This window comes from Streptomyces sp. NPDC044033, assembly GCF_056434425.1.
On record NZ_JBWKFF010000004.1, the window covers coordinates 1 to 56,560 of the forward strand.

The 56,560-nt window shown below is 70.8% G+C and carries 52 protein-coding genes, 1 rRNA gene and 4 pseudogenes (1 of these 57 cut by a window edge); 30 read left to right on the plus strand and 27 right to left on the minus strand.

All coding sequences use genetic code 11. The features are described from left to right. The first annotated feature begins 147 nt into the window (after positions 1-147). The 3 genes from rrf to glxA all read left to right on the plus strand — a co-directional run bounded on the left by rrf (position 148) and on the right by glxA (position 4,516). Positions 148-264, plus strand: a 5S ribosomal RNA gene (gene rrf / locus AC07AB_RS09360). 335 nt (positions 265-599) lie between these two features. Next, positions 600-2,576, plus strand: coding sequence for a glycosyltransferase family 2 protein (locus AC07AB_RS09365; RefSeq protein WP_478562673.1), 1,977 nt, complete (start codon positions 600-602; stop codon positions 2,574-2,576). Next, positions 2,573-4,516: a radical copper oxidase GlxA gene (gene glxA / locus AC07AB_RS09370; RefSeq protein WP_478562676.1), complete on the plus strand. Its 1,944-nt coding sequence runs from the start codon at positions 2,573-2,575 to the stop codon at positions 4,514-4,516. The genes AC07AB_RS09365 and glxA overlap by 4 nt, the downstream gene beginning before the upstream one ends. Before the next feature lie 183 nt (positions 4,517-4,699). On the opposite strand, the gene AC07AB_RS09375 is transcribed toward glxA, so the two are convergent. Both AC07AB_RS09375 and AC07AB_RS09380 read right to left on the minus strand, forming a co-directional pair. Further along, positions 4,700-5,857, minus strand: coding sequence for a glycoside hydrolase family 6 protein (locus AC07AB_RS09375; RefSeq protein ID WP_478562679.1), 1,158 nt, complete (start codon positions 5,855-5,857; stop codon positions 4,700-4,702). Between the two features lie 167 nt (positions 5,858-6,024). Then, entirely contained in the window at positions 6,025-6,996 is a 972-nt protein-coding gene (locus AC07AB_RS09380; RefSeq protein WP_478563552.1) for a hydroxyacid dehydrogenase, read from the minus strand. 201 nt (positions 6,997-7,197) lie between these two features. On the opposite strand from AC07AB_RS09380, the gene AC07AB_RS09385 reads away from it, so the two are divergent. Together AC07AB_RS09385 and AC07AB_RS09390 are read left to right on the plus strand one after the other, a co-directional pair. Beyond that, a complete protein-coding gene (locus tag AC07AB_RS09385) occupies positions 7,198-7,764 on the plus strand; it encodes a GNAT family N-acetyltransferase (protein ID WP_478562682.1) in 567 nt (188 codons plus the stop codon). Between the two features lie 67 nt (positions 7,765-7,831). Then, positions 7,832-8,119, plus strand: coding sequence for a hypothetical protein (locus AC07AB_RS09390; RefSeq protein ID WP_478562685.1), 288 nt, complete (start codon positions 7,832-7,834; stop codon positions 8,117-8,119). On the opposite strand, the gene AC07AB_RS09395 is transcribed toward AC07AB_RS09390, so the two are convergent. The 7 genes from AC07AB_RS09395 to AC07AB_RS09425 form a co-directional block, all read right to left on the minus strand. Beyond that, the gene (locus AC07AB_RS09395) at positions 8,061-9,557 is read right to left on the minus strand and encodes an amidohydrolase family protein (protein ID WP_478562688.1); all 1,497 of its coding nucleotides are present in this window, start codon (positions 9,555-9,557) and stop codon (positions 8,061-8,063) included. The genes AC07AB_RS09390 and AC07AB_RS09395 overlap by 59 nt on opposite strands. Positions 9,558-9,657: 100 nt before the next feature. Then, entirely contained in the window at positions 9,658-11,349 is a 1,692-nt protein-coding gene (locus tag AC07AB_RS09400) for a type VI secretion protein (RefSeq protein ID WP_478562691.1), read from the minus strand. 1 nt (position 11,350) lies between these two features. Beyond that, complete coding sequence (locus AC07AB_RS09405; RefSeq protein ID WP_478562694.1) at positions 11,351-12,763, minus strand: ATP-binding protein; 1,413 nt, start codon at positions 12,761-12,763, stop codon at positions 11,351-11,353. Positions 12,764-12,772: 9 nt separating this feature from the next. Beyond that, positions 12,773-14,332, minus strand: coding sequence for an SCO6880 family protein (locus AC07AB_RS09410; protein ID WP_478562696.1), 1,560 nt, complete (start codon positions 14,330-14,332; stop codon positions 12,773-12,775). Next, complete coding sequence (locus AC07AB_RS09415) at positions 14,329-15,651, minus strand: hypothetical protein (protein WP_478562699.1); 1,323 nt, start codon at positions 15,649-15,651, stop codon at positions 14,329-14,331. Before AC07AB_RS09415 ends, AC07AB_RS09410 begins: the two co-directional genes overlap by 4 nt. Further along, positions 15,641-16,549, minus strand: a complete 909-nt coding sequence (locus AC07AB_RS09420; protein ID WP_478562702.1) for a DUF8175 domain-containg protein — start codon at positions 16,547-16,549, stop codon at positions 15,641-15,643. The genes AC07AB_RS09415 and AC07AB_RS09420 overlap by 11 nt, the downstream gene beginning before the upstream one ends. 262 nt (positions 16,550-16,811) lie before the next feature. Beyond that, entirely contained in the window at positions 16,812-17,120 is a 309-nt protein-coding gene (locus tag AC07AB_RS09425; RefSeq protein WP_363135036.1) for a hypothetical protein, read from the minus strand. 394 nt (positions 17,121-17,514) lie between these two features. On the opposite strand from AC07AB_RS09425, the gene AC07AB_RS09430 reads away from it, so the two are divergent. Further along, positions 17,515-18,810: a serine/threonine-protein kinase gene (locus AC07AB_RS09430; RefSeq protein ID WP_478562705.1), complete on the plus strand. Its 1,296-nt coding sequence runs from the start codon at positions 17,515-17,517 to the stop codon at positions 18,808-18,810. 89 nt (positions 18,811-18,899) lie between these two features. Here the strand turns inward: AC07AB_RS09430 and AC07AB_RS09435 are convergent, their stop codons facing one another. Further along, entirely contained in the window at positions 18,900-19,097 is a 198-nt protein-coding gene (locus AC07AB_RS09435) for a DUF397 domain-containing protein (protein ID WP_478562708.1), read from the minus strand. A gap of 143 nt (positions 19,098-19,240) precedes the next feature. Between AC07AB_RS09435 and AC07AB_RS09440 the strand changes: the two genes are divergently transcribed. Next, a complete protein-coding gene (locus AC07AB_RS09440) occupies positions 19,241-20,248 on the plus strand; it encodes a C40 family peptidase (protein ID WP_478562711.1) in 1,008 nt (335 codons plus the stop codon). 194 nt (positions 20,249-20,442) lie between these two features. Continuing rightward, complete coding sequence (locus AC07AB_RS09445) at positions 20,443-21,129, plus strand: phosphatase PAP2 family protein (RefSeq protein WP_478562715.1); 687 nt, start codon at positions 20,443-20,445, stop codon at positions 21,127-21,129. Between the two features lie 93 nt (positions 21,130-21,222). Here the strand turns inward: AC07AB_RS09445 and AC07AB_RS09450 are convergent, their stop codons facing one another. Both AC07AB_RS09450 and AC07AB_RS09455 read right to left on the minus strand, forming a co-directional pair. Further along, positions 21,223-22,800, minus strand: a complete 1,578-nt coding sequence (locus tag AC07AB_RS09450) for an FAD-binding oxidoreductase (protein ID WP_478562718.1) — start codon at positions 22,798-22,800, stop codon at positions 21,223-21,225. Positions 22,801-22,878: 78 nt separating this feature from the next. After that, complete coding sequence (locus AC07AB_RS09455; protein WP_478562721.1) at positions 22,879-23,067, minus strand: hypothetical protein; 189 nt, start codon at positions 23,065-23,067, stop codon at positions 22,879-22,881. A gap of 91 nt (positions 23,068-23,158) precedes the next feature. Between AC07AB_RS09455 and AC07AB_RS09460 the strand changes: the two genes are divergently transcribed. Together AC07AB_RS09460 and AC07AB_RS09465 are read left to right on the plus strand one after the other, a co-directional pair. Next, positions 23,159-24,058: an SCO4651 family lipoprotein gene (locus AC07AB_RS09460; protein WP_478562724.1), complete on the plus strand. Its 900-nt coding sequence runs from the start codon at positions 23,159-23,161 to the stop codon at positions 24,056-24,058. Positions 24,059-24,165: 107 nt separating this feature from the next. Further along, positions 24,166-24,363, plus strand: a complete 198-nt coding sequence (locus tag AC07AB_RS09465; RefSeq protein ID WP_478562727.1) for a hypothetical protein — start codon at positions 24,166-24,168, stop codon at positions 24,361-24,363. A gap of 97 nt (positions 24,364-24,460) precedes the next feature. Here AC07AB_RS09465 and AC07AB_RS09470 read toward each other — a convergent pair whose 3' ends face one another. Continuing rightward, complete coding sequence (locus tag AC07AB_RS09470; protein ID WP_478562730.1) at positions 24,461-24,850, minus strand: metal-sensitive transcriptional regulator; 390 nt, start codon at positions 24,848-24,850, stop codon at positions 24,461-24,463. A 226-nt stretch (positions 24,851-25,076) separates the two neighbouring features. Between AC07AB_RS09470 and AC07AB_RS09475 the strand changes: the two genes are divergently transcribed. Together AC07AB_RS09475 and AC07AB_RS09480 are read left to right on the plus strand one after the other, a co-directional pair. After that, entirely contained in the window at positions 25,077-25,697 is a 621-nt protein-coding gene (locus AC07AB_RS09475) for a DUF47 domain-containing protein (protein ID WP_478562733.1), read from the plus strand. Between the two features lie 6 nt (positions 25,698-25,703). Then, positions 25,704-26,702: an inorganic phosphate transporter gene (locus AC07AB_RS09480; RefSeq protein WP_478562736.1), complete on the plus strand. Its 999-nt coding sequence runs from the start codon at positions 25,704-25,706 to the stop codon at positions 26,700-26,702. A gap of 461 nt (positions 26,703-27,163) precedes the next feature. Here AC07AB_RS09480 and pstB read toward each other — a convergent pair whose 3' ends face one another. The 4 genes from pstB to pstS all read right to left on the minus strand — a co-directional run bounded on the left by pstB (position 27,164) and on the right by pstS (position 31,271). After that, positions 27,164-27,940, minus strand: coding sequence for a phosphate ABC transporter ATP-binding protein PstB (gene pstB, locus AC07AB_RS09485; RefSeq protein ID WP_363135046.1), 777 nt, complete (start codon positions 27,938-27,940; stop codon positions 27,164-27,166). Positions 27,941-27,999: 59 nt separating this feature from the next. Continuing rightward, entirely contained in the window at positions 28,000-29,082 is a 1,083-nt protein-coding gene (gene pstA, locus AC07AB_RS09490) for a phosphate ABC transporter permease PstA (RefSeq protein WP_478562739.1), read from the minus strand. Continuing rightward, a complete protein-coding gene (gene pstC / locus AC07AB_RS09495; RefSeq protein WP_478562742.1) occupies positions 29,079-30,047 on the minus strand; it encodes a phosphate ABC transporter permease subunit PstC in 969 nt (322 codons plus the stop codon). The genes pstA and pstC overlap by 4 nt, the downstream gene beginning before the upstream one ends. A 96-nt stretch (positions 30,048-30,143) precedes the next feature. Further along, entirely contained in the window at positions 30,144-31,271 is a 1,128-nt protein-coding gene (gene pstS / locus AC07AB_RS09500; RefSeq protein WP_478562745.1) for a phosphate ABC transporter substrate-binding protein PstS, read from the minus strand. 973 nt (positions 31,272-32,244) lie between these two features. Here pstS and AC07AB_RS09505 point away from each other — a divergent pair. After that, on the plus strand, positions 32,245-33,228 hold the full coding sequence (locus tag AC07AB_RS09505; RefSeq protein ID WP_478562748.1) for a C40 family peptidase: 984 nt from the start codon (positions 32,245-32,247) through the stop codon (positions 33,226-33,228). Positions 33,229-33,593: 365 nt separating this feature from the next. Here the strand turns inward: AC07AB_RS09505 and AC07AB_RS09510 are convergent. Next, a pseudogene (locus tag AC07AB_RS09510) lies at positions 33,594-34,055 on the minus strand (O-acetyl-ADP-ribose deacetylase); the annotation flags it as partial. Between the two features lie 221 nt (positions 34,056-34,276). Here AC07AB_RS09510 and AC07AB_RS09515 point away from each other — a divergent pair. Then, positions 34,277-35,530, plus strand: coding sequence for a PP2C family protein-serine/threonine phosphatase (locus tag AC07AB_RS09515; RefSeq protein ID WP_478562751.1), 1,254 nt, complete (start codon positions 34,277-34,279; stop codon positions 35,528-35,530). Between the two features lie 107 nt (positions 35,531-35,637). Here the strand turns inward: AC07AB_RS09515 and AC07AB_RS09520 are convergent, their stop codons facing one another. The 3 genes from AC07AB_RS09520 to AC07AB_RS09530 form a co-directional block, all read right to left on the minus strand. Beyond that, positions 35,638-35,979, minus strand: a complete 342-nt coding sequence (locus AC07AB_RS09520; RefSeq protein ID WP_478562754.1) for a DUF2516 family protein — start codon at positions 35,977-35,979, stop codon at positions 35,638-35,640. 185 nt (positions 35,980-36,164) lie between these two features. After that, positions 36,165-36,740 (minus strand): hypothetical protein, encoded by a 576-nt coding sequence (locus tag AC07AB_RS09525; RefSeq protein ID WP_478562757.1) that lies wholly within the window; start codon positions 36,738-36,740, stop codon positions 36,165-36,167. 17 nt (positions 36,741-36,757) lie between these two features. Beyond that, complete coding sequence (locus tag AC07AB_RS09530) at positions 36,758-37,153, minus strand: helix-turn-helix domain-containing protein (RefSeq protein ID WP_478562760.1); 396 nt, start codon at positions 37,151-37,153, stop codon at positions 36,758-36,760. A gap of 190 nt (positions 37,154-37,343) precedes the next feature. Between AC07AB_RS09530 and AC07AB_RS09535 the strand changes: the two genes are divergently transcribed. After that, positions 37,344-38,105, plus strand: coding sequence for an SMI1/KNR4 family protein (locus AC07AB_RS09535; RefSeq protein ID WP_478562763.1), 762 nt, complete (start codon positions 37,344-37,346; stop codon positions 38,103-38,105). 29 nt (positions 38,106-38,134) lie between these two features. On the opposite strand, the pseudogene AC07AB_RS09540 reads toward AC07AB_RS09535, so the two are convergent. Next, a pseudogene (locus tag AC07AB_RS09540) lies at positions 38,135-39,128 on the minus strand (IS701 family transposase); the annotation flags it as partial. Between AC07AB_RS09540 and AC07AB_RS09545 the strand changes: the two are divergent. The 3 genes and pseudogenes from AC07AB_RS09545 to AC07AB_RS09555 all read left to right on the plus strand — a co-directional run. Beyond that, positions 39,106-39,540 (plus strand): VOC family protein, encoded by a 435-nt coding sequence (locus AC07AB_RS09545; RefSeq protein ID WP_478562766.1) that lies wholly within the window; start codon positions 39,106-39,108, stop codon positions 39,538-39,540. The pseudogene AC07AB_RS09540 and the gene AC07AB_RS09545 sit on opposite strands and share 23 nt — an antisense overlap. A gap of 287 nt (positions 39,541-39,827) precedes the next feature. After that, positions 39,828-40,121 (plus strand): annotated as a pseudogene (locus AC07AB_RS09550) (transposase); the annotation flags it as partial. A 338-nt stretch (positions 40,122-40,459) separates the two neighbouring features. Further along, positions 40,460-40,645, plus strand: a pseudogene (locus tag AC07AB_RS09555) (IS630 family transposase); the annotation flags it as partial. Here the strand turns inward: AC07AB_RS09555 and AC07AB_RS09560 are convergent. Then, entirely contained in the window at positions 40,610-41,143 is a 534-nt protein-coding gene (locus tag AC07AB_RS09560) for a GNAT family N-acetyltransferase (protein WP_478562769.1), read from the minus strand. The pseudogene AC07AB_RS09555 and the gene AC07AB_RS09560 overlap by 36 nt on opposite strands. Before the next feature lie 368 nt (positions 41,144-41,511). Further along, the gene (locus AC07AB_RS09565) at positions 41,512-42,297 is read right to left on the minus strand and encodes a helix-turn-helix domain-containing protein (RefSeq protein ID WP_478562772.1); all 786 of its coding nucleotides are present in this window, start codon (positions 42,295-42,297) and stop codon (positions 41,512-41,514) included. A gap of 63 nt (positions 42,298-42,360) precedes the next feature. Between AC07AB_RS09565 and AC07AB_RS09570 the strand changes: the two genes are divergently transcribed. Beyond that, a complete protein-coding gene (locus AC07AB_RS09570; protein WP_478562775.1) occupies positions 42,361-43,167 on the plus strand; it encodes an SDR family NAD(P)-dependent oxidoreductase in 807 nt (268 codons plus the stop codon). A gap of 226 nt (positions 43,168-43,393) precedes the next feature. Here the strand turns inward: AC07AB_RS09570 and AC07AB_RS09575 are convergent, their stop codons facing one another. Beyond that, positions 43,394-44,350: an alpha/beta fold hydrolase gene (locus AC07AB_RS09575; protein WP_478562778.1), complete on the minus strand. Its 957-nt coding sequence runs from the start codon at positions 44,348-44,350 to the stop codon at positions 43,394-43,396. A gap of 101 nt (positions 44,351-44,451) precedes the next feature. Between AC07AB_RS09575 and AC07AB_RS09580 the strand changes: the two genes are divergently transcribed. The 3 genes from AC07AB_RS09580 (at position 44,452) to AC07AB_RS09590 (ending at position 47,109) form a co-directional block, all read left to right on the plus strand. Next, entirely contained in the window at positions 44,452-44,859 is a 408-nt protein-coding gene (locus AC07AB_RS09580; protein ID WP_478562781.1) for a winged helix-turn-helix transcriptional regulator, read from the plus strand. A gap of 281 nt (positions 44,860-45,140) precedes the next feature. After that, on the plus strand, positions 45,141-46,484 hold the full coding sequence (locus AC07AB_RS09585) for an FG-GAP and VCBS repeat-containing protein (RefSeq protein WP_478562784.1): 1,344 nt from the start codon (positions 45,141-45,143) through the stop codon (positions 46,482-46,484). Positions 46,485-46,623: 139 nt separating this feature from the next. Continuing rightward, on the plus strand, positions 46,624-47,109 hold the full coding sequence (locus tag AC07AB_RS09590; RefSeq protein WP_478562787.1) for a hypothetical protein: 486 nt from the start codon (positions 46,624-46,626) through the stop codon (positions 47,107-47,109). Between the two features lie 150 nt (positions 47,110-47,259). On the opposite strand, the gene AC07AB_RS09595 is transcribed toward AC07AB_RS09590, so the two are convergent. After that, a complete protein-coding gene (locus AC07AB_RS09595) occupies positions 47,260-48,201 on the minus strand; it encodes a helix-turn-helix domain-containing protein (RefSeq protein WP_478562790.1) in 942 nt (313 codons plus the stop codon). Positions 48,202-48,275: 74 nt separating this feature from the next. On the opposite strand from AC07AB_RS09595, the gene AC07AB_RS09600 reads away from it, so the two are divergent. From AC07AB_RS09600 to AC07AB_RS09630, 7 genes are all read left to right on the plus strand, one after another. Further along, positions 48,276-48,764: a nuclear transport factor 2 family protein gene (locus AC07AB_RS09600; RefSeq protein WP_478562792.1), complete on the plus strand. Its 489-nt coding sequence runs from the start codon at positions 48,276-48,278 to the stop codon at positions 48,762-48,764. 395 nt (positions 48,765-49,159) lie between these two features. Beyond that, positions 49,160-50,404, plus strand: coding sequence for an MFS transporter (locus AC07AB_RS09605; RefSeq protein WP_478563555.1), 1,245 nt, complete (start codon positions 49,160-49,162; stop codon positions 50,402-50,404). Positions 50,405-50,522: 118 nt separating this feature from the next. Further along, on the plus strand, positions 50,523-52,049 hold the full coding sequence (locus tag AC07AB_RS09610) for an MFS transporter (protein WP_478562794.1): 1,527 nt from the start codon (positions 50,523-50,525) through the stop codon (positions 52,047-52,049). A gap of 80 nt (positions 52,050-52,129) precedes the next feature. Beyond that, positions 52,130-53,437, plus strand: a complete 1,308-nt coding sequence (locus AC07AB_RS09615) for an FAD-dependent monooxygenase (RefSeq protein WP_478562797.1) — start codon at positions 52,130-52,132, stop codon at positions 53,435-53,437. Positions 53,438-53,495: 58 nt separating this feature from the next. Then, positions 53,496-53,966 (plus strand): MarR family winged helix-turn-helix transcriptional regulator, encoded by a 471-nt coding sequence (locus AC07AB_RS09620; RefSeq protein ID WP_478562800.1) that lies wholly within the window; start codon positions 53,496-53,498, stop codon positions 53,964-53,966. A gap of 479 nt (positions 53,967-54,445) precedes the next feature. Continuing rightward, entirely contained in the window at positions 54,446-54,931 is a 486-nt protein-coding gene (locus tag AC07AB_RS09625; RefSeq protein ID WP_478562803.1) for a hypothetical protein, read from the plus strand. Beyond that, a complete protein-coding gene (locus AC07AB_RS09630) occupies positions 54,928-55,284 on the plus strand; it encodes a transcriptional regulator (protein WP_478562806.1) in 357 nt (118 codons plus the stop codon). The genes AC07AB_RS09625 and AC07AB_RS09630 overlap by 4 nt, the downstream gene beginning before the upstream one ends. 197 nt (positions 55,285-55,481) lie before the next feature. On the opposite strand, the gene AC07AB_RS09635 is transcribed toward AC07AB_RS09630, so the two are convergent. Further along, complete coding sequence (locus tag AC07AB_RS09635; protein WP_478562809.1) at positions 55,482-55,904, minus strand: MarR family winged helix-turn-helix transcriptional regulator; 423 nt, start codon at positions 55,902-55,904, stop codon at positions 55,482-55,484. Positions 55,905-56,087: 183 nt separating this feature from the next. Here AC07AB_RS09635 and eno point away from each other — a divergent pair, with 183 nt between their 5' ends. After that, positions 56,088-56,560 carry the 5' portion of a phosphopyruvate hydratase gene (gene eno / locus AC07AB_RS09640; protein ID WP_478562812.1) on the plus strand. It continues 808 nt past the right edge of the window, so 473 of the gene's 1,281 nt are visible here — the first part of the coding sequence; the start codon lies at positions 56,088-56,090; its stop codon lies beyond the right edge, outside the window.

Below are 56,560 nucleotides of genomic sequence, written 5' to 3' on the forward strand. Positions count from 1 at the left end.
GGTTGATAGGCCAGATATGGAAGCGCCGTAAGGTGTGGAGTTGACTGGTACTAATAGGCCGAGGGCTTGTCCTCAGTTGCTCGCGTCCACTGTGTTGGTTCTGAAGTAATGACCTGTGTTGTTGCCGGGTGGTTATCTTCATAGTGTTTCGGTGGTCATTGCGTTAGGGAAACGCCCGGTTACATTTCGAACCCGGAAGCTAAGCCTTTCAGCGCCGATGGTACTGCAGGGGGGACCCTGTGGGAGAGTAGGACGCCGCCGAACAATTTTTAGCCGGTGTCCCGGACCTTATGGTCCGGGACACCGGCATTTTTGCGTTCACTGTGCGGTGGTGCCGATGCGCCTCCACCCTTCGGCCGCCCCTCGGCGCGACGCCGGCTCGGGTGACGCCCTCAAGGAACGTCCTTGCGTGACGTGCTCGGCCGGCGTGTGCCGACGAGGCGCGCGTATGCGGGCTCAGATGTTCGACGTGCGCCTGTGTGACCCGCGCCACGCCGAGGGTCGTCCTATGTCCTGATGGTCGGTCAGATTAGTTATCTTTCCTTCGCCATTATTCTATTTTCTGCCCATTTGGGGCAGGAGAAGGACGTGGGGATGCCGTGCCCACCACACAGAGAACTGCCCACCGAGACAAGGACCGTCAGCGCCGGCGCATTCCGGCTCCTGCCGCTGCCCGTGGGGGCAGCCAGGAGGCGGCACGGGACCAGGACCGCGGTCAGAGCTACGACTACGAGCGTTTCAGCCGGTTGGCCGGGCCGCTCACCGAACCCGACCGTACGGGTGACGCGCCGTACCGCGTCCGTTACCACAGCCTTCTCGGCCGTGGGGCGCACCGGGTGCGTACCGCGCTGCTGCTGACCGCGGCGCCCATCGTCTCCCTCGCCCTCCTGGTGTGGCTGATCTGGCCGGATCACTGGGTGCACCGGCAGTACGTCTCGGGCTGGGAGACCGCCGCCGACTGTGTGATGCTGGTCTCCATCGGGCTCCTGGAGACGTTCCGCGTCGTCAACGTGGTCTCCAACGCCCATGCCACGCTGGTCGCCCGCGACCCCATTCCGGTGACCGCCGAGCCCGGCACCCGGGTGGCGTTCCTGACCAGTTTCGTCCCCGGCAAGGAGCCGATGGACATGCTGCGCGCCACGCTGGAGGGCGCGACGCGGCTGCGGCACGACGGGACGCTGCACATCTGGCTGCTGGACGAGGGCGATGACCCCGAGGTGCGGCGCATGTGCGAGGAGCTGGGGGTCCGGCACTTCTCGCGCAAAGGGGTGGAGAAGTGGAATCAGCCCACCGGGTCCTTTCGGGCGAAGACCAAGCACGGCAACTACAACTCCTGGCTGGAGGCGCACGGCTCCGGCTATGAGTTCATGGCCTGCGTCGACACCGACCATGTGCCGCTGCCGGAGTTCCTGGAGCGGATGCTCGGCTTCTTCCGCGACCCGGATGTGGCGTTCGTCGTCGGCCCCCAGGTGTACGGGAACTACGACAGCACCGTGGCCAAGGCGTCCGAGAGCCAGCAGTTCCTCTTTCACGCGCTCATTCAGCGGGCCGGCAACGCGTATGGCTCCCCGATGTTCGTGGGGACCAACAACTGCGTGCGGGTCAGCGCGCTCCAGCAGGTCGGGGGGTTGTTCGACTCCATCACCGAGGATATGGCGACGGGGCTGGAGATCCATCGGCAGCGCAATCCGCGCTCGGGGAACCGGTGGCGTTCCGTCTACACGCCCGATGTGCTGGCCGTCGGTGAAGGGCCCTCGACCTGGACCGACTTCTTCAACCAGCAGCTGCGCTGGAGCCGCGGCACATACGAGACCCTTTTCCGGCAGTTCTGGCGGGCGGCCTTCAGGCTGTCACCGGGGCGGACGCTGAATTACGCGCTCCTCGTCGCGTACTACCCCATGACCGCGGTGAACTGGATTCTCGGCGGAGTCTCCTGCGTGCTGTTCCTGGGGTTCGGCGCCTCGGGAATCCATATCGAGTCGCAGATCTGGATGATGCTGTACAGCGACGCCGCGGCGCTACAGATCGGCCTCTATCTGTGGAATCGCCGGCACAACGTCAGCCCGCACGAGCCGGAGGGTTCTTCCGGTGCGGCCGGAATGGCGATGTCGGCGCTGTCGGCCCCGCTGTACGCGCGTTCGCTGGTCGGTGCGGTCCTGCGGCGCAAGGCGGGTTTCGTCGTCACTTCGAAGGGCGATTCGGCCAGCCCCGACCGGGTCAGGACGTTCTCCACCCATCTGCTGTGGGCGGCCCTGTTCGGTGGCTCGGTCATCGGTTCCGGGTTCCTCGGCCACACCCATATCGCGATGCGCACCTGGGCCGGCCTCGCCACGGTGATCGCGTCGGCCCCGGTGGCGCTGTGGCTGCTCACGCTCGTACGCGAACGGCGCCGGGCCCGGCGCGGAGAGCCGGCGGGTGAGTCCGTACCGAGCCGTCCGGGCGAATCGGGCGGGTCCGATCGGTCGGAGGAATCGAAGCCGGGCGGTAAATCGAAGCCGGGCGGCAACCTGGTTCCGGTTATGGCCGGGCGGGCGGGCCGAGAGGAACGAGCGGCAGACAAGGGAGGAACGCAGTGAAGTACCGTCCCAGTTCGCGCACGCGGAAGCTGGCGTTCGGCGCCGCGGCCGTCGTCGTACTCGGGGGCATGAACGCCCCGGCCGTCTACGGATTCGCCGAGAGCGCCTACCACGACTACACGATCAACAAGCCGGAGTACATGGCGCGTTACGGTCACTGGGACGTAGTGGACGTGCCGCAGAAGTACCGGATCAACGCGATCCACGCGGCGTTGCTGCACACCGGGAAAGTGCTGATGATCGCCGGTTCCGGCAACGACGAGAAGAACTTCAAGGCGGGCACGTTCCAGAGCGTGCTCTGGGACCCGGTCAAGAACACGTTCAAGGAGATCGACACTCCGAAGGACATGTTCTGCGGCGGCCACGCGCAGCTTCCCGGCGGCAATCTCCTCGTGGCGGGCGGCACCGCGCGGTACGAGAAGCTGAAGGGCGACGTCACGCGGGCCGGCGGGGCGATGGTCATCAAGAACGAGGACCCCGACGCCCCGAAGACCTATCCGAAGGGCACGGTATTCCGGGGACCGGACGGCAAGGAGTACATCTCCCAGGTCAATGTCCTCGTGCCCCGTGCCGAGAAGAAGCTCACCAAGCACGGCACGGGCAGACAGGCCACGGTGAAGGTCACCGTCACCGCCGGGCAGGCCCGCGTCTTCGTGGAGGCCGCGCGGAAGGGCGAGAAGGGCATCTCCAACGCGGCGGCGCAGTACGAGATCGTGGGGGAGAAGGGCGCTGATGCCCGTAACCACTACGGTCTGGCCACCAAGCTCGGGCTGGACAAGAAGGACTTCCAGGGGCTGAAGGAGGCATACGAGTTCGACCCGATCGCCGAGCGGTACATTCCCGTCGACTCGATGACCGAGGCCCGCTGGTACCCCACCCTGGTCACGCTCAAGAACGGGAAAGTCCTGGCCGTGTCCGGTCTCGACGACATGGGCGAGATCATCCCCGGGGACAACGAGGTCTACGACCCGAAGTCCAAGAAGTGGTCCGAGGGCCCGCACCGCTATTTCCCCACCTATCCGGCGCTCTTTCTGACCAAGGGCGGCAATCTCTTCTACTCCGGCTCGAACGCCGGGTACGGCCCTGCCGAAAAGGGCCGGCGGCCGGGCCTGTGGGACACCGACGCGAACACGTTCAAGCCGGTGCCCGGGCTGCGCGACGGCGATCAGACCGAGACGTCGACGTCCGTGCTGCTGCCGCCCGCCCAGCGCCAGAAGGTGATGATCTTCGGGGGCGGCGGGGTCGGCGAGTCCCACCGCTCCACCGGCCGTACGGCCATCGCGGACCTCACCAAGGACGAACCCGCCTTCCGCCCCGGCCCCGGCCTCGGGCGGGGCACCCGGTATCTGAACGCCGTGCTCGCGCCGGACGACTCCGTCTTCACCACGGGCGGCTCGAAGGACTACCGGGGCAAGGGCGCCAGCGACATCCACAAGGCGCAGTTCTACGACCCGGCGCGCCGGGCGTTCCGGCCCGCCGCCGACCCGGCCGTGGGGCGGGACTACCACTCCGAGGCGATGCTGCTGCCGGACGGCCGGATCGCGGTGTTCGGCTCCAACCCGCTCTTCGCGGACCGGGCGAACACCGCCGTCGCCGCCTTCGAGAAGCGCATCGAGGTCTACACCCCGCCGTACCTGTACGGGCGTACGCGGCCCAAGTTGGGCGGCGGGCCGACCGAGGTGCGGCGTGGCGGGTCGGCGGAGTTCGCCGTTCCGGCGACGGCTTCCGTGCGGAAGGCGCGGCTCATGCGCCCCAGTGCGGTCACGCACGCCACCGACGTCGAGCAGCGCTCCATCGAGCTGGCCGTCGAGCGGCACGGCGGGAAGCTGAAGGTGAAGGTGCCGCACGACCAGGCGCTGGTGCCGCGCGGCTGGTACATGCTCTTCATCACGGACGGCCGGGGGACGCCGTCGCAGGCGAGGTGGGTGCACGTGCGGTGACGCGCTCCTGAGCGGTCGGGCGGCCCACCGGTGGGTGATGTGTGCACCGGTGGGCCGCCCTTGTGCGCTGTCGTTCACCGGCGGCCGTCTGCTCGCGCTCGCTGGTCTGTGTCCGTCCGGTTGGCGGCCGGCTGTTCCTGTTCCTTGCCGGGCTGTGTCCGTGACGGTCTACTCCCTGGCGGGCTACTCCTTTTCGGGCTGATCAGCGGTCGACCGGTCGGGCCGGCCCGCTTCCGGCTCGCTCATCGCCTCGCGCGCCAGCCCGAGCGCGTAATCCGTCCACCATTGCCCCGCGGGCGGGCCGCCGCGGCACGCGCCGTCCGACTCGCCCGGGCGCTTGATCCACAGGTACGCGTCCACGGTCGGGCTGCCCGTCTTCGTGGTCGGCGGCGTGCCCAGGGCCCGGCCCGGCGGGTTGCACCACGGCTCGGCCCCGCCGCTGGAGCCGGCGCCCTCCGGCACCGGCCCCTTGCCGTTCCTGCTGGTGTCGATCACGTAGTGGGCGCCGCCGAGCGCGGCGGAGAGCCTGTCCCCGTACGCCCGGCTGACCCGAGTCGTATGGAAACTGGAGACGTTGAGGGCGAAGCCGTCGGCCGACTTCACGCCCGCGCTCTTCAGCACGTCGGCGAGGTGGCCCACGTCGCGGATCCACCCGGCGTTGCCCGCGTCCACGTACACCGCCGCGCCGGGCCGTGCCTTGAGCGTACGTACGGCGTCGGCGAGCAGCGCCTGCCGGTCGGACCGGGTTCCGGGCGCGGTGCGCAGATGGGTCGCGGACGAGGCTCCCGATTCGGTTTCGGCGTCGACGCGGGACCGTCCGTCGCAGCCGGTCGCGGCCTGGGCCACGGCGTCCGGTTCGAGGATGACGACCGCGCGCCGGCCGCCGATGCCCTTGGCGATCCGGTCGACCCACTCGCGGTACTCCTTGTCGCTCGACGCGCCGCCCGAGGAGTACTGGCCGCAGTCGCGGCCCGGGATGTCGTACGCCACGAACACCGGTACCCGCCCGACGTCCGCCGCCTCCCGCGTGGCCCGGCGCACCCGTTCCTCCGGGTCCCGCTCGGTGAGCCAGACGGCCGTGGGCCGGTCCGCGATCCGGCGCAGCAGTGCGGCGTCGCCGGACCGGCCGCTCTTCTCCACCAGGCGGGCCTGGTGGGCCGCCTGGCTGTGCGGGTCGACCCAGAACGGCGAGTACTGACCGGGGGCGGCAGCGGAGGCGGGGGCGGCGCGGGCGTCGTGGCCGGCCGCCCAGCCGATGGCGGTCAGCAGCCCCAAGGACATCAGGAGCCCCGTGGCCGTTCTTGCGGAGCGGGTGCGTCCGCTCGCGCGCTGCTCGGTCATGGAATGCCTTTCGCTCGCGCCCCGGTGACACCTCGGCCACCGGCCGACCCGACAAGGCTCACAGGTGACAGCCCGTCATGCCGCGTTTCGCTGGGCCGAATGGGCCGAATGGGCGGGGAGCCGTACCGAATGGGCCGAACGGAACGGCGCGCGGAACCGACGCCCCGTCACGCCAGGCGCGGCAGATCCGCGGCGGTGAGGCGGCCGAGGAGGGGCTCGCCGCGCAGATGGCGGGCGACCTCGTCGACGGCGTACGCGCCGAGGCGGCGGGCCTCGCTGCCCTGGGCTCCGGCGATGTGCGGGGTGACCAGCACATTGGGGAGGGCGTGCAGCGGATGGCCGGCGGGGAGCGGTTCGGGGTCGGTGACGTCGAGGAACGCGTCGAGTCGGCCGGTGGCGCATTCGCGGGTGAGCGCGTCCGTATCGATGAGGGAGCCGCGCGCGGTGTTGACGACCGTACCGCCGTCGGGGATGAGCGCGAGCCGCCGCGCGTTCAACACGCCGATTGTCTCGGGTAGTTCGGGGGCGTGCACGGTGATGATGCCGGCGCTTCGGCAGAGGTCGTCGAGGCCGGTCGGTTCCGCGCCGAGCCGCGCGGCGTCGTCCTCGCGTACGTACGGGTCGTGCAGCAGGAGCCGGTGGCCGCGGTCGGAGTCGCGGAGCCGGGCGATGACGAGGCGGCCGATGCGGGAGGCGCCGATGACGCCGATGGTGCGGGAGTCGGCGCCCCGGCGGTCGCGGAACGCGGGCCAGCCGGCGGGGTAGGCGGCCGCGGCCGGCAGGGCCTTCTTCGCGGCCAGGACGATGGCGGCGAGGGTGAAGTCGGCGACCGGCCCGGCGTTGGCGTCGGCCGCCGAGGAGACGGTGATGTCCCGGTCCCAGAGTGCGTCGCTGACCAGGGGTTTGACGGAACCGGCGGCGTGCAGGACGGCTCGTAGCCGGGGGGCGTGCGCGAGGACGTCCGCGGTGAGCGGGGGGCAGCCCCAGCCGGTGACGAGAAGTTCGGTGCGGGCCAGGACCGTACGGGCCGCCGGGGCGTCCAGCGGTCCGGTGAGCGGGTCGGGGTGCAGATCGGTGAGGCGGGCGAGGCGGGCGCGCAGCTCCGGGGGGAGTACGGCCTCGGCTTCCTCGGCGCCCATGGCCATGGCGGCGGTCGGTCGGTCCGGCACGCGCTCTGCCCCCTCGGGTGGTGGCGGGCGTTTTCCGCCGGGCGGCCGGAGGCTATGGGGCCGGTGCGGCTGTAGGCAAGGGGGCCCCGGCGCGTACGGGGGGCGTGCGGGGGGTGCGGCCCGGGGGGATTCGGCTTTACCAGGGAGGTGGGGACGGGTGACCATCTGCTGATGGAGTACACGATCAGACCCGTACGCGCCGATGAGTGGGCGCGGAGCAAGGACCTGCGGCTGGCCGCCCTCGCCGATCCCGACGCCTCCGTCGCCTTCGTCACCACCCTCGCCGAGGCGAACGCCCGGCCCGACGGCTACTGGCGGGAGCGGACACGCGACACCGCCGCGGGCGAGACGGTGATCTCCTTCATCGCCGAGAGCCCGGCGGGGGAGTGGGTTGGGACCGTGACCACCGAGGTCGAGAGGCCGGGCGCGCCGGATGCGCAGCGCGCCTTCGGCGAGGAGGCGAGCGTCCCGCAGACGCAGCTCATCGCCGTCTACGTACGCCCCGAACACCGGGGCACCGGGCTCGCGATGGAGCTGATGCGCGCGGGGATCGACTGGTCCTGGTCGCTCGCGGAACCGCGTGTCGAGCGCGTACGCCTGCACGTCCACGAGCGGAACCCCCGGGCGCGCGCCCTCTACCTCAAGCTCGGCTTCGAGCCGACCGGGAAGGTCCTCGCGGTACCGGGCCGGCCCGGCGACCGCGAACACGAACTGGCGCTGCCGCGGCCGGAGGCGTGACGGGCGGGGGCGTCGAGTCGGCGATGGCGGGTGGGTCCGGTGCGCGGGGCGGTGCGCTGAGGCGGGGGTGGCACCGGGCCGGGCCGCCGTCCACTCCAGCGGGCTGACCCGGGCGGAGCTGGCGGACGGCACGGTGGTGTGGGGCAAGTCCGGTGCCCGGTACGGGTACAACGCGGGTATCGCGGCCACCCGCGATCTGAGCCGGACCCTCGTCTACTCGGTCAACTCCACCGATGGGAAGGGCGACGGGGTGAACCCGGTCGTCGGGGAGATCACCGCGGCGGCGTTCGGGCGGGTCAGGGACGGGGCCGGGGACGGGGCCGCGGGTGGAGTGAGCAGCCGCAGCCACCGCTGACCGCCATCCCGCCGACTGGTGGCATGCCGGCGGCGGCGGCCCGTTCGACGGTGGCCAGGAGGCTGCGGCGTTCCTCGGCGTCGATGAGCCGGCCGCCCAGGACCACGGAGTCGATCTTCCGGGTGTTGCGGATGTCGTGGAGCGGGTTGGCGTCGAGTACGAGCAGGTCGGCGGTCCTGCCCTCCTCGACGGTGCCGGTGCGGTCGCCGATGCCGAGGAACCGGGCCGGGGTGCGGGTCGCGGACTGGAGGGCCTGCATGGGGGTCAGTCCGGCCTCGACCAGGAGGTCCAGCTCGCCGTGGAGGGCGAAGCCCGGCACCGCGTAGCCCGTGCCGGTGTCCGTGCCGGCGAGGATCGGTACGCCGCAGCGGTGCAGTTCGCCGACGAGGCGCAGCCGGTGGGCGTAGGCCGCCCGGACCAACTCGGCCTGCTCGGCCGTGCGTCCGCCGATCAGGGACTCCAGTGTGTCGGGCCAGCTCGCGGTCATCCAGCGCGGCAGGTACGTCCACTCGGGCGCGTGGGAGGGCAGTTCGCCCGGCCGCTCCAGCATGTGATGGACCGTCAGCGTCGGGGTGATGTGGGTGTCGTCGGCGGCCAGGCGGTGGAAGAGGGACCTGGCGCGCTCACGGTCGTAGGCCCGTACCGCCTGCCCCTCCAGGTCGTGGATCTGCTGGAACCAGCGGTGGTAGCGGTCCAGACTGCTCGGCACCGGTTCCAGGCGGACCTTGGCGAGGCCGCGGCGGATCTCCGTCTCCTGCTCCCGCGAGGCCGTCGACAGCAGGAGCGCGTGCAGATGCTCGATGCTGCGCTGGCCCGCGCCGCCGGCCTCGGCGACCGGCACGGCGTCGGGGCAGTGACCCGCGAACGGGATGCCCTGGCGGCGCGCCTCGTCCGCGACCGCCAGGTACGCCTCGCGCGAGAGCCGGGAGTAGACCTTCACGAAGTCCGCGCCGTCCGCCTTGACCTGGCGCACCGCCCGGCGGGCGGCGTGTTCGTCGCGGACCAGGATGACGGGGCCCGCGTCGTCGGCCCACAGCGACGGCACCCCGTCGACCATCGAGCTGCCGATGACCCAGTTGGGGCCGAGGAGCTCCCCCCGGCCGATCTTCCGTCGCCACTCGTGGTGCAGCGGCTCGCCCCACATCTCGCGGACCGTCGTGACGCCGGCGAGCGGGTAGAGCGGCGGGGCGATGTCCTCCAGCGCCGGGCTGTGGACGTGCGCGTCGACCAGTCCGGGTATCAGGTACTTGCCGGTGAGGTCCGCGGTCCGTACGCCCTCGCGCACCGGGACCTCGGCGGACCTGCCGATCGTGGTGATCCGGCCGCTCTCGACGAGCACCGTCATGTCGTGGGCGGGCCCGGTGCCGGTGCTGTCGATCACGGTGGCGTGCGTCAGCGCGAGAACATCCCGCGCGCCGTTGGACACTTCAGTGGACATGGGTTCCGCCTTCGCCGTTCGCCGGGTGATGCTCCGACTCTCGCGGAGTGCGGCGCGCGAGGCAGTGGGGGCAGCAGGCGGATCGGGGGTGCTGCCAGGGCTACCCCGTGAGGGCGCGGTGGGGCCACCGGGCGCGGGCCTGTTCCTCGGAGCGCATCAGGGCGAGCGTCGGGAGCCCCTTCGCCGCGCCGTCGGCGAGCAGCTCCGGCAGGGCGGGCAGCGGGGCGACGGCGGCGACATCGTCCAGCACGCACGTCAGTGGTGGGTCGAGCCGACCGGCGGGTGACCGTTCGGCCACGCTCCGGCCGTGCTCGACCACGCTGGCGGTGAGTGCGGTGAGCAGCGGCATCGCACCCGGGTGGGTGCGAGGGTCCTCAATCGCCTCACCCACAACGTAGAGCGTGCCCGTTTCCGCGATGAATGACTCCAGCGCGAGCGAATCGGCGCGATGGGCGTTGCACGCGTCGCGGATATGGATCGAGGAGAGCGCCGCCAGGGCGCGGGCCACCAGCTCCTGCGCCCGGTCGCGGCGTTCCGGGTGCCCGGTGAGGGTGGCCTCCAGCTCGCCGGCCGCGCCGGTCGCGGCCTTGGCGTCGGTGCGCAGGATGCGTACGGGCTCGTGTGCGCCGTTCCCCTGCGCCCAGCGGTGTACGAGGCGGAAGGGCCGGCCGCCCACGGCGGCGGCGTGCAGCCAGCAGCGCAGCAGGATTTCGGCGGCCTCCGCCGTCGCGGAGTCGAGCGAGCCGGACGGCCGTACGGGCGCCAGCAGCGCGGCGGCGCGGGCGGCGGCCGTCTCGCGGGACTCGCAGCCTGCGGCGGGGTTCCAGCGCAGCCGGTCCGGGGTGTCGAGGAGATGGCTCGGGTCGAAGGCGTGCGTCGGTCCGAGCTTGGCGCGCGAGTCCTTGGTGTCGGCCCACAGGGCGGGGTCGCTGGTGACGACGAGGACGGGGCCGGCGGCTTCCAACACGGCGAGCAGGGCGGCGTCGCCGTGCGAGGTCGCGTAGCGGAGGCCGCGCGGCGGCGTCGCGTCGCGCGGGCCGGGCGCGACCGCCGCCCAGGGCGGGCCGCCGCCGGCCGCGACGGTCGCGCCGGCCTGCGCCGGGAACCCGCCGGCCTGCGCAGGGAATCCGACGGACGGCGTCGGGGTGTGGGCGGCGGGGTGCTCTGCCGGGGTGGTGGGCCCGGCGTTCGGGGCGCCTTGGGGGGCGGCCGTACCCGCCGCGCTCGGGGCGCTTCCCGTGGCCGGGACCGCTTCCGCCGACTCGGGTACGGGCGGCGTACCGGGCGGCGCGGCGGCCGCGCTGTACGGACCGGCGGCGCCGGGCGCCCCGGCCGGCTCGTACGCGGCCGCGGCACCGGGCGTACCACTGGCGACCGCCGCCCCGGCCCCCGCCCGGCGCTCCCTCCGTACCGCCTTCCACCGCGCGTACGTGCCCATCGCGAAGATGGTCACCACGGCCAGCAGCATCAGTTCGCTGATGAGGACGCCCCAGAACAGCCCGTACCCGGAGAGGGAGTCGTGCGGGGCGTCCGGCCAGGCGGTGGCGAGGTCATGAGGGGCCGACAGCAGGCGGCGTATGGCCTGCGGGGTGCGGGTGAAGGTGACGCCGTCGGGCCAGGAGCCGTGGGCGAAGAGGGCCGCGAGGCCGGTGCCCGTCCAGACCAGCACCGTCAGCCCCAGCAGGAACGCCAGCAGACCGACCAGCAGACCGTCCGGAATGCCCCGCTGGCCGTCGCGTCTCGGTCGCGGTTCTGAGGGTCCTGAGGGTCCCGAGGGTCCCGAGAGCGTCATCTCACGCCACCGTCGACTCTGACGAGCCGAACGCCTCGTCCGCCAGCCGCTCTTCCATCGCCGCCGCGGCCCGCTCCTCCGCCACGGTCTCCGCTGCCAGCTCCAGGGCCAGGCCGTCCTCCGTCATGGCCCGGTCGGTGTAGACGAGCGGCCGTTCCGCCTCTGTGATCAGGTGTTTGACGACCTGTACGTTGCCGTTGACGTCCCACACCGCGATGCCGGGCGTGAGCGTCGGGATGATCTCGACCGCCCATCGGGGCAGCCCCAGCACCAGGCCCGTGGCCCGTGCCTCGTCGGCCTTCTGGGCGTAGACGGTGCGGGTGGAGGCCATCTTCAGGATCGCGGCGGCCTCGCGTGCCGCCGAGCCGTCCACCACGTCGGAGAGGTGATGGACGACGGCGACGAAGGAGAGGCCGAGCCGGCGGCCGAACTTCAGCAGCCGCTGGAAGAGCTGGGCGACGAACGGCGAGTTGATGATGTGCCACGCCTCCTCGACCAGGAAGATCCGCTTCTTCCGGTCGGGGCGGATCCAGGTGTGCTCCAGCCAGACGCCCACGATGGCCATCAGGATCGGCATGGCGATGGAGTTGCGGTCGATGTGCGAGAGGTCGAAGACGATCAGCGGGGCGTCCAGGTCGATGCCGGCCGACGTCGGCCCGTCGAACATGCCGCGGAGGTCGCCGTCGACCAGCCGGTCCAGTACCAGCGCGACGTCCAGGCCCCAGCCCCGTACGTCGTCTATGTCGACGTTCATCGCCTCCGCGGACTCCGCCTCGGGGTGGCGCAGCCGCTCCACGATGTCGACCAGCACCGGCTGCCGGTCCGTGACCGTCTGGTGCACATGGGAGTGCGCGACCTTGAGGGCGAAGCCGGCGCGCTCGTCGAGCCCGTGGCCCATCGCGACCTCGATGATCGTACGGAGCAGGGCCAGCTGGCCCGTCGTGGTGATCGAGGGGTCGAGGGGGTTGAGGCGGATGCCGCCGTTCAGGGCCGCCATCGGGTCGAGCCGGACGGGGGTGATCCCCAGCTCCTGGGCGATGAGGTTCCACTCGCCCACGCCGTCCTCGCCCTGCGCGTCGAGCACGACCACCTGGCGGTCGCGGAACCGCAGCTGGCGCAGGACGTAGGTCTTCTCCAGCGCCGACTTGCCGTTGCCGGACTCGCCGAGCACCAGCCAGTGCGGCGCGGGCAGCTGCTGCCCGTACAGCTGGAAGGGGTCGTAGATGTACCCCTTGCCGCTGTACACCTCGCGCCCGATGATCACGCCCGAGTCGCCCAGGCCGGGTGCGGCGGTGGGCAGGTAGACGGCCTGGGCCTGGCCGGTGGAGGTCCGGACGGGCAGCCGGGTCGTCTCCACCTTTCCGAAGAGGAAGCTGGCGAACGCCTCGGTCACTGCGGCGAGCGGATCGAGCACGGCTTGCCCCTATCGTCGGATGCCGGTCGCGAACGGCAGCGTGTTGACGAAGGCCCGGTGGTGCTCGCGGTCGCACCACTCCAGCTTGAGATAGCTCTTGCCCGCCGACGCCCTGATCGTCCGCTTGTCGCGGGCGAGCGCCTCGGGGGACCGAGAGGAGACGGTGAGATAGCCGACCAGGTTGACCCCGGCCGCGCCGCTCGCCAGGTCCTCGCCGCGCTGGTCGACGCGGATGTGGTGGGCGCTGTCGCGCGGGTCCACGACGCGGTTCATCTTCGCCTGCCGGGACGCCTCGGCGTCGTCGTTCGTCTTCTCGGTGAGCATCCGCTCGATGGCGACATCGGTGGGCTCCAGGTCCATGCAGACCGCGACGGTGCGGATCACATCCGGCGTGTGCACCAGCAGCGGGGCGAGGAAGTTGACGCCTACGGGCGTCATCGGCCACTCCTTGACCCAGGCCGTGGAGTGGCACCAGGGCGCGCGGGTGGCGGACTCGCGGGTCTTCGCCTGGAGGAAGGTCGGCTCCATGGCGTCCAGTTCGGCGGGCCAGGCGTTCCGCTTGGTCATCGCCTGGATGTGGTCGATGGGGTGGTCCGGGTCGTACATGGAGTGCACGAGCGAGGCCAGCCGGCCCTGGCCGAGCGGCTGGCGCACCCGGATGTCGGCCTCGGCGAGGCGCGCGCAGATGTCGGTCAGCTCGCGCGCCATGACCACGGCCAGCCCGGCGTCCCGGTCCAGCCGCCGCTTGCCGCTCTCGTGGCGGGAGGCGCGTGCCATGGCGTTGGCCTCGGCGGCGAGTTCGCGGGTGAAGTGCATGCAGGCGACGAGGTAGGCGCGGTGCTGCTCGGAGGAGGTGGAGACCATGGACTGGAGCTGGTCGTAGGAGTCCTGGAGCCACCGGGGGGACTTGTCGGAGCCGCGCCGTTCGACGTCCTTGGCGTGGGCGTCGGGGTCGGCGGGGAGGGTACGGGCCAGCATCTGGATGCGGGTGACGAAGCCGTCCCCGTTGGCGACGTGTTTGAGCAGCGTCCCGAACCGGTCGACGAGCGCCTCCTGGTCCTCGCTGTCGCGCAGTCCGACGCCGGGGCCCTCGATCTCGATGGCGGCGGTCACGGTGCGCCGGTCGGCGTGGAGCAGTACGGCGATCTCGTCGGGGCCGAAGGGCGCGGCCAGCCAGTTGATCCGGCCGATGCCGGGCGGCGGGCCGACCTCGACCTCCCGGCCGTCGAGGGAGGTGCCGGCCTCGGAGACGGTGGACCGGTAGGCGGTGCCGCGGCGCAGGGTGCGCTTGAAGGAACGGTTGATCTCGAACCACTTGTAGAAGGTGCGGTTTTTGTACGGGACGTACACGGCGGCGAGCGCCAGCATCGGGAACCCGACGAGGGCCGCGATGCGCAGCGGGAGGATCTGCACCGCCAGGCCGCACATCATGCCGAGGAACGCGCCCGCGATGATCAGTGCGATCTCGCCGGTCTCGCGGTTCTTGCCGACAACGGCGTTGGGACGGGCGCGGCCGATCAGATACGTACGGCGGGGTGCGATCGGCTGGGCCTGTGACTGAGTCGTCAACGCCCGTCACCTCCTGAGGTCTTGCCGGTGCCGCTGTCCTGCGTGCGGGGCGCGGGGGCGGCGGCCTTGCTCGCCGCGCCGCCGCTGGGGGCGCGGGTGCTGTGGGCGGCGACGCCGCCGGACACGGGGTTGGCGGGCTTGGCCTGCTGACCGCCGCCTCCGCCACCGCCGCCGTCCGAGCCGCGGGCGCTGTGGGTGTTGATGCCCTGTTTGACGAGGGCGGCCGGGGAGGAGATCACGGCGGCGGCCTGCCGGGACGCCGGGTCCCTGCTGGCGCTGCGGCTGTTGATGATCTCGTCGCCGAAGCCGGGGACGAAGCGGTAGATCATCGCGCTCGCGAAGATGGCGAGGATGATGATGGCGAGGCCGGAGACGACGGCCGAGAAGGCGTTCGGGCCGTTGCCGGTGGACAGGGCCCCGGCGAGGCCGAGCACGACCACGATGATCGGTTTCACGAGGATCACCGCGATCATGATGCCCGCCCAGCGGCGGACGTGGCCCCACATGTTCTTGTCGACCAGACCCGCGTAGACGGCGGTGCCGAGCAGCGCGCCCACGTACAGGAGCGCGGCCCGGATGACCAGCTCCAGCCAGAGCACGCCCGCGGCCAGCACGGAGACGAGGGAGACGACGATGAGCATGATGGGGCCGCCGCCGATGTCCTGGCCCTTCTTGAGGGCGCTCGCGAAGCTCCCGAAGAAGGCGTCGTTGTCGGCCCCGGTGCCGCGGGCTATGGCATCGGTGACGGCGTCGGTGGCGGAGACCACGGTGTAGAGGATCAGCGGGGTGAACGCGGAGGCCAGGACCGTCAGCCACAGGAAGCCGATGGCCTCGGTCAGCGCCTCGGTGAACGGGACTCCGCGGACGGCGCGCTTGGCGACGGCCAGCAGCCACAGGACGAGGGTCAGGACGGTCGAGGCGGCGAAGACGACGGCGTACTGGCGCAGGAAGTTGCTGTTGGTGAAGTCGATGTTGGCGGTGGACTTCACGGCGTCGGAGAGCTTCCCGACGATCCAGGCGGCGGCGTCGCCGCACCCCTTGGCGAGGGACGACAGGGGGTCGAGAGGGTTCGAGGGGGTGCTGGGGCCGGAGGGCGCGCCGCCCTGCCGCTTCTCGCAGTCCTCCTTGAGCGACCCGATGAGGAACTGGCAGTTCTCCTTGGTCGCGCCGGGGGAGGGGCTGTTGGTCGCGCCGGGGGTCGCGGGCGGTGTGGGGGCGGCGAAGGCTCTGGCCGACAGCAGGACCGCGGTCGTCTGGACCGCGGTGAGCGCGCCGGCGATCGTCAGGGCGCGGGCGGGTCGGCGGCGTTTACCGGGCATAGGTGAACCCTCCGAAACCTTGCACAGCGTCGGACATGTCCTTGGCCGAGGAGGCGGCCTGGTCGCGGCCGACGGGTGTCGGGCCGTCCTTCTGTGTGAAGGCCGTGACCTTCCAGTCGCCGTCGACCCACTTCAACTGGAAGGTGCTGGTGTACCAGCCCTCGGAGACGGGGTTCTTCGAGTGTTCACCGGCCAGCCCGAACAGCGTGGAGTACCAGACCGCGACGCTCGCGCTGCCGTCCTGGTAGGAGGCCGCCTTGGTGCCGGCCGGGTTGGTGCGGGAGACGAAGGTCATGCCGGACGGGGCGGTGCCGTCGGCCTTGAGGCCGATCTTGACGGAGCGTTCGCCGGAATACGCCTGGTCGTAGTCGCTCTGCCGGGCGGTGACCACGTCGGGTGCGTAGACCGCGGCGACGATGCGGTGCCGGGTGTCGGTCCGGAACATGGCGTCGGAGCTGAGCGCCACCGCGTAGTTCGCGGCGGCGCTCTGCGCGCCCTGCTCGGTGTGGGCGAAGCCCTTGGCGATGCCGTCGTTCCTGCCGTCCACGGGCTTGACGCCGGTGGGGGCCGTGGCCTGGGCGCGGGCGCTCTTGCCGCCGCCCTTGGCGCTGTCGTTCCCGTCGTGTCCACCGCTGCCGCCGCTGCGGTTGGCGAAGGCGATGGCCGCGACGAGGAGCACCACGACGCCGACGACGGTCATCAGATTGCGGCTGGTGACGCCCGTACGGCCGGGTCGGCCGCCGCGCCGGGTGCCGTCGTAGGAGTCGCCCTCGCCCTCGGGCAGGCGCGTACGGGTCGGGCGGCCCTGATCGTCGGGGTTGCCCCTGCCTCTGCCCGTCCTGCCGCCTCTGCCGTGGTCACCGCCGCTGCCGTAGCCATCGTCGCCGTCGAGACTCATAGCGCGTAAGCCCCCTCAAACGTCGTCGGTGACAGCCTGCCCGTGTATGACGGTAGCGGCGCGGACGGGGTTGCGGGCGCGGAGGGGTGAGTGGGCATCAGCAGGCAGCCTCTGGTGCGGAGGGCGGGACTTGTGGGGGTTCGGGTTCGGGGGGAGGAGTCTGCGCGGGGGACGATGCGCGGCAGCGTTGGGGGATGGTGTGGTGCGAAATGGTGCGATATGGGGGAGTTGTACGGGTGCGCGGGCGGGGTCAGGGCGGGGGTCAGACGGCCATTCCGTAGACGATCGTGAACAGCGTGCCCAGCGACCCGATGATGAACACACCGGTGAGCCCGGCGACGATCAGCCCCTTGCCCTGTTCCGCGCTGAAGGTGTCGCGCAGCGCCGTCGCGCCGATCCGCTGCTTCGCGGCGCCCCAGATCGCGATGCCCAGGCACAGCAGGATGGCGACGGCCATGACGACCTCGACCATGATGCGCGCCTCGTTGCCCAGGGTCCCGAACGGGCCCCAGTCGGGGGCGATTCCGCCGATGATGGTGGTGATGTCGCCTTTTGCGGCTGCCAAAAGCATATGTAACTCACCGCCCCTTATGGGTAGTTGTGTACCCCTTCACCGTGGTGGCGAAGGCCAGGCCCTATCTTCGCCGACAATGCCGCCAACGCATGTCGACTTGGCGTCAATTTTTGCCGGACTCGCACGTGCCGCTGATCACTCCGTCTCGGGTCGCGACGCACGGCGCTGTCGGTGGGGCACCCTATCGTCACTCTGTGTACCACGGGTGTAGACGTCGAGCAACGTTCGCTGAAGCGGGGGCCAGTACCGATGTTCAAACGACCGCGTATTCGATGGGTACCCTGTGGCGGTCTCCCTCATATGCGCTGCGCCCTGCGGCCGTCGAGCGGATTGAACGCATTCACCGCATCCTGCGCATGCTCGGGGTGCAACGAGATCGAGGATGGTACGGGTGCTGGTTGCCGATCGGTACCGGTTGGGAGATCTGCTCGGGCGCGGCGGAATGGGCGAAGTCTGGCGGGCCTCCGACGAGGTGCTGGGCCGTCAGGTGGCGGTCAAGCTGCTGCTGGGGAACGACGGCGACGAGTCGGCGGCCATGCGCTTCCGCATGGAGGCGCAGACCGCCGCGCGGCTGAATCACCACCAGGTCGTCGGGGTGTACGACTTCGGCGCCTGGGACGGCCGCTTCTACCTGGTCATGGAGCTGGTGCAGGGTCCCAGCCTGGCGCAGGAGCTGTCGTCGGCCGCGGGCGGCGCGCTCGCCCCGGCCCGGGTGGCGGACATCGCGGCCCAGGCCGCCGCCGGGCTGGCCGCGGCGCACCGGCAGGGCGTCGTCCACCGGGACGTGAAGCCCGGAAACCTGATGACCGACGCCGACGGCACGCTCAAGATAGGCGACTTCGGGATCGCCCGGTTCGTCGACGAGACGTCGGCGGGGCTGACCAGCGCGGGCCAGATCGTCGGCACGAGCACCTATCTCGCGCCGGAGCGCGCCCTCGGCCGGGCGGCGGGCCCGGGCTCCGATGTGTACGCGCTGGGCTGTGTGCTCTATCAGCTGCTGGTGGGGCAGCCGCCGTTCTGGGCCGACACCCCCACCGCCCTGCTCTACCAGCACGTGGACTCCGAGCCGGTGCCCCCGCGGCAGTACTGCGGCGGGCTGCCCAGCTCCTTCGAGACGTATCTGCTGCGGATGCTGGCCAAGCAGCCGGAGGACCGGCCGACGGCGCAGGAGGCGGCCGACTGGTTCGGCGGCGGCTCCTGGCGCGACATACCCCAGCCCCTGCCGGTGCCCGAGCCCGCGCCCGTAGTCGCCCCGGCCCCGGTCCTGGCCCCGGAGCGGGAGTCGATGGCGACGTACGCGCTGCCGTCGGCCGGCCACCGGAGCGCGAGTCGGAGCACGGCCGGGAGAACCGCGGGAAGAAGCACGCCGGCGCGCGGCTCGGGCGGCAGAAGCGCGGTTCGCGGCGGGGCGCAGCGCGGCGTCGTGGTGCGCGCCGGCGCGCCGAAGAGCATGACGGGCGGGGGCGGTCGGGGCGCCGCGGCGCCGACCGGGCTCAGCGGCGTACGGGCGTGGCTGCGGCGGCACAAGGTGCTGTTCGGCGTGGTCGCGGGCGGGGTGGCCTTCGTGGCGGCGATGGTCGTCGGCGCGTCCGTGTTCGCTCCGGACGGCACGGGCTCGCAGGGCCCCGAGGTGTCGTCGGACCCTCCGGGCGACTCGGGCCAGGCTCCGGGCGCGGTGCGGCGATGAGGGCCGTGCCCGCTGTGTCCCGGGAGGTCCCGGCGCGCGGCGTGCCGGCCGGAGGACAGCAGGCCCCCGGCTCGGCCGCCGCCGGTCCGTCAGTCCTCGATGAAGTGGTCGAACTCGCCGGCCTTCACGCCGAGGACGAACGCGTCCCACTTGGCCCGGGTCGTGATGACGACCTCGTCGGGTTTGAGGTTCTCGCGCAGGTAGACGTTGCCGTCCGCGCCGAAGGCGACTTCGAGGAACTCTCTCTCGGTGCCGTCGGTGGCCTGCTGCCAGTTGAGCTCCGTCACTGTGCCCCCTTGTGAGGTGTCCGGGCTGACGCCGGCACCCACCATAGAGGAGCCGGCGGAGGCGCTCTCGCCAGGTGGGGGCGGGTGGCCGTACCGTGCGGAATTACGGATTCGTGGGTGGGCGGGTAGGGGAGGCCGGCGCGGTGCGAAAAGTCTGGTTGGGCGTCAGCGTCGGTATCGGGCTGTCCCTTTGCTTCATCGGCCTGCTCGTCGTGGGCGTGTATTCGGCTGCCTCGAACCTGGTGGGCGGCGGAACCGCCGGGGCCGTCGGGCTGGCGAAGGGCGCGGTGCCGGCGCAGTATCAGCAACTGGTGCAGAAGTGGGGCAGCCTCTGCCCGGCGCTGAGCCCGCCGTTGCTGGCGGCGCAGCTCTATTCGGAGAGCGGCTGGAACCCGAAGGCCGTGAGCCCGGCCAACGCGCTGGGGATAGCGCAGTTCATCCCCGGCACATGGGAAGCGCACGCCGTCGACGGCAACGGGGACGGCAAGAAGGATATTTGGGATCCGGAGGACGCGATCCCCTCCGCGGCGACGTACGACTGCGATCTGGCCAAGTACGTGAAGAACGTGCCGGGGGACCTCTCGGACAACATGCTGGCCTCGTACAACGCGGGCGCGTACGCGGTGATCAAGAACGCCGGGGTGCCGCCGTACCAGGAGACCCAGGGCTATGTGAAGACGATCCGCACGCTGGCGAAGAGCTTCGCGAAGCCGGTCGGCCGGGTCGCCTCCTCCCAGCAGGCGGCCGGCGCGATCTACTTCGCGCAGAAGGTGCTCGGCACGCCGTATCTGTGGGGCGGCACCGGCACGGCCGATCAGGGCGGCCGGTTCGACTGCTCGGGACTGACGGAGGCCGCGTACCACTCGGTGGGCATCGAGCTGCCGCGTGTCGCGAACGACCAGTGGAATGCCGGTGAACACCCGAAGCGGGACGAACTGATGCCGGGCGACCTCGTTTTCTTCGCCAATGACCTGAATGATCCGCGCAGCATTCACCATGTGGGGGTGTATGTCGGGGACGGCTACATGATCAACGCTCCGTTCACCGGCGCGGTGATCCGGTACGACAAGATTGATAAACCCGATTACATCGGTGCGACGCGTGTGACGGAAGATGGCGCGAAAGCACTACCCGAGCCCGATGCCGCCTAAAGACCCGGCTCTGAGCTGCGACGATGGGTCACCCTTCGGTAACGTCCTGGTGATCATTGAGTGGAGAACGGAACGCCGGGCAGTGAGTTGACGTTCCATTGAGGTGGGCACGCGGCGCGCTGTTACCGGCGTTATCGACCACGGGGGTTGGCAGCTGCACGTAGTGACAGGCGAAAGATAAGGGGCCGCGGCAGATGGCTGGACTCGCGATGGACGGCTCGAACCCCGACGTCAGCGTTCTCTACGACATCAACGGCTTCGCCAAGGGCGCCCCGCACTGGTTCGACCGCGTGATGGAGTTCACCGGCGAATACGGCATCGTCATCGGCCTCGCCGTGCTGATGCTCTTCGCCTGGTGGAGCGCGCGCAAGCGCGAGGACGCGCCGGGCGCCGTGGCCGGTCTCGTCTGGGCGCCGCTCGCCGCCGGACTGGCGCTGCTGGTCAACATCCCCATCCGGGACCTGGTGCAACGGCAGCGGCCCTTCATGGAGCACCAGGGACTGGACGTCCTGGTCAAGGGCAAAACCGACTTCTCCTTCGTCAGCGACCACGCCACGCTGACGATGGCCGTCGGCGTCGGCCTCTTCTGCGCCAACCGCAAGTACGGCCTGGTCGGCATCGCCCTCGGCCTCCTGGAAGGCTTCTGCCGCGTCTACATGGGTGTGCACTACCCGACGGACGTCGTGGGCGGCTTCGCCCTCGGCACGGCGGTGACGCTGCTCTTCGCGCCCCTCGCGATGATGCTCCTCACGCCCCTGATGACGAGGATCGCGGGCTCGCGGGCGGGCTGGCTCGTACGGCCCCGGCAGCCGTCGGCGGCGCTGGAGGGCGAGGCGGAGCTGCCGGAGCCGCGCCGCCGGGACAGCGATCTCGCCGCGTAGAGCGGGCTGACGCCCGGGGCGGCGCCCGGTCAGCGGCCTCCCGGCCCGCGCTCCGGACGGGAGGGCAGGGCCTCGGGGGCGTCCCGCAGCGCCTCAGAGCGCCTGGGGGAAATCCAGTACGCGGTCCGGGTCGTACTGGCCCTTCAGCTTGGTGAGGCGGTCGGCGGCGTCGCCGTAGTACGCCTTGCGCCAGTCCTTGAGGCCGGGGTCGGCGTAGTTCTGGTAGGCCGCGCCGGAGGCGAAGCGGCGCATGGCGGAGTGGATGCCGTCCAGCCACGGAGTCTGGGCCGAGCCGGAGCCGCCCGCCGACCACGAGGTCAGGTACTGGGCCAGGAACAGCGAGCGGCGGTGCACGAACGCGGTGGCCAGCGGCTTGACGCGGTTGATCGCCCCGCCCAGCGCCGTCAGCTGGACCGACCCCTTCCCGCTGCCCGCGCTGTGGCTGAACCGTTCGAACTGGCCGACCAGCGTCTGGAGGCCCAGCGCCGTCAGCTCCCGGTCGAAGAAGTCCGAGCGCGCCGCGTACGTCTCGCGCCCCAGCGTCCCCTCCGCCCGGCGGCCCGGAGTGCTGCCGGGCAGATGGCACTCGGCGGCCGACTTGGTGCCGCACCCCGCGTAGCGGCGCATCGTGTCCAGATAGGTGTGCTGGTAGACCGTCACGGCGCGGGCCGCGCCGCCGGCCGATTCCACGAGGTGGTCCATGGCGTTGCGCAGATCGCCCGCCGTGCCGATGGTGAAGGCGGAGACGGCGATGCGCGGTTCCTGGCCCGCCGTCACGGAGAGGTCGCACGCCGTCCATATCTCGTCCGGCTGGTTCGGCCCCCACTGCTGCCAGGCGCGGATCACCGCGGCCGCCCGGGACCAGGGCCAGGAGACGTACCCGGTCGCTCCGCTCGCCGCCCGTTGCGTACGGAACCGCAGCTCGGTGACGACTCCGAAGTTGCCGTTCCCCGCGCCGCGCAGCGCCCAGAACAGGTCCGGGTTGCGGGAGTTGTCGCACTGAAGCGTCTTGCCGTCGGGCGTGACTATGGTCGCGCCCGTCAGGCTGTCGCAGGTCAGGCCGTACGCGCGGGAGACGACCCCATGCCCGCCGCCGAGCGTGAGGCCGGAGATGCCGACCGTGGGGCAGGAGCCGCCGGGGACGGTGACGCCGTGCCCGGAGAGGCCCGTATAGACGTCGATGAGCTTGGCGCCCGCGCCGATCGTGGCGGCGGACGAGGAGGTCGTACGGACCGAGTTCAGCCGGGAGACGTCGATGACGAGGCGGCCGTCGCCGCTGGACCAGCCGGCGTAGCTGTGGCCGCCGTTGCGGATGGAGACGGGGGTGCCGTGGCGGCGGGCGAAGGCGAGGCACTCGGCGATGTCGGAAGCGCCGGCGGTGTAGGCGACGGCGGCCGGGCGGCGGCTGTCGAAGCGGGTGTTGTACAGCTGGCGGGCCGTGGGGTAGTCGGCGTCGTCCGGGCGTATGAGGTCGCCGGAGAGGCCCTTGCCGAGCGCGGTCCAGTCGGGGGCGTGCGCCTTGCGGCCGGGCGGTACGGACTGCTTGCGGCCGGGCGCCGAGGCGCCGTTGCCGTCGGGGGCGGCGTGGCTCGCGTCACTGCTGCACGCGGCGAGCCAGGCACCGCTCGTCGCCAGTCCGGCGCCCGTCGCCAGCAGTCTGCGCCTGTCCATCGTGGTCTCCGCCCCTATGCCGTGCTCATGCCGTGGTCGAGGCGCTCGGTGGCCGTGGCGCCGCTCGGACACGTCTGTTCAGACAGATGGCCTACCCGCGTGCGGGGTTCCGTCACCTGTTTCGACCAGGTGGGCATCGGCGTCCTCACGGGCGCGCGCACGGGCCCGGCGGGCCGGACCGTACCAGCCGCACGCGCACCGGGCGATGCAGAAGGAGCCGTTCTCCGTGGTGGTCGTGTGGTGGGCGTGCGGGGGTGGATCGGACACATGGCCACGCTACCGGCCGTGACGGGGCCCCGGAACCGTCGTTGAACGGGGCGGGTGTCCAGGTGCAGCGGGACCAGGGGGTCGGCCGTCGATGGTGGCGCAGGAGCGGGGACGCGGGGGCGCGGTCGTCGCCGCCGCCGTGGCGAGCGGGCTCGCGGTGGGGCTGCTGACGACGGCCGGCTGCTCGGCGGAGGCCCCCGCCGGGGGCCACGGCAAGGCCGCGGCCGCCCGCGCGGTCGGCGCACCGGCGCCGGGCGAGGCCCTCACCGCCGTGCGGCACGCCGCCGATGTGCTCGCGAGGGCGGGCGGGGCCCGCGTCCGTACGTACCTGGAGACGGTCAGCGGTGGCACCCGGCTGACCATCCTGGGCACGGGTGACTACGGCTTCGGGGAGTCGCTGGGCCGGCTGCGGGTGCGCGTACCGGCTCCGGGCGGCGCGGCGCCGGGGCAGGCGGAGCCCGCGGGGCGCCCGTCGATCACCGAGCTCTTCGCGCCCGGCGCGCTCTATATGAAGAACCGGGGGGCGGGCGTGCCCGCGGACAAGTGGGTGCGCCTCGCCACCGGCTCGCTCGGTGACGGAAATCTCGTCGCGAACGGGGCGACCGACCCGCTCGCCGCCGCCGAACTGCTGCGCGGGGCGCGGCGGGTGGAGTTCGCCGGGAGCGAGCGGTCCGGCGGGGCGACGGTCCGGCACTTCCGGGGCAGCTGCGACCTGGGGCGGGCCGCCCGAGGGGCCTCCTCGGGGCAGCGGGGGGCGCTGGGCGCGGCGGCGAAAGGGTTCTTCGGCCGTGCGGTCGCGTGCGACGCCTACCTGGACGACCAGGGGCGGCTGCGCAAGGTGCGGCACCGCTTCACGGTCCCGGACGCCGGGCACGGCGCGATGGATGTGGCATCGACGGTGGAACTGTATGCCTTTGGGACGAAAGTCACCGTGCGGCTACCCCCGGCTACGGATATCTATACGGGGAAGGTCGTTTCTCCGGTGAATTAGTGCGGGGCGCCGACTCGGGCCATCGAAATGGTCCGTCTGTGCCATGCACGGGGTGTGCAGCGATCCGTACGCTGGTAAATCGCCGATCGGAGAAGGAGGTGGAACCCGTGGTTTCGCGTCGACCTTCGTCCGGTACGTCGGACCCCGTGGCTGCCCTCGTCGAGATCGATCTCTACGGCGAGTTGATGATCGCGGCGTCCAGCGCGGATGAGGAACGGCTCAGTCCGGACCGTATCGACGAGGTGCTGAGGGTGGTGCGGCAGCGGCGGCCCGAGTCCGCGCCGGGGCCGGATTCCCGGCGGTGACCGGTTTCCCGACGATGGCCGGATTCCCGATGGGGACCGGGATTCCTGGGGGGAAATGGTCCGGATCACCGCAGGTGAATGGCGCGAACCGGCCGGTTCAGGTGCGCAGCAGGCGCGCGATGGCGGCGGTGGCCTCGGCGACCTTGGCGTCGATCTCCTTGCCGCCCCGGGTGGCCGCGTCGGCCACGCAGTGCCGCAGATGCTCCTCCAGGAGCTGGAGGGCGAAGGACTGGAGACCCTTGGTGCTGGCGGAGACCTGCGTGAGTATGTCGATGCAGTAGACGTCTTCGTCGATCATGCGCTGGAGACCGCGGATCTGGCCCTCGATCCGGCGCAGCCGCTTGCGGTGCTGGTCCTTCTGGTGGCTGTAGCCGTGCGGGCCGCGGTCGTGGTCGGCGGTGGCGAGGGCCTCGGCGGTCGCGTCGGTCGGGGCGGGCGCGTCGGGGGCGCCGGGGCTGCCGTTCACAGCGGCTTCCTTGGTCGTCATGGCGTCCTCCGTCGTCCTGAATGGGGCCATATACCCCCACCGGGTATATGGTACCGAATTTTCTATTTTTTCCGCTGTTCCGAGCGAACCGGGCCGCACATCGAGGCGGTACCCCCTGCTGAGCACTCTGCCCGATGGGCGACACTGATGGAATGCCAGTTAGCCGTGGCTTGATGATGCGCCTAGCATCAAGTCGACCGAATCCGCTGCACCCCGAGGACCCCCAGTGCGCTTTCGTCTGACCCCCAGGGAGACGAGCTTCTACGACATGTTCTCCGCCTCCGCGGACAACATCGTCACGGGCTCGAAGCTCCTGATGGAACTGCTCGGAGCGGATTCCTCCGCCCGGGTCGAGATCGCCGAACGGATGAGGGCAGCGGAGCACGCCGGGGACGACGCGACACACGCGATCTTCCACCAGCTCAACTCCTCTTTCATCACGCCTTTCGACCGCGAGGACATCTACAACCTCGCCTCTTGCCTCGACGACATCATGGATTTCATGGAAGAGGCCGTCGACCTGGTCGTTCTCTATCAGGTCGACAAGTTGCCGAAGGGCGTGGAGCAGCAGATCGAGGTGCTGGCGCGGGCGGCCGAACTGACCGCCGAGGCCATGCCCAACCTCCGCACGATGAGCAACCTCACCGAGTACTGGATCGAGGTCAACCGGCTGGAGAACCAGGCGGACCAGATCCACCGCAAGCTCCTCGCGCACCTGTTCAACGGCAAGTACGACGCCATGGACGTGCTCAAGCTCAAGCAGATCGTGGACGTGCTGGAGGAGGCGGCGGACGCCTTCGAGCACGTCGCCAACACCGTCGAGACCATCGCGGTCAAGGAGTCCTGACCCCCGGTGGACACCTTCGCGCTTGTCGTGACCATCGGGGTCGCGCTTTTCTTCACGTATACGAACGGCTTCCACGATTCCGCGAACGCCATCGCGACCTCGGTCTCCACGCGGGCGCTGACCCCGCGCGCGGCCCTCGCGATGGCCGCGGTGATGAACCTCGCCGGCGCCTTCCTGGGCAGCGGGGTCGCCAAGACCGTCAGCGAAGGACTGATCGACACACCGACCGGCGGCCAGGGGATGATGATCCTCTTCGCCGCGCTGGTGGGGGCGATTGCCTGGAATCTGGTGACCTGGTACTTCGGTCTGCCGTCGTCTTCCAGCCACGCGCTTTTCGGCGGCATGGTGGGCGCGGCACTCGCCGGTTCCTCGACGGTCTACTGGTGGGGGGTCTGGGAGAAGATCGTTCTCCCGATGTTCCTCTCGCCGATCGTGGGGCTGGTTCTCGGCTACTTCGTGATGGTCATCATCCTGTGGCTGTTCAAGGGCTCCAACCCGCACAAGGCCAAGCGCGGCTTCCGGATCGCGCAGACCGTCTCGGCGGCGGGCATGGCGCTCGGACACGGCCTCCAGGACGCGCAGAAGACGATGGGCATCGTGGTGATGGCCCTGGTCATCGGCGGCGTCGAGGACCAGGGCGACCCCATTCCGATCTGGGTCAAGATCGTCTGCGCGCTGATGCTCTCGCTCGGTACGTACGCGGGCGGCTGGCGCATCATGCGCACGCTGGGCCGCCGGATCATCGAGCTGGACCCGCCGCAGGGGTTCGCGGCGGAGACGACGGCGGCTTCGGTCATGTACACCGCGTCGTTCATGTTCCACGCGCCGATCTCCACGACGCATGTGATCACTTCGGCGATCATGGGTGTGGGGGCGACGAAGCGGGTCAAGGCCGTTCGGTGGGGCGTGGCCAAGAACATCATCATGGGGTGGTTCATCACGATGCCGGCTGCGGCGCTGGTGGCTGCGCTCAGTTATTGGGCTGTGGACTTGGTCTTCGGCTGACGGGGCCCTCCGGGCGGGGCTTCGCCCTGGGGGCTGGGTGCTGGCTTTTCGGGGCTGCGCCCCGGGCTCGGGCTGTTCTGTCCTCAAGCGCCGGACGGGCTTGATGGGGCTGGGGTTTGTGATTGCCCTCAAGCGTCGGGCGGGCTGGGTGGTGCATGGTCCGTTGTCGGGTGGCGGTTGGGTGGGTTTTTCGGGGCTCTGCCCCGGACCCTGGTCCTCAAGCGCCGGACGGGCTTGTTGGGGTTGGGGTCTGTGATTGTCCTCAAGCCGCCGGACGGCTTGATGGGGGCGGGGGGTTTGTGACTGTCCTCAAGCGCCGGACGGGCTTGATGGGGCGGGCTTTGGTTGTTCGTTCTCAAGTGCCGTGGGCCGGGTGGTGCGGGCCCGCCCCTGGTTGAGGGGCGGGCCCTCGTCTTGCGGTGGCACCGCCATGCAGCACCGCACGACGTGTTGGGGGCGGCTCAGCCGAAGCGGCCGGAGATGTAGTCCTCGGTGGCCTGTACCGAGGGGTTGGAGAAGATCCGCTCGGTCTCGTCGATCTCGACGAGCTTGCCGGGCTGGCCGACGCCCGCCAGGTTGAAGAAGGCCGTACGGTCCGAGACGCGCGCCGCCTGCTGCATGTTGTGCGTCACGATGACGATCGTGAACCGCTCCTTGAGGTCGCCCATCAGGTCCTCGATGGCGAGCGTGGATATCGGGTCGAGCGCGGAGCACGGCTCGTCCATGAGGAGTACCTGCGGTTCGACGGCGATGGCGCGGGCTATGCACAGCCGCTGCTGCTGGCCGCCGGAGAGGCCGGCTCCCGGCTTGTTCAGCCGGTCCTTGACCTCTTTCCAGAGGTTGGCGCCCTTGAGGGACTTCTCCACGACGTTGTCCAGCTCGGACTTGCGCACCCGGCCGTTGAGGCGCAGGCCGGCCGCGACGTTGTCGTAGATGGACATGGTCGGGAACGGGTTCGGGCGCTGGAAGACCATGCCGACCGTGCGGCGTACGGAGACGGGGTCGACCCCGTGCCCGTACAGATCCTCGTCGTCGAGCAGTACCTTGCCCTCGACGCGGCCGCCGGGGGTGACCTCGTGCATCCGGTTCAGGGTGCGCAGGAAGGTGGACTTGCCGCAGCCGGAGGGGCCGATGAAGGCGGTCACCGAGCGGGGCTCGACGGTCATCGAGATGTCCTCGATGGCCTTGTGGCCGCCGTAGTACGCGTTGAGGCCGCCGACGTCGATGCGCTTGGCCATGTGAATCACTTCTTTTCTGCGACTGGCCCCGCTCGGCGGAGCCGCATATCGGGATGGCCTCAGCGGCCGGACTTCGGGGCCTTCCAGCGCGCGATGGCGCGGGCGACCAGGTTCAGGATCATGACGAAGGCGATCAGTACGAGCGCCGCGGCCCAGGCGCGGTCGTACGACGCCTCGTTGCCGTTCGCCCACTGCTCGTAGATGTAGTACGGCAGCGAGGACTGGGCGCCCTCGAAGGGGTCGTTGTTGATCACCTGGGAGCCGAAGACCAGCAGCACGATCGGGGCGGACTCACCGGCGATACGGGCGATCGCGAGCATCATTCCGGTGGCGATGCCGCCGATCGCGGTGGGCAGTACGACCTTGAGGATGGTGCGCCACTTCGGCACGCCGAGGGCGAGGGACGCCTCGCGCAGCTCGTTCGGTACGAGCTTGAGCATCTCCTCGGTGGAGCGGACCACGACCGGCATCATCAAGATGGCCAGGGCCATCGATCCGGCGAAGCCGGAGTAGCTGAAGTCCAGCATGATGATCCACAGGCTCAGGATGAACAGACCGGCCACGATGGAGGGGATGCCGGTCATCACGTCCACGAAGAACGTCACGACCTTCGCGAGCCTGCCGCGCCCGTACTCCACCAGGTAGATGGCGGTCAGCAGGCCGATCGGGGCCGCGATGAGGGTGGCGATGCCGACCTGCTCCAGGGTGCCGATGATCGCGTGGTAGACGCCGCCGCCGGGCTGGATGGTCAGCACGCCGGCCATCGAGTGGGACAGGAAGGCGCCGTCGAGAACCTTGATCCCGCGCGCGACGGTCTCCCAGAGCAGGGAGACGAGCGGGACGACCGCGATCAGGAAGCAGACCCACACCAGACTGGTGGCGAGGCGGTCCTTGGCCTGGCGGCGGCCCTCGACGCGGGCCGCGGCCGCGTACATGACGGCCACGAAGAGGATCGCGGCGATCAGGCCCCACTGGACGCGGCTGCTGAGTCCGGCGCCGATGCCGATCCCGACGCCGACGGCGACGGCGACGGCCGCGATGGCGGCCGGGGCCCAGCGCGGCAGCCGTGGCTGGTGCAGGGCGGCCCGCGGGAGCGGGTCGCTGTCGGAGACCGTCGGCCGGTCCGCGATCACGTCACTCATGCCGTGTACTCCTTGCGACGCGAAATGATCATCCGAGCCGCGCCGTTGACCAGCAGGGTCAGCGCGAACAGGACCAGGCCGGAGGCGATGAGCGCGTCCTTGCCCAGTTCGCCGGACTCCTTGAAGCTGCTGGCGATGTTCTGCGCGAAGGTGCCGCCGCCCGGGTCGAGCAGGCTGGCGTTGATCACGAAGCTGGGCGAGAGCACGGTGGCGACGGCCATCGTCTCGCCGAGCGCGCGGCCGAGGCCGAGCATCGAGGCGCTGATGACGCCGGAGCGGCCGAAGGGGAGGACCGACATCCGGATGACCTCCCAGCGGGTGGCGCCGAGCGCGAGCGCGGCCTCCTCCTGCATCTTCGGGGCCTGGAGGAAGACCTCGCGGCTCACGCTGGTGACGATCGGCAGGATCATGATCGCGAGCAGGATGGAGATGGTGAAGATCGACCGGGCGGCGCCGCCGGAGTAGGAGAAGACGCCGGTCCAGCCGAAGTAGTCGTCGAGCCAGCTGTAGACGCCGCTGAGGTGGGGGACGAGGAAGAGCGCGCCCCACAGGCCGTAGATGATCGAGGGGACGGCGGCCAGCAGGTCGATGACGAAGGCCAGCGGGCTCGCGAGGCGGCGCGGCGCGTAGTGCGAGACGAAGAGCGCGATGCCGACCGCGATCGGCACGGCGATGGCCATCGCGATGACCGAGCTGACGACGGTGCCGAAGGCGAGGACCGCGATGCCGAAGGTCGGGTGCTGGGAGTTGGGGGCCCAGTCGAAGGTGGTGAAGAAGTTGCCCTCGTCCGCGGAGATCGCGTGGGCGGCGCGGACGGTGAGGAAGACCGCGATGGCGGCCATGATCACCAGGAGCAGAATGCCGGAGCCGCGGGAGAACGCGAGGAAGATCCGGTCACCCGCGCGGGTGGTGGTCTTCACCGGGCGGGGTGGGGGGCTGGTCGCTGGGGTCGGTGATATGTCCATGGATTTCTCCGGTCTGCGGAGCCGGACTGCCCGACTCCTGGCGCGGCGGTGCACCGGACGGTGCGGCCGGGCCCTCGGGGCCCGGCCGCACACGGATCAGGAGAGGGAGGCGACGCTCGCACGGACCTTGGTGGCGATCTCCGCGGGGAGCGGGGCGTAGCCGAGTTCCTTCAGACCGGCCTGGCCGGCCTCGGAGGAGACGTAGGTCAGGAAGGACTTGGTGGCGGCGAGGGTGTCGGGCTTGTTGCCCTTGTCGCCGAGGATCTCGTACGTGACCAGGGTGATGGGGTAGGCGCCCTCGGCCTTGGTGGCGTAGTTCAGCTTGAGGGCGAGGTCCTTGCCGGAGCCGACGACCTTCGCTTCGGCGATGGCCTTGGACGCGTTGTCGGAGGTGGCGGCGACCGGGGCGGCGGCGCCGGTGTCGACCTTCACCGTGTCGATGCTGTTGGCGGTGGCGTAGGAGAGCTCGAAGTACGAGATCGCGCCGTCGTTCTGCTTCACCTGCGAGGAGACCCCGGCGGAGCCGTCGGCGGACTGGCCCTGCTTCGCGGCCCACGCCTTGGCGGGCTCGTACGGCCAGGACTTGGGCGCGGCGGCCTTGAGGTACTTGGTGAAGTTGTCGGTCGTGCCCGACTCGTCGGAGCGGTGGAACGCCTGGATCTTCAGGTCCGGGAGCTTCGCGTCCTTGTTGAGCTTGGCGATCGCGGGGTCGTTCCACTTGGCGATCTTGCCGTCGAAGATCTTGGCGAGAGTGTCGGCGTCGAGGACGAGGTCCTTCACGCCCGGCACCTTGTAGCCGATGGCGATGGGGCCGCCGACCATCGGGAGGTTGATGCCCTGGCCGCCCTTGACGACGCTCTTGGACTTCGTGACCTCGTCGGGCTTGAGCGCCGAGTCGGAACCGGCGAAGGCCGTCTTGCCCTGGAGGAACTCCTGGACGCCCGCGCCGGAGCCGGTCCCCTTGTAGTTGATCTTTATGTCGGGGCAGGCGGCCATGAAGTTCTTCGTCCAGAGCTCCATGGCGTTCTTCTGCGCGGTGGAGCCGGAGGCGAGCAGGTCCCCCTTGCCCTCGCACTTGATGTTGCCCGCGGCCTTGCTGGAGGCGGAGTCCCCGCCGTCGCCGCTGTTGTTGTCCGAGCCGCACGCCGTGAGGACCAGGGCGCCGGAGACGGCGAGGGCGCCAAAGGCGGCGGCGCGGAGCCGGTTCTTGCGCTGAAGCTTCACTTTTCGGGGGTTCCTTCCGGGAGCCGCCGCTGGGGCGGCGTGCGAAGAGGTTGTCGAACGGGAGTCTGCGCTGTTCAGCGTGGCTGTCCAGCACGGGGTCCAGCTATGGGGCTCTGCTGGGCGATGCGGGCCTCGGACGGTGCGGCTCGCACGGTGTACGGCTGAAATTAGGCAGAACAGGTGAAGTGGTCGAAGGGGGTGAGTGAACGGGGGGTGAACCTCGGCCGTCAGTGTGGTGGCCTGCCGGGCGGGGGCGGCTCCGGGCCTGCGTGGAGGGTGGCTGCCGGGGGCGCCCGGCGGCTTTGACGGCCGGGGCCAGGCGCTCCCGGTGGCTTTGACGGCCGGCGCCCGGGGGCTCCCGGTGGCTTTGACGGCCGGCGCCGGCGGTGGGGAGCGGCGGGGGCTCAAGGGGAGCGGCAGTGGAAAGCGGTGGGAGCCCAAAGGGGGGCGCCCGCGGAAAGCGGTGGGAATACGGGCCGCTCTCTGTTGTATCGCGGGGCGGCGTGGCACCATCCGAGCCTATGTGACGGCACGTCAGGTATGGGCTGCGCGAAGCGGAGGCTGACGGGTGATGAACGTCGATGGCGGGCGGCGGGCGGGCGCGGGCGGGCCCCGGAGGACGGGGCGGGAGGCTCGGGTGCGGATACGGGCGGGGGCTGGGGAACGGGCTGCGGCTCGGGTTCGGGCTGTGATGCGGGTACGGGCGGTGGCTCGGGCTCGGGCGGAGACGCGGGTGCGGGCTGTGGCTCGGGTACGGGCTGCGACGCAGGTGCGGGCCGTGGCTCGGGTGCGGGTGCGGGCTGCGGCGCGGGGTGCGGTGGTCGCCGTGGCCGCGCTCGCGTGTGTGGCGGGGGCGCAGACGGGGCCGGGCGCCGCGCGTGCGGAACCGCGGCCTCCGCAGGAGGGGCCAGGGCAACACGAGGGGCGAGGGCAACAGGAAGGGCGCGGGCCGCAGGTGAAGCCCGGGCCGCAGATGAAGTCCGGGCAGCCGGGACCCGGGGAGAAGCGGCCCGGGGAGAAGCGGCAGAGCCTGGAGGAGGTGCGTACGGAGGTCGACTCGCTCTATCGCAAGGCGGAGTCGGCCACGGACGCGTACAACGCGGCGGGCGAGCGGCAGAGCGAGCAGGAGCGGGCGATCCTCAAGATCGCACGGGCGGTGGTGGCCGCGCAGGACCGGATGGCAGGGCTCAGGAGCCGGGCCGGGGCGATGGCCCGCGCCCAGTACCGCAGCGGCGGGATGCCGGCCGAGGCTCGGATGCTGTTCGGCGGCGATCCGGCGGAGTTCCTCGACAACGCGGCCCTCGCCCACAAGGGGCAGCAGGCCGCCCGGGGCCTCATCGCGGACCTCGCCGTCACGCGGACCGCGCTCGACGGCTATGCGAAGGCGGCGAGCGAGCAGTGGGAGAAGCTCGCGGACGAGCGGGCGAGGAAGGCGGACGCCAAGAAGGAGATCGAGGGGCGGCTCCGGGCCGCCGAGCGCCTCGAATCGCGGCTGGCGGCGACGGAACGGGACCGGCTGCGGCAGTTGGAGGAGGAACGGGCGTACGCGTCGCAGGAGAAGTGGCTGAGCGCGGGGGCGCCGCGCGGCGGCGGGGGCGCGGTGAGCGCGCCGGGAAAGCGGGCGGTCGCGTTCGCGACGGCGCAAATAGGCAAGAACTATGTGTGGGGTGCGGTCGGCCCGGACACCTTCGACTGCTCCGGTCTCACTCTCAAGGCGTGGGCTGCGGCGGGCCGCACCATACCGAGGACCTCGCAGGAGCAGTGGCGGCGACTGCCCAGGGTCGACGCGCGCGACATGCGCCCGGGCGACCTCGTCATTTACTTCAGCGACGCAAGTCATGTCGGCATGTACGTGGGTGGCGGCGCGATCGTGCACGCGCCGCGGCCGGGCCGCCAGGTGACGCTCGCGGGGGCGGGTTCGATGCCGGTGCTGGGGGTCGTACGGCCTGACGCGTGAGGCGGCGGGGGTGGCGGAGGCGGCGGGGGCTGCGGGCGGCGGATTGCGTACGCGGGGCGGGCGGGTTCGGGCGGGGGTCAGCGGAGCTCCCGCAGGGCCTCGTCGAAGGCGGCGTACGCCCGCGCGTCGAAGAGGACGAAGCGGACCTCGGCGATGGAGCGGAGGCCGGCGGCAGGAGGGGCTGCGTCAGCGGGGCGGGCCTCGGCAGGGGAGTGGTCCTGGTCGGTGGGGGAGCGGGTCTCATCGGTGGGGCGGGTCCCGGCGGGGGAACGGATCTCGTCGATGGGGCGGGCCTCGGCGAAGGAGTGGTCCTCGTCGGTTGGGCGGGCCTCGTCGGAGGGGCCGCTGTCCTGGACGGGGCCGCTGTCCTGGACGGGGCCGAGGGCCGTACGGACCGTACGCAGCGCGATGCGGGCCGCGTCCGCGAGCGGCCAGCGGTAGACGCCCGTGGAGATCGCCGGGAAGGCGACCGTAACGGCGCCGAGCTCGCCCGCGACGCGCAGCGACTCCCGGTAGCAGGAGGCGAGGACGCCGGAGCGGTCCTCGTACGCGGCCTGGTCCTCGGAGAAGACCGGGCCGACGGTGTGGATGACCCAGCGGGCGGGAAGGCGGCCCGCGGTCGTCGCGACGGCCTGTCCGGGAGGCAGCCCGCGGCCGTAGTGGGACGCGCGCAGGGCGCGGCACTCGGCCAGGATCTCCGGGCCGCCCCGGCGGTGGACGGCGCCGTCGACACCGCCGCCGCCGAGGAGAGAGGTGTTCGCGGCGTTGACGACGGCGTCGACGGACTGCTGGGTGATGTCGCCCTGGACCAGCGTGATGTTTGTCATTGCCCGATTGTCGCGTGGCAGGCGAAATGCCTGGCAGGGGGCGTCATATGACGCGGGCGAATCGACAGATGCCATTCCGCTGGGCCGCGGCCGAGCGCTATGGTCGCGTCCGGTGGCCCGCTGATCGGCGGACCGCCGCGCCCTGAGGGGGCCGCGCCTCCCGGGGCCCCGTGCCCTCCGGCGTGCCATGGATTCATGGGGGAGGGAAGGGAAGCGAACCGATGTCCGTACCCGTGCCAGGGCCGCGGGCGGCTCCGCCCGGTGAGGCACGGACGCTGCCGCAGCCCCGGACCGCCGCGACGTTCGACGCCGGGATCTCGCTGCTCGTCATCGAGGACGATCCGGCGGGCGTGCTCTCCGTGCCCGAGATGCTGGACGCATCGGGCAAGCCGGTACGTATCCGTACAGCCCGTAATCTCACCGAGGCGGCCCGGCTGCTCACGGACGATGTGCACTGCATCCTCCTGGACCTGGCGCTGCCGGGCTCCTGCCCCGAGGCGGGGGACGCGCTGGACACGCTGCGGCAGGTGCTGCGGCTCGCTCCGCGCCACGCCGTGCTGGCGCTGACCGCCGAGACGGACGCCGAACGGGCGACGGAGGCCGTACGGGTCGGGGCGCAGGACTACCTCTTCCGCGACGAGCTGGACGAGCGGGTGCTGAGCCGCGCCATCCGCTACGCGGTCGAGCGCAAGCGCGCCGACGTCGCGCAGCGGCAGCTGAGCGAATCGCGGCTGCGCGCGCAGGAGAACGCCCGGCTGGAACGCGGCCTGCTGCCCACCCCGCTGCTGGACGGTTCCGATCTGCGCTTCGCCGCCCGCTACCGCCCCGGCCGCAGCCGGGCGCTGCTGGGCGGCGACTTCTACGACACGGTCCGTACGCCCGACGGCACCGTGCACGCGATGATCGGCGACGTCTGCGGGCACGGCCCGGACGAGGCCGCGCTCGGCGTCGAACTGCGCATAGCGTGGCGGGCGTTGACCTTCGCCGGGCTGAGCGGCGACGAACTCCTCTCGACGCTCCAGCGGGTGCTGGAGCACGAGCGCGCGAACGAGGAGATCTTCGCGACGCTCTGCACCGTCGACATCGCGCCGGACGGCCGCAGCGCGGGCCTGTTCCTGGCGGGGCACCCGACGCCCCTGCTCGTACGGCCCGGTCAGCCGTTACCGCTACTGCTCCCGTACGAGGACGGCGGCCCGGCTCTCGGCCTGCTGCCGCAGGCCCGCTGGCCGCGGCACGATCTCGAACTCGGTTCCGCGTGGAGCCTGTTGATGTACACCGACGGCCTCATCGAGGGCCGGATCGGCGCGGGCACGCAGCGGCTGGGCCAGGAGGGGATGGCCGAGTTGATCGGCCGTCAGCTCCAGGAGGGGCTGCGGGGGGAGAAGCTGCTGGACGCGGCGGTGACGGAGGTACGGGACCTGAACGGCGGGGAGTTGACGGACGACGTGGCGGTACTGCTGCTGGACCGGGGCTGAGCGGTCCGGGGCTGAGCGGACTGCGGCTTGAGCGGGCTGCGGCTGAACGAGCCGCGGCTTGAATGGGCCGAGGCTGAACGGACCGGGGCTTGAACGGACCGCGGCTGTCAGCGGCCGCCGTTGTACGGCCCGTACGGCCCGTCCGAGCTGGAGCCGCCGCGGCGCGGGCCGCGCCGGCCCGAGACCTGCTTGAGCGCGGGGCGCACGTCCACCATGTAGACGATGGTGGCGATGAGCCCGATGATCGGCAGGAAGGACAGGATGCCCATGAAGAGGTTCACGGCGACCGCGATGCCGAGGATGATCAGCCAGAACGGCTTGGTCTGCTTGCCGGCCGCGCGATAGGCGTCCTCGCGGTGGATGGCGGCGTCGACGAACGCGACCGCGGTGAAGACCAGCAGGGCGATCGACACCCAGTACATGACGTTGCCGAAGGCTTGCACCAGCACGCCGTTCACCTTTCGTCCTCTGGCCCCTCGCGGGGGCGGTATGGCCCGTACGGCCGTATGGCCCTCATGGCCTCTGCGGCCTTACGGCTCCTACGGCCCGTACGGTCAGCGCACGCCGCCACCGTACCCGTACAACCCGTACAACGGGCCGGGCACGCGGGGCGTGCCCGGCCCGCTCGGGGACCTTACTGGTCGGCGCCCTTGGGCGCGGGCTTCTTCGCGGCGGCGGGCTTACGGGCCGCGGGCTTCTTGGCGGAAGCCTTGGGCTCGCCGGCGTCCTGGGCGGCGGACTCGCTCGTCGCCCCGTCCTTCGCGGCGGGCTCCTCGGCGTCGGGCTCGATGGCCACGGCGATCTCGGCGACCTCTTCGGCCGCCTCGCCGCGCCAGGTCTGCACGGCCTCACGCCCGCGCTCGGCCAGCTTCTCGTACGTCTCGCCGGCCTTGGCCGCGTACCCCACGGCCTGGCCCACGCCCTGGAGCGCCAGGTCCTGCGCGGTGTCGCGCCACTTCTTCAGGTCCGTGTCGAGTGACCCGAACACCTCGGTGACCTTGGTCTGCACGGTCACCTGGGCCTCCTTGGCCTGCTTGGTGACGCGCTCCTGCACGGCCTTCGGGTCGGTCTCCCGCAGCTCGGCGATGAAACCGGGCGCCTCGGCGATCAGCTGCCCAAGCTTCTCGGCGGTCGCGTCGGCGGCCCCGGCCGCGGCGTAGAGCGGCTTCGGGTCGGTGAGGGTCTTGCGGATGTCTTCGGCGATGGCCATGGCGATGGTCTCCCGGATCAGCTAGAGGATGTGTCTGCTTCGTCGTCGCCGTCTTTGCGGTCCGGCGCGAGTCCGTTCTCCTTGCGGAAGGACTCGTAAATCTGGAGCAGCACCTGTTTCTGCCGCTCGTTGATCGAGGGATCGGCGAGGATCACACTCCGCACCTCGGCCTCGTCCCGGTCCCGCTCGTCGAGGATCCCGGCCTGCACGTACAGGGTCTCGGCGGAGATCCGCAGCGCCTTGGCGAGCTGCTGCAGGATGTCCGCGCTCGGCTTGCGCAGCCCGCGCTCGATCTGGCTGAGATACGGGTTCGACACCCCGGCGGCATCGGCGAGCTGCCGCAGCGACAGCTGCGCGGTGCGCCGCTGCTCGCGCAGGAACTCGCCGAGATTGCCGACGTTCAGTGATGCCATGCCTCGATGCTGCATCACCCACGCTAACTTTTGCAAGCGAACGCTTGCAGAAGTTAGCTACGCCACTTGCGGGCGGGTGCGCCTCGCAGCGATAGCTGTCCGTTCTCAGTAGATGTGGCGAGTCCCACTGGTTCTGGCAAACGACCTGGCGGAGTCCCGGCGAAGCTGGCCGGCCTGTACGGTCCACCGCATGGTTGACGAGTTCGATGTGGCTCAAGCTCTGCGCGGCGGGATACCCGACAGGGCGCGGGCCTGGGCCTTCGTTCGGGACTTTGCCGCAGCGTGGGCGGAGCCGCTCGCCGACGGCGCGGGTACGCGAGCGGAGGAGCTAGAGCTAGCCGAGGAGATGCTGGGGCTCACACTGCCGACCGCGTTGCGCGAGGCGTACTCGCTTCTCGGTACGCGTCACGACCTCACCGGCAACCAGGACCCGCTGCTGCGCCCTTCCGAGCTGTTCGTGCACGACGAGTTCGGTGGGGTGCTCGTCTTCCGCAGCGAGAACCAGGGATGCGCTTTCTGGGGAGTGCGGCTGCGGGACCTCGGTCAGGACGATCCGCCGGTGTTCGTCCAGTCACGGGATGGTTGGGTCCGCTTCCTGGAGCGGGTCTCCCTGGCTTGTGTCGAGCTCGTACTCAGCGAGACGCTGCTTGGCAGCGAAGGACGGCTCTACAACGCCTGCGAACTTCCCGCCAGCCTGATTCGAGAACTGCCGAGTCGGTTCGCGCCGGTGCAGTTTCCCGAGTACCCGATGTGGACGGGGAAGGGAGAGTCACCCGTGTGCTGGTTTTCCGCGCCGGGGAAGCTCTTGCGGCTCGACGGACTGAGTGACCACAGCTGGCTGCACGTTCGGGGAAGTACGTTCGCCGGCCTGGAGGCGCTCTGCGCCACCCTCCCCGGCCACTGGGTACGTGGGTACTCAGAGCCATTGGAAGCCGACGAACTGCCTTTCTAGCGGTGGTTTGTTAAACCGGGTAGTAGAGGTCAAGTGGTTGGCCTGCGCCGACGGCGTTGATCAGGGCTTGGAGTTCGGGTGGTGGTGGGTCGTTGGTCCAGGCTCGCCAGTAGCGTTGGAGGGTGGTCCAGGGGGCGAGCCAAGCTCGGACGGCGCGAATTGCCCGTGGCCAGCTGGACTGTTGGGTGTGGTGGGGTTCGTTCGGGCCTCTCTCAACCGGGTGTGCCTCGGTGGTCGCCGGCTCGTGCCCGGGGTCGGCTGCGGGGCCCGGTTGGGCTGGTTGGGCGAACCGGGTGTCCCAGCAGAAGGAGAATGCGCAGGTGGCGAGGGTCTGGTGGCGGCGGATGACGGTGTCTGAGCTGACCTGGAAGTCTGCCCGGCCGAGTTCGTCCTTGATCTGCTTGTAGCTCTGCTCGATCCAGTGCCGCAGTCCGTAGATCCGGACGATCTCGGCCAGGCCGGCAGGGGGCTGGGGGTTGTCCTCGGCACGCCGTCCACCGGGGCGGGCCAGGTCGGTGGCGAGGTACCAGGTCGATTGCGAGGGCAGCGTGTCCGGGTCGGTGGTGGCTACGACCAGGCGGACGTTTCCGTCGGGCCCCAGAAGCCGGGGCTGGCGTCGGCGGCCCACCAGGTCTCGGTGTGTCCGTCGCGGAAGGTTCGTTCGACCAGCGTCCAGTCCCCGCGATTCTCGGGATCAGTCCAGGTCAGGGCGCGTGCGGCGTGGACGGGCGTGTAGGCGTCCTTGCCGTAGGCCCGGCTGTCATGGCTCGGCTTGACCGTCACCACGAACGGCAGCCTGGCCTCGAACAGGTCCCGCAGGAAGCTCTGCTGGTCGCCGTAGCCGCAGTCGGCGGCCACCGCCCGGAACACGACCCCGGCCGCCTTGGCAGTGCGGGCCAGTTCGGCGGCAATCCGCAGTTTCGTGCGGAAGCTGTTCTCCGGGGGAACACGAGCACTGGTGACGGCGGTAGCTGTCAGAGGTGTGCAGTACGGTCCTGTCATGGCAGCCCAAATCGATCTGACCCTCGATTGCGCGAACGCACAACTCCTCGCCGCTTTCTGGAAGACCGCACTGGGCTATATCGACGAGCCGCCGCCTGCTCCCTTCAAAACCCGCGAGGAGTGGCTCGCGCAGTTTGACCTGCCGGAGGATGAATCGGAGGACGACGGGGCGTGGCTCTGCGATCCCGACGGCGTCGGGCCTCGCCTCTCCATCCTCAAGGTCTCCGAACCGAAGACGGCGAAGAACCGGCTTCATATCGACGTTCGGGTGCCGGGACATGGCAGTGCTGGTGAGCGGTGGGCGCGGATCAAGGCGGAGTCTGAGCGGCTGGTGAAGGCGGGCGGAGCCGTCCGGGGGGAGTTCGACGGGCACCACGTTGTGATGGCTGACCCGGAGGGCAACGAGTTCTGCGTCGCTGCGGCCTCGGCCTGAGGCCGGCAGAGGTCGGGGACGTTCCCCGGCTCTGCTTTGGCTGTCCGAGCGCTGCTGTCACCGTCAACAATCCGTTGACGCCCCGTGATGGCAGCTCGGGAGCCCGGCCGCGGTAGGCGGCCGGACTCTCCGAAAACGAGTCGTGCCGTCAGGCGTTTCCCGGGACTATCGCGCCACTGCTGAACTCCCTGCGAGGTATTGGTGATCTGGGATTCGAGGTCGGCGACGCGTCGGTCCTGGAAGCGGAGGTTGGAGCGGGCGGCCCTGAGCCGCTTGTCGAGGGTGCGGACACCGTGACGACCGACCACGGATCGGTCTACCGCAACCACCACCTGGTGGAAGTTCAGCGAGTGCTCGGCTGCAACATCCTCCCTGCCCGGGTCCTACGCCCCACGGACAAGCAGATCGTGGAACGAGCTTTCGGAAGCATCCGGTCGCTGCTGTTCGAGCAGCTTCCTGGATACACGGGAGTCGACGTCGCCGATCGCGGGGCCGAGCCGGAACGCGACGCGGTTCTGGCCATCGTCGAGATGGAGCACCTGATCGCCACGTGGATCGTAAGGATCTTTACCGACCGTGATTTTGTGCCGTTCGTGATGTCCGTTTGAGCCTGTGGCGTGGACCTCATGGGCTCGTTTACCGACCGGGTTCAGGACGTTCGTCATGTTCTGGAGTCGGTACGCAGGACGAGTGGTACGGCACTTTTGTGGTCGGGGACTTGAGGGTCCAGCGGATCGAGCGGAAGGACGGATGGAGGTCGAAACCATGAAGCATGCAACCCGATGAATGGCACCTCACCGGGGACCTTGACGAAGTTCTCGGCCGAGCCGGAGACTTCCTGAGCTCGCGACCCGGCCTCCACGTCATGCGGCTGACCGTGGCCGAAAGAGTGCGAACAGGTAGGACGAAGGCGTTCGGTTCCGAAGCCTGGTTCAACCGGATAGAAGCCCAGTTCACAGCCCTGCGCTACTTCACCCTCGATGGCACCGGCCACGCCGGCCACAAGGATCAGGGCAGTATGATCCGCCGCTACATCATCTGGTGTAACCGCCATGCCGGCGACCGGCGGCTACGTACCATCGTCGGCAGGGCGAACGTTGCTTGATCCGGCCGTGGTACTGAACGAGATCCAGACGTCAGGTGCCAGGTCCGGCCGGTTCGGCACCGGTCTGCGCTCCTCGGTCCAGGCGTCGCCGGCGATCTCTGTGGCGACGCGGCGCCAGAACTTCACCGCGCCCGGGTTGGCATCCTGGAACGGGATCTCCCACGGCCCCGGATGCCGGGCCACGATGCCCTGAGCAGCGTGCACCCCGGTCCCCGCCCGTCGTGCCCCGCGCACCACGAAGAAGCTGTTCATCACGTGTGTCGGACCAGCCAGACCGCGGACGAACGCGAACCCGATGGGCCGGTCCCCGCTCGTCAGGAGATACGGTGCCCGGTCGGGTTCGGAGAAGGCCATGTGCAGCCAGTCGTCTCGGAAGGATCCGTCAGGGTTGGGCAGGTCACCCTCCAACTCCGACATGTCATGTCGGAACATCAGCCACAGGCGTTCGACCGTGGTCTTGTCGGCAAAGGCTGCTGGGCGTAGGGAGATGTCTGACACGAGACTCCGTGGTGAGGGTGGTCGACTTCAGCCCGAGACAATCTGTTTCCGGACATGAAAAGTCTCCCCGGCGGATACGAACTCCGGACTGGGAAGGCTAGTTGCTTAAGGTGTATGAGTCAGGTCAATGTTCGAAGGCAGGACGCCGTAGCTTCGGGCAAGGCCGCGCGTGTGTTGTCCGGGGCGCTCAGCAGCGGCCGACCGGGCTCGGGGTGTCGGACGCGCGGCCACGGATCGTCGGCAACTGCCGGGCGTGTCACAAGAGTCGGGGCAGAACCGCCACGGACGGGCTCCCGGACGAGAGTGGCCGACCGGGCTCGGGGCGTCGCGGCCGAGCGACACGTGTTGTGCGGCAACTGCCGCGCGTATCAAAGCAGTCGGGCCAAGGCCGCCTCGGACTGGCTTCCGGCCGTCGCCTGGTACACGATGATCACCTGTTGCTCGGCGCCGCCGACGGTGAGTGCCTGCCGTCGCAGGGCGAGGCCGCCGACGACCGGATGGGCGAAGCGCTTGAGTTCGTCACGGGCGGGCCGCGCCTCGTGCCGTGCCCACAGTCGGCGGAACTCCTCGTCCGTCTCCAGTTCGGCGACCAAGCGGGCGGTCCTGGGGTCGCGCGGGTCGGCTTCGGCGCGCAGGGCCGCCGCGGTCTGCGCGGCCACCTCCGCCCAGTCGGGGAAGAGCCGGCGGGACGCCGGGTCGAGGAACACCGCCCGGGCCAGGTTGCCCCCGGGCTCGTACATCGGGGCGAGCGCGCGGGCCCGCTTGTTCGCCGCCAGCACGTCGAAGCACCGGTCGCGGACGTACGCCGGGCGGTCCGCCCACGCGTCGAGCAGCCGGTGCACGTCCGCGGCGACCTCGGCCCGCGGCGGTGATACGAGGCCGGGACCGGCGAGGGCGAACAGGTGTGCCGAAGCGGCAGCGTCCAGCTCCAGTGCCCGCGCGAGGGAGCGCAGCACCTGGGGCGAGGGGTGTCGGTCGACGCCCTGTTCGAGCCGGACCAGGTACGGCTCGCTGATTCCCGCGAGCCCGGCCAGTTCCTCCCGGCGCAGCCCCGCCACCCGGCGCCGCCCGGTGGCCGGTACTCCCACGTCCGCCGGAGCGACCCGCCCGCGCCGGGCCTTGAGGAAATCTCCCAGAAGGTTGTCGGCCGCCATGGTGCGAGGGTAACCCCGCGGGGGTGCTGGCTGACGATGCGCGAACGGCGCAGGCTCGACGGCATGAAGACCTGGTTCATCACCGGCGCGTCCCGCGGCTTCGGCCGCATCTGGGCCGAAGCCGCTCTCGACCGCGGCGACCGCGTCGCCGCCACCGCACGCGACCCCGAGACCCTGCGCCCCCTCCTCGACGCACATGGGGACAACGTCCTACCACTCCGCCTCGACGTGACCGACCGCACCGCCGCGACCGCCGCGGTGCGGCGGGCCGCCGAGACCTTCGGCCGCCTCGACGTGGTCGTCAACAACGCGGGCTACGGCCTGTTCGGCATGGTCGAGGAGACCACCGAGGAGCAGGCCCGCGCCCAGCTCGACACCAACCTGTTCGGCCCGCTGTGGGTGACGCAGGCGGCTCTGCCGTACCTGCGGGCCCAGGGCAGCGGTCACATCGTGCAGGTCTCCAGCCTCGGTGGCCTCGCCGCCTTCCCCACGCTCGGGCTGTACAACGCCTCCAAGTGGGCCCTGGAGGGGATGAGCGAGGCCCTCGCCCAGGAGGTCGGCGCGTTCGGCATCCACGTCACCCTCGTCGAACCCGGCCCCTACGGCACCGACTGGTCAGGCGCCTCCGCGGCGCACACCGAGCCGCTCCCCGCCTACGAGCCCGTCCGCGCCGCGCGCCGGGCCGGCGCGTCCGCCCGTACGCCCCAGGACCCGCGGGCCACCGCCGCCGTCGTCCTCGAACTCGTCGACACCGACGCACCGCCCCTGCGCCTCTTCCTCGGCACCTATCCCTACCCGGTCCTTGAGGCGGCCTATCGGAAGCGGCTCGACACTTGGCAGGACTGGCGGTACCTCGCGTCCCGGGCGTGAACGGCACAGAGCACTTCGCGGCGTCCGGGGTCTCCGCGCATCACCCGCTGCATGTTGTCACCGGTGTTTCGGGTACGGGACGCCTCGACGGTAGACGGAGCACCTGTCCATGTCGGTGTCCCGCCGCATTGCATCCGGCGGATGATGTGCCACTGACCTGCTGGGTTGCCAGGTCAATTGAGAACACGCCCCCCTGCCCCCCCGGACGCCCTGGCTTCCGCGGACGTCACGTGCGCGATGGCGGCAGAGGCGCCGGGGCACCTGAGCCCGCGCGAGGCTCGACGGCTGGCAGCGGCGACTTGACGGTTGGCAGCGGCGAGGCGAGGAACGGTTCCAGAAGGCCGAGCAGCCTCTTGGGGCGGTGCAGCGGAATGATGTGGCCGCAGTCCTCGATGGTGTGGCCGACGAGATGGTCGGCGATCGGCCGCAGTTGCCGTTCGAGGGCTCTGCCCACAGGGTGGGCCCCGATGGCCATGGTGGGTACGGTCAACCGGCCGGTATCGGCGGCTTCCTGGATCTGTTCGGCGCTCGCGGGCAGTGCCCGGTAGTACGAGAAGGCGCAGCGCAGGGCCTCGGTTCCGGTGTACGCGTGGACGAAGGCGTCTCGGACTGCGGGATCTACGCCCTCTCCGAGGGAGCCCGTGCTCAGGAACCAGTCGATGTACTGGGCTTCGTGTCCGGTGAGTACGGTCTCCGCGAGGCCGGGTGCCGCGTGGAAGCCGAACCACCACGGTGCTCCATGGGCGAGGAACTCCTCCGCGCCCGGCAGTCTGCCCAGAAGCGACTCCATGACCACGAGTTGTCGGACGAGGTCGGGGCGGCGCATGGCGAGAAGGAAGGCCGGCGGGGTTCCGGCGTCGATGCCGACCACGGCCGCCGAACTCTCCCCGAGAGCATCGAGGAGGGCTTCGGCGTCGGTCGCGAGTGTTCCGGCGTCGTAGCCGTCCCGTGCGCGCGTGCTCGCGCCTGTTCCTCGCAGGTCCGGTGCGATCACTCGGTATCGCCCGGCGAGGCTGTCCAGGACATCGGTCCACAGTCGCCAGGTGTGCGGGAAGCCGTGCAACAGCAGCACGGCCGGCCCTTCGCCGGCGAGGGCAACGTTGAGGTCGGTGCCGTTGGCCGTGACGCGTCGTAGTTCGATGCCTGGCGGGCGATGGGGCAGGTGGTGGGGTGCGGCAGGCACGGCGATCCCCTCTAGGTGGTTACCAATGGTGACAGTAGAACGATAGGTAACTAGAGTGAGGAGGCCAAGACCGCACTTCTGCCACAGGTGGTGAACTCCAGGTGACCTCCTCGACGCGGCACCCCTCTCACGGGCCCCGTGGAGATCTGCTTGATCCGCAGTGTCCGACCCGCCGTCTGCTTGACCGGATCGGCACGAAGTGGACGTCCATGGCCATCAAAGTGCTGGCGGAGGCACACCCGCAGGAGGTGCGTTTCGCGGATCTGCAGCGCAGGATGGCCGGCGTCTCGCAGAAGATGTTGTCGGTCACCCTTCAAGGGCTGGCCCGTGACGGCCTGGTCAGCCGTCGGGTGGAAGCGTCAGTGCCACCACGCGTGCACTACGGGCTCACCCCGCTCGGCCTGACACTGGAAGAACCGCTGGCCGGGCTCCGTGAGTGGGCCGAAGAACACATGGCCGAGGTCGACCGCGCGAACCAGCGAAGCCAGGAACGCACGGCCGACGGCTGACCACGCCCGCAAGGAGCCGGCAAGGAGCCGGCAAGGAGCCCGCAAGGACGCCGGGGTCCCTTCGGCGATCCGGTCAACGGTCTCGTGCACGCCCCTGGGCACCGTTCCCCTTACCCGGCGGCCGCCTGGGCGTCCAGGGCCATCGCCGGATGAAGCCCTGGCTCACGGCCGTACGTACCCGTGGGCCGGAACGGGGTGGGGCAGGACCGCCGTGCATCACCCCCGTAACAAAATGATCCGCTTCCTTGTACGGGCCGCGTCCACGCCCGTGAAGTGGGCTGATGTACTTTCCGACAGCAGGCGGTCCGTTCTTCCGCCACCTGCGCATATGGCACGCCGTGCCGGCCTGCCTCGTAGCGGTGGCGGTGGTGGTGGCGTTCCTCGTCCTTCCCTCCTCCGACGGCGCGCGCTCGGTGCCCAACAGTCCATGCCGACCGGCCCATTCTGCGCGTGAGGACACGCCCGCGACTCCCGATCTCAACGGGGACGGCTCCGTCGACCTGGTGCACGAGATCTCCGACACGGAGAACTTCGACGTGATCACCGTGCCCGGCTCCGAGCACGGCCCGGACCACGGCCGCACGACCGTCCTCACCCGCGACGACCTCGGGGTGCCGGACGACATCCAGACGGGCGACGACCCGTGGCAGCCCACGATCGCCGACCTGGATGAGGACGGCCACGCCGACCTCATCGTCAGCGCCGCCGCCCAGGTCCTGTGGGGAGGCCCCAAGGGCCCGCAGAGCGGCGGACCGCACGGGCGCGTCCCGCTGCCGGGCAGCGGATACAGCACCGCGCCGGTCGCCGGCGACTTCGACGGGGACGGCCACACCGACCTCGCGGCCTTCCGGTCCTCGAACGAGGATCCGGAGCTGGTCGTCCTCAAGGGACCGTTCAAGCGCTCCGGCGCCCCCGCCCGGACCGTGGAGATCCCCAGCCCGGTCCACGAGGGCGCGTCTCCCGTGCTGGTCGCCGGGGACGCGAACGGCGACCGCGCCACCGATCTCGCGCTCTACGGCTCCCCGTGGGATCCGCCCCTGCTGTTCACCGGCGGCGCCCGTACCGACGGCGGCCTGAGCAAGGAGCCCGAGCGGCTGCCGAAGGGCGAGAACGTCGTCTTCGGCGACTTCGACGGCGACGGGCGGCAGGACATCGCCATCGGCCGGAGCTTCGTCGACAGCTACGACGAGGTCGACACACCCCACCGGCGCGGCCAGGTCAGCGTCCGCTACGGGAAGGAGCCGGCCAAGTGGGTCACCATGGACGGCGGCGACTTCAAGGAGGGCTTCGGCACCAGGCTCGCCGCCGGGGACCTCAACGGCGATGGCTGCGACGACCTGGCCGTACAGCTCACCAAGAAGAAGGAGACGGGGGACGCGCGGATCGAGGTGCTGCGGGGCGGCTCCGAGTACGGGCTCGGGTCCAAGCCCTGGCGCGCCACCAAGCGCTCCGCGCCGGGTGACGACGGCCCCGTCGACGGCACGCTCTTCGCCGTCCACGACTGGGACGGCGACGGCCGCGCGGAACTGGCCCTTCTCGGCGGGGACAGGTGGTGGATCTCCGACGGCACGAACCGCGACGAGGCGTCCTTCCCGGTCGCCCCCAGCAAGGACCAAGGCTCGTAGGCGCATGCTCGTTGTCTTCGTAGGCACATGCTCGTTGTCCCGGGCGTCTCGGTCCCTGCCTACGGCCGTCTTCGGGGCTGGGCAGCGTCGTACCGGACTGGAGGGTCTGTGGTCAGTCCGGCCCTGCCAGGATGCAGCCATGCACGATGCGGACCTCTTCGGAGCGCTCGTCTCCTCCCTGGCCGGCGAGGAGAATGTCTACTCACGCCGGCACCGGAGTTCGGGGGCTGACCTCGCGCATCATGTCCACAACCTCGCCAAGGCCGCTGAAGCCGACTGGGCTCACGAGGCGGTAAAGGGCGCTACCGGACCGGCCACGGTCAAGGAGATCGAGGCGGCCATCCACCCGGTCGCGCATGCCACAGCAATCGAGTTGATGGTCAGGCTCTCCGCCGACAGCCTGGTGTTCCCCGGACGCCTGCGGCGCGACCTCGCCCGCGCAAGGCGGGCGGCGACGAAGATGATGTCGATTCTGGGCCCGGGGTCGGAATGGTTCTCCAACACCGACGGTCCCTGGGCGAACGGACGTACGTGGAACCCGGTCACCAGGCATACCTTCGACGGCGTAGTCGTCGGCCGGGGAAGCGGATTCGTTGTCGCGCTCCTGCAAGTCGGCGAGGACTGAGCATCTTGCTGGACCACGCGGAGCCCTGATCCGTCCTTACACGCCCCGACCCCGCTCGTCGGCATCGATCACGATGTCCCGGATCCACCAGGCGCCGGCGCCGTCGCTCGCGTCCGGTCCGATCCAGAGGCAGCCGACTCGGTTCCGTGTTCACGGACGGCAGTCAGTGGGGGAACGAGGATTGGGCTCCACGGGGTGGACGCCGTCTCTGCGCCCCCGCCGAGTGGTCTCGGTCCGTCTCGTCGACGCCGTGTCTGCCCACGCGATGTCGCCCACCGCCAGCCCCGGCTCGTGGGCCACGGTCGCCGGAGTCACGCCGGCGAACTCCTGGACGTCGCGATGCAGGTGGGACTGGTCGACGTAGCCGCCGTCCGCCGCGATCCGGGCCGCGTCCTCGCCTGCCGACAGGCGGTGGACGGCATGGTCGAAGCGGACCAGCTTCGCGGCGCGCTTGGGCGGGAGGCCGATCTGCGCCCGGAACCTGGACCACAGGCGTTTGCGGCTCCACCCGACCTCGGCCGCCAGTTCGTCGATCCGGACCCGGCCGCGGCTGCCGACGATCCGGTCCCAGGACCAGGCCACTTGAGGGTCCGCGGACGGCCCCGTCTCTCCCCGGCGGGCGAGCAAGGCGTCCGTCAAGGCGAAGCGGTCCTGCCACGACCGGGCTTCGCCGAGTTGCTCCCGGATCCGTGGCGCGCCGCGGCCCCACAGGTCGTCGAGGCTCACCACCACGTGCTCCAGCTCCGCCGGGGAGATGCCCAGCACCGCGTACGCGACCACGGGGGACAGGCGCACCTCCACGCACTGGATCTTCTCGCCCCGCACGTGAAGAGCGCCGTGTGTGAACCCGGCGGCCAGGCTTCGCAGTTGCTGTCGGCTCGTGGCGGTGTCCACGACGAGTGGACTGTCACCGAACTCCAGAATCAGCGTGACGGCCGGGTGCGGTACCACCCGTATGTCGATCGGGCCCGCGTCGCGGTCGCGGAATCCGGCCAGGCTGACGCCGGCTGTCCGGCTGGGCCGCGGTGGCCTGACGACGTCCCATCTGGCCACCGCCGCACGCTCGCGCACGGGGGATCGCGTGGATCGCACGGTCCCATTCTAGGCGGGACCGAAGGGAACATTTGTCCAATACGTCGGTGCGTACTGAAGGCGACAGTGGCTTCATGAGCCAGAACATCATCCAGAACGCCTTTCAGGCGCTCGCCAGTTACGACCCGGACCGGATCTCCGCGGTCCTCACCGAGGACGCCGAATGGCTGTCGCCTCCTGGCAACGCCACTGCCGTCGCGCTCGGGGCGACCAACCACATGGTGGGCAGGGAGGCGATCGTGCGCTTCTTCGCCCGGGACTTCCCCCGCTTGTACGCGCGTGACGTCGCCGTCGCCTTCCACGGGGTCCACGTCGACGGCGAGCGGGTGGCAGTGGAGGCGACCATGACGGCGACGCTCGCCAACGGCAACCCGTACAGCAACGACCACTGCTTCGTCTTCGAGCTCCGGGGCGGGCTGATCCACCGGGTCCGCGAGTACGCGGACACGGCCCGCGGTCTCCGCATGGTCTTCGGTGAGGTTCAGGTGGTTGTCCACGATCCGGCCAACGGACCTGCCTCGGCGGCCCCGGCCCCCGACCAGCAGGCCGCCCGCCATCGGTAGCCGCGACGCTGAGCGATCACCGGCGGCCACGTATCTCGCCGTCAACCGGCCGTCGGTGGCGATTCCCAACTGCCCGGCGGCGCGATGGTTATGACGAGCCGTCAACAAGACGGGCGTTGCCCGCTCCGGCGCTGTACGGCACTGGGGCGAGCCAACTGTCGCCGAGTCGGGTGTTGGCGGGACCGGGATGGCTGGGAGATCCCGAAGGTCCCGCGCGATTCTCTGAACTCACCCGCACACGGCAGATGCATGGGGTTGCGGTGGACAGGTGAGCCCGGTGGGGTACGTCCATGGACAGTGCCGAAGAGCAGGCGCAGCGGGCGACGGCGGACGGAGACCCTGCGATCACCGGGCAACCGGCTCCATGGCGCGGGCTTGCGGTGCTCGTGGCCCTGATGCTGGCCGCCTTCACTTTCAACACCGCGGAGAACCTGCCGATCGGCCTCCTGGGGATCATCTCCGAAAGCCTCCGGGTGTCCCTGCCGGCGGTCGGTCTCTTGGTCACCGGTTACGGCGTGACGGTGGCCGTCGCGTCCGTGCCGCTGGCCCACATCATGCGGGCTGTGCCCCGACGGCATGTGCTCACAGGGCTACTGGCCGCGCTCATCGTGGCGAGCCTGGTCGCGGCGCTGGCCACCTCCTACTGGCTGCTCCTTGCGGCGAGGCTGCTGACCGCGCTGGCCCAGGCGCTGTTCTGGGCCGTGATGGGGCCGGTCGCGGTGGGCCTGTTCGCGCCCGAGGTCCGTGGGCGCGTGATCGGAGCGCTGTCCGTCGCCGGCTCCTCCGCCCTGGTGCTCGGTGTTCCCGCCGGGACCTGGCTGGGCCAGCGGGACGACTGGCGGGTGCCCATCGCCATGCTGGCGGCTCTGGGGCTCCTCTCTCTGGTGACGATCGCCGCTCTGCTGCCGACATCGCGCCCGGAAGAGGAGCGCGCCGCCTACGGAACCAGCCCCGACGCCCGTCGGTTCGGGACCGTGCTCGTGGCCGGGGCCCTGTCCGCCACGGGGGCGTTCGCGGGATACACGTACATCGTGAAGTTCCTGGGCGACGTGAGCGGGTTCTCCCCCGGCACCGTCAGCGCCCTGTTCGTGGCTTTCGGTGTGGCGTGTCTGGCCGGGGTGAGCATCACCGGCGCGCTGCTGGACCGCTTCCCGCACGCCGCCCTGACCACTGCCCTGGCCGCGCAGGCGGTGGGCATGATCGGCCTGTACGCGGCCGGTGCCCATCCGGTGGCCGCGGTGGCGTTCCTGCTGTTGATGGGCGGTGCGCTCGGGCCGGTGTTCATGACCACCCAGAACGCGATGCTGCATTGCGCACCGGGCCGCACGGATATCGCACTCGCGGCGAACTCCGGTGCCTACAACGCCGGTATCGCCGCTGGTGCCGCGCTGGGGGGACTGATCCTGCCGCTGGCCTCTGTGCGAGGCGCCTTCCTCGTCGGCGGGCTGCTGACGTTCGCGGCCTGCGCGGTGGTGCTCGGCGGGCGGGCGTCCGTCCGGCCCTGGCGGCGGAAGCGCGTCGCCCCGGCAGGGCAACGCCGGAGGCGTATGCAGCGGCACCGACCCTCGAAGCTGGTGTCAACCCGGCGAAGGCGGGCGAAAACGCCGGGTGAGGTGGCCCCCCGATGCCAAGCGGAGTGATCGGCCTGATGGGTCTCGAATAGCCGCAGGGGCGAGTTCGGGGTGCGGTTGACATGCGTGGGGCACTGGTTACTCTCAACATTGCTAAGAATATTGGTAATCAATGAACTGAGGCAAGATGAGTGCCGACCCGACCGCCGAGCCGTACCGGTGGAGATGGCTGATCCTGGTGGTGATGATCGTCGCGGAGATCATGGATCTCCTGGACGCGTCGATCGTCAACGTCGCGGGGCCCGCGCTGGAGGAGTCCCTCGGCGCCGGTTCCGTCGGCCTGCAGTGGGTGATCGGCGGCTACGCCCTCACCCTGGGGGCCGGTCTTGTGCTGGGCGGCCGGCTCGGTGACCGCTACGGGCGGCGCCGGATGTTCCTCATCGGCCTGGCGGCCTTCACGCTGAGCTCGCTGCTGTGCGCGCTGTCGCCGAACATCGGGTTGCTGATCGTCTTCCGGCTGCTCCAGGGCGCCGCGGGGGCGATGCTGCTCCCGCAGGGCCTGGGCCTGCTGCGCGAGAACTTCTCCGGCCCCGAGCTCACCAAGGTCTTCGCGATCTTCGGTCCCGTGCTCGGCCTGGGCGGCATCGTCGGCCCGGTACTGGGCGGCTTCCTCATCGAGGGCGACTTCTTCGGCCTCGGGTGGCGCTCGGTGTTCCTGGTCAACCTGCCCATCGGGCTCGCGGCCCTGGCCATCGCGGCGAAGTCCGTGCCGAAGAGGCGGGGCGACCGGACCGTGCGGGTCGACATGGTCGGCGCGGGCCTGGTCGTGGCGGCCTGCGCGCTCCTTGTGCTGCCGCTGAACCAGGGGCAGGAGGACGGCTGGCCGCTGTGGACCTGGCTGTGCATGTCCGCCTCGGTCGTCGGCTTCGGCCTGTTCGCGCTGCAGCAGCGCCGCACCGCCGCGGCGGGCCGGGGGCCGCTGGTGACCCCGGGCCTGCTGCGCAAGCCCGCCTTCACCGTGGGACTCGGCGGTATCGCCCTGTTCTTCGGCGGGCTGATCGGCACCCAGCTCGTACTCACGCTGTTCCTGCAGATCGGCCAGGACTTCACCGCCGGGGACGCCGGCCTGGGCAATCTGCCGCTCGCGGTGGGTACGGCGATCGGTGGAGCGGTCAGCGGCGCGTTCCTCGCCGACAAGATCGGCCGCAAGGTCCTCCAGATAGGGCCGCTGATCCAGCTCGCCGGTGCGGCGCTGCTCTGGTTCGAGCTCGACGGGCTGAGCGCTGCTTCGTTCTCGATCTGGGACATCGCCCCGGGGGTGGCGGTGGCCGGTATCGGAGCGGGCATGGTGATCGCCGCCCTGTTCAGTTTCATCCTTGCCGCGGTCGACGACGACGAGATCGGCTCCGCCTCCGGCGTGCTCTCCGCGGTGCAGGCCATCGGCGGCTCCATCGGCGTGGCGATCTTCGGCTCGGTGTTCTTCGCCCAGGCCGAGACCGGCGACTTCACCGCCGGCTTCCACCACGCGCTGATCGTCCAGGCGTGTCTGCTGGCCGCGTTCTTGGCCATCACCTTTCTGCTGCCGAAGGAGGGCCGGCCCGAGGAGGAGCAGCACGGCGTCGCCCCCGCTGCCTCCGGTGTCCCCGCTGCCTCTGACGCCTCCGGCGGCAGTGGTGCTGCCGGGTTCGGTGCGAAGCGGGACGTCACCGCGTGACCCCGGCGCGGGGCCGCGCGTACAGGGGTCCCGTACCGGCGCGCGTGGAGCGCATCCGAGGCAGGAAGAGAGGGAGTGCCATGACCCACCGGAATGTCCTGGTCGCGGGGGCGGGCATCGCCGGCCCCGCCCTGGCCTACTGGCTGCACCGCCACGGCCTCGCGGCCACGGTGGTCGAGCGTGCTCCCGCCGTGCGGGAGGGCGGGCAGACCGTGGACCTGCGGGGCGCCGGGCGCGCCGTGGCCCGCAAGATGGGGCTGGAACGGACGCTGCGGGCCCAGGCCACCCACGAGGAAGGCATCCGGTTCGTCGACCGGACGGGCCGTGTGAAGGCCGCCCTTCCCACCGGAGCCTTCGGCGGTCAGGGCCCGGTCGCCGAGCTGGAGATTCTCCGCGCCGACCTGTCCCGCCTCTTGTACGAGGAGACGCGGCCCTACACCGAGTACCTGTTCGCCGATGAGATCACCGAGTTGTCGCAGGGCGAGGAGAGGGTGCGGGTCACGTTCCGCGGCGGCGCCGAGCGGGACTTCGATCTCGTTGTCGCCGCCGACGGCGCCCGCTCCCGCACCCGCGACATCGCTTTCGGTGGTTCGGGCGGTCCTGGCGGTTCCGGCGGTCGCGGCGGTCCTGGTGGTCCTGGTGGTCCTGGCGGTCCTGGCGGTCCCGGCAGTTCCGGCGGTCTCAGGGGTTCCGGCGGTCCCGGCGACGCGGTGGGCACGCGGCCCTTGGGCCTGACGACCGCCTACTTCACCATCCCCGGTGAGCCCGGCGACGGGCGCTGGGCGCGTTGGTACAACGCCCCGGGGGGACGCGTGGTGACCCTGCGCCCCGACAACCGCGGCACCACCCGTGCCTCGCTGTCCTTCCTCTCCCCGCCCCACGGGCACGAGGAGCCGGCGCCCGAGGCGCAGAAGCAGCTCCTGCGCCTCGTCTTCCGCGATGCCGGCTGGGAGACGGCCCGCGTCCTGGCGGCCATGGACACCGCGCCCGACTTCTATCTCGACCGCGTCAGCCAGGTCCGTATGCCCCGCTGGTCCCACGGCCGCGTCGCCGTACTCGGGGACGCCGGGTACTGCCCCTCGCCCCTGAGCGGTATGGGCACCAGCCTCGCCTTCACCGGCGCGTACGTCCTGGCCGGTGAACTCGCCCACCATGCCCGTCATGAGCAGGCATTCATCCGCTACGAGGAGGTACTGCGCCCCTACGTCGAGCGGGCCCAGGATTTGCCGCCGGGTGTGCCGCGCGTTGCCGCGCCGCGTACCCGGGCGGGTATCCGCGCCCTCCACCTGGTCCTGCGGGCCGCCGCCCGGCCCCGCGTGGCCGGGGCGCTGAACCGCTTCCTCGTCCCGCCCGCCGACACCTTCGCCCTGCCCTCCTACAGCCTGTAGGTCTCGCGCATCATTGGTTGCCAACGCCGTTAGCGACCCAGGGAGCAGCTTCCACGTCATGACTGCCAACCAGCCCGCCGAGTCCCGGCCCGCGGCAACGCCGGAGAGCCCCATCCGGGAGCAGCTGAGGAATCTGACCCGCTGCCAGCAGCGGTTCGAGCGGTACCAGGGCCGGCAGATGCGCGTCGATCCCGCCGGGCTCGCGGTGATGGACCATCTCGTCAGCGCCGGACCGGCCACGCCGAGCGAACTGGCACGCGAACTCGGCATCTCGACGGCGGCGATGACGCTGGTGATCGACCGCCTGATGGACGGCGGGCATGTGAGCCGTCAGCCGCATCCCAGCGACCGGCGCAAGGTGCTCGTGACTCCGGCGGAGCGCTGGGAGGAGGCCGCCTTCGAGCACGTAGAGCCCCTTGTCGTGGACATCGGTGAGATCGCCGAGTCCATGACAGCCCAGGAGCAGGCCACGGTGGTGGCGTTCCTCAAGCGGGCGACGGCCGCTTACGACCGGGCGACGAAGGCGTAGGCATCGGGGCCAAGGCGTAGGTGCTGTGACCAAGGCGTAGGCGCCGCGGCCACAGCGGCGGCGCCCCGGCCGCAGCGGCTGCGCCGCGACGACGCCGCCCCCCGGGAAGCGTCGCTGCCACGGGCCGGCTGGGACCGGTGGCGTACGGGCAGACCGCAGGCCCAGCGAGAGGGCGGCAGAACCGGCGAGAGGGCGGCAGGAACCAGCGCGACCGGTACGGGCGAGTTCCCGCTGCCCCAGGTGAAGCCGGCGCCGATTGGAGGGATGGTGGCGACCCGGCCGTAGACGCGGCCCTCGACGAGCCCGCACGTATCGCTCCACCTCAGGCACCCAGTACCGGGGTCGGGCCACGGCCGGCCGCTGCGGCTGCTCCATTTTTGGTGACTTTCCAATCTGGAAAATCCATGCCAGGGTGGCAAGCGATGTCGGCGCACCGTCGGCCGCGCCCGATGGCACCTGATGAAAGGTCATGGAACCGGATGGACCCGCAGAGCAGCATCGCCTCGCAGCCCCTGGACGGCACGGATGCCGCTACCGCCCTCCAGGGCGCCGAGGCGGCGGAGCGCCGGGCCCGGCTCCAGGCGCGCCTGGTGCCCGCCTGGTACGGGCCCGTGGCCGCGGTTGTCCTGGCCGCCTACAGCATGGGGATGGGCCTGGTCTACGACGGCGGCCCCGGCGGCCTGTGGCCGTGGACGGGTCCGATCGCGATACTGCTCGGCTTCGGCCTCGCCCGGTACGCCAGGCGCCGCTCCGGCGTGATGGTGAGGCCATCCCCCGCGAGGCGGTCGGCGGTCGCTGTCATCGGCTTCGTGGCCTTCTGCGGCGGGTTGGCGGTGTGCCGGCTCGCCGGGCTCACCTGGTCGGTCTCCCTCGCCGTGACGGGCACGGCGGCCGGGGCGGCCCTGTGGGTCTACTTCGCCGGGCGCAATGCCCGCGTCCGTCGAGAGTTGCGGGACACCCCATGACCGCGACGCCTCCGAGCGTCGGCGGAGGGCTCGATCCGGTGCTCCACCACCCCACCCGCCTGGCGGTCGCGGCCTTCCTCTCGGCCTGCGACGAGGCCGAGTTCGCGACGGTGCGCGACAGCTGCCGGGTGTCCGATTCCGTACTCAGCAAGGCCGCCTCGGCGTTGGAGACGGTCGGCTACCTCACGATCCGCAAAGGGGCCGTCGGCCGCCGCTACCGCACCTGGCTCTCCCTCACCCTCGACGGCCACGACGCCCTGGACGGGCACCTGACCGCCCTCCAGTCCATCGCCGCCACCGCCCGCGACGCCGGGACCAGGGCGGCGAACGGCACACCGCCGCGATCTCCGTAAGGCCCGTATCCGCCCGCCCGGTCCTCGTGGGGCGTCCGGCCGTACGTCCCGGCGTGCCTCGCGCCCGGCGGGACCTACGGGCCGGAGTGCCTCGCGCCCGGCGGTACGTACGGGCCGGAGCGCGGCGCCGGAGCCGGTGAGGGTCCGGGGGCGGGTGCCGGAGCCGGTGAGGGTCCCGGGGTGGGCGCCGGAGCCGCCTAGTGCGCCGCGAGCCTCTCCACCAGCCCGATTCCTCGCGTCAGCAACTGCCGCTCCTCCGGCGTCAATTGAGCCTCGATGGCCTGCGCGAGCCAGTCGGCCCTGCGTCCCCGTTCCTCCTCCAGCAGCGCCTGACCGGCGGGGGAGAGTTCGACGAGGCTCTTGCGGCCGTCGGTCGGATGCGCCCGGCGCGTGATCAGCCCCTGCTCTATGAGCAGTCCGACGGCTCGGGCCATGGACTGTGGGCGCACCCGCTGATCGGCCGCCAGTTCGCTGGTCGTCATCGCGCCGCTGCGGTCCAGCGCGCCGAGGACGGCCACCTGGCCGAGCGGCATCTTGTCCTCAAGCTTCACGCGCCGCGTGAGCTTGCCCATCGCGGTGCGCAGTTCGGCCGCGACGGCGGCGGATTCCGGAAGGGGCATACCGGATTTTAACGCAGCGCAGCTGCACAGCAGTACTGCACAGCGGAACTGTACAGCAACACTGAATAGCAAAACTAAACAGCACAACTGCACAGCATGGCTGTAGAGTGTGCCGCGCCGGGTCCAGCGTCACCGTCGCCGCAGCCGAACCCCGGCACGCATGCGACAACGGGAAGGACTCCCATGACCGCCATCACCTCCGTCATCGGCCGCCGCGTCCTCGACAGCAGGGGCAACCCCACGGTCGAAGTGGACGTGGAACTGGCAGACGGATCCATCGGCCGGGCCGCGGTCCCGTCCGGCGCTTCGACCGGTGCCCGCGAGGCCGTCGAACTCCGCGACGGCGACCCCGCTCGCTGGCACGGCAAAGGCGTGGACCGAGCGGTACGCCACGTCAACACGGAACTCGCGGCCGCCGTCACCGGCCGCGAGGCCGAGGGCCAGGCCGGCCTCGACGCCGTCCTCGTCGCCACGGACGGCACGCCGACCAAGTCCAGGCTCGGCGCCAACGCGATCCTCGGGGTCTCCCTGGCCACCGCCAAGGCCGCGGCCGCCGCCCACCGCCTGCCGCTCTACCGCTACCTCGGCGGCTCCGACGCCCGGCTCCTGCCCGTACCGATGATGAACATCGTCAACGGCGGCGCGCACGCCGACAA

Coding starts and splice junctions, on each gene's coding strand:
- AC07AB_RS09375 (WP_478562679.1), bottom strand. CDS start 5,857: ATGACCGAGCAGCGCGCGAGCGGACGCACCCGCTCCGCAAGAACGGCC.
- AC07AB_RS09380 (WP_478563552.1), bottom strand. CDS start 6,996: ATGGGCGCCGAGGAAGCCGAGGCCGTACTCCCCCCGGAGCTGCGCGCC.
- AC07AB_RS09385 (WP_478562682.1), top strand. CDS start 7,198: ATGGAGTACACGATCAGACCCGTACGCGCCGATGAGTGGGCGCGGAGC.
- AC07AB_RS09395 (WP_478562688.1), bottom strand. CDS start 9,557: ATGTCCACTGAAGTGTCCAACGGCGCGCGGGATGTTCTCGCGCTGACG.
- AC07AB_RS09400 (WP_478562691.1), bottom strand. CDS start 11,349: ATGACGCTCTCGGGACCCTCGGGACCCTCAGGACCCTCAGAACCGCGA.
- AC07AB_RS09415 (WP_478562699.1), bottom strand. CDS start 15,651: ATGCCCGGTAAACGCCGCCGACCCGCCCGCGCCCTGACGATCGCCGGC.
- AC07AB_RS09420 (WP_478562702.1), bottom strand. CDS start 16,549: ATGAGTCTCGACGGCGACGATGGCTACGGCAGCGGCGGTGACCACGGC.
- AC07AB_RS09425 (WP_363135036.1), bottom strand. CDS start 17,120: ATGCTTTTGGCAGCCGCAAAAGGCGACATCACCACCATCATCGGCGGA.
- AC07AB_RS09445 (WP_478562715.1), top strand. CDS start 20,443: ATGGCTGGACTCGCGATGGACGGCTCGAACCCCGACGTCAGCGTTCTC.
- AC07AB_RS09450 (WP_478562718.1), bottom strand. CDS start 22,800: ATGGACAGGCGCAGACTGCTGGCGACGGGCGCCGGACTGGCGACGAGC.
- AC07AB_RS09460 (WP_478562724.1), top strand. CDS start 23,159: ATGGTGGCGCAGGAGCGGGGACGCGGGGGCGCGGTCGTCGCCGCCGCC.
- AC07AB_RS09470 (WP_478562730.1), bottom strand. CDS start 24,850: ATGACGACCAAGGAAGCCGCTGTGAACGGCAGCCCCGGCGCCCCCGAC.
- pstB (WP_363135046.1), bottom strand. CDS start 27,940: ATGGCCAAGCGCATCGACGTCGGCGGCCTCAACGCGTACTACGGCGGC.
- pstA (WP_478562739.1), bottom strand. CDS start 29,082: ATGAGTGACGTGATCGCGGACCGGCCGACGGTCTCCGACAGCGACCCG.
- pstC (WP_478562742.1), bottom strand. CDS start 30,047: ATGGACATATCACCGACCCCAGCGACCAGCCCCCCACCCCGCCCGGTG.
- AC07AB_RS09505 (WP_478562748.1), top strand. CDS start 32,245: ATGAAGTCCGGGCAGCCGGGACCCGGGGAGAAGCGGCCCGGGGAGAAG.
- AC07AB_RS09515 (WP_478562751.1), top strand. CDS start 34,277: ATGTCCGTACCCGTGCCAGGGCCGCGGGCGGCTCCGCCCGGTGAGGCA.
- AC07AB_RS09525 (WP_478562757.1), bottom strand. CDS start 36,740: ATGGCCATCGCCGAAGACATCCGCAAGACCCTCACCGACCCGAAGCCG.
- AC07AB_RS09530 (WP_478562760.1), bottom strand. CDS start 37,153: ATGGCATCACTGAACGTCGGCAATCTCGGCGAGTTCCTGCGCGAGCAG.
- AC07AB_RS09535 (WP_478562763.1), top strand. CDS start 37,344: ATGGTTGACGAGTTCGATGTGGCTCAAGCTCTGCGCGGCGGGATACCC.
- AC07AB_RS09545 (WP_478562766.1), top strand. CDS start 39,106: ATGGCAGCCCAAATCGATCTGACCCTCGATTGCGCGAACGCACAACTC.
- AC07AB_RS09565 (WP_478562772.1), bottom strand. CDS start 42,297: ATGGCGGCCGACAACCTTCTGGGAGATTTCCTCAAGGCCCGGCGCGGG.
- AC07AB_RS09570 (WP_478562775.1), top strand. CDS start 42,361: ATGAAGACCTGGTTCATCACCGGCGCGTCCCGCGGCTTCGGCCGCATC.
- AC07AB_RS09585 (WP_478562784.1), top strand. CDS start 45,141: ATGTACTTTCCGACAGCAGGCGGTCCGTTCTTCCGCCACCTGCGCATA.
- AC07AB_RS09590 (WP_478562787.1), top strand. CDS start 46,624: ATGCACGATGCGGACCTCTTCGGAGCGCTCGTCTCCTCCCTGGCCGGC.
- AC07AB_RS09600 (WP_478562792.1), top strand. CDS start 48,276: ATGAGCCAGAACATCATCCAGAACGCCTTTCAGGCGCTCGCCAGTTAC.
- AC07AB_RS09605 (WP_478563555.1), top strand. CDS start 49,160: ATGCTGGCCGCCTTCACTTTCAACACCGCGGAGAACCTGCCGATCGGC.
- AC07AB_RS09610 (WP_478562794.1), top strand. CDS start 50,523: ATGAGTGCCGACCCGACCGCCGAGCCGTACCGGTGGAGATGGCTGATC.
- AC07AB_RS09615 (WP_478562797.1), top strand. CDS start 52,130: ATGACCCACCGGAATGTCCTGGTCGCGGGGGCGGGCATCGCCGGCCCC.
- AC07AB_RS09620 (WP_478562800.1), top strand. CDS start 53,496: ATGACTGCCAACCAGCCCGCCGAGTCCCGGCCCGCGGCAACGCCGGAG.
- AC07AB_RS09625 (WP_478562803.1), top strand. CDS start 54,446: ATGGACCCGCAGAGCAGCATCGCCTCGCAGCCCCTGGACGGCACGGAT.
- AC07AB_RS09630 (WP_478562806.1), top strand. CDS start 54,928: ATGACCGCGACGCCTCCGAGCGTCGGCGGAGGGCTCGATCCGGTGCTC.
- AC07AB_RS09635 (WP_478562809.1), bottom strand. CDS start 55,904: ATGCCCCTTCCGGAATCCGCCGCCGTCGCGGCCGAACTGCGCACCGCG.